The sequence below is a fragment of the Streptomyces sp. NPDC004284 genome (assembly GCF_042874035.1).
Classification (GTDB): Bacteria; Actinomycetota; Actinomycetes; order Streptomycetales; family Streptomycetaceae; genus Streptomyces.
Genome location: NZ_JBIAMJ010000002.1, coordinates 441,092 through 496,491, shown reverse-complemented (window position 1 = coordinate 496,491; position 55,400 = coordinate 441,092). Strand labels below are relative to the sequence as shown.

General features: G+C 73.0%; 52 protein-coding genes (2 of these 52 running past the window's edge). 17 read left to right on the top strand and 35 right to left on the bottom strand.

The genetic code is table 11. The annotated features are described in order from the left end of the window. On the top strand, positions 1-314 hold the 3' portion of the coding sequence (locus ACFYUS_RS07365) for a PaaI family thioesterase (RefSeq protein WP_388846858.1). 109 nt of this gene lie to the left of the window's left edge; only the last 314 of its 423 coding nucleotides appear in the window; its start codon lies beyond the left edge, outside the window; it ends in the stop codon at positions 312-314. Between the two features lie 204 nt (positions 315-518). Further along, the gene (locus ACFYUS_RS07360; protein WP_388846856.1) at positions 519-1,016 is read left to right on the top strand and encodes a hypothetical protein; all 498 of its coding nucleotides are present in this window, start codon (positions 519-521) and stop codon (positions 1,014-1,016) included. A 6-nt stretch (positions 1,017-1,022) separates the two neighbouring features. On the opposite strand, the gene ACFYUS_RS07355 is transcribed toward ACFYUS_RS07360, so the two are convergent. From ACFYUS_RS07355 to ACFYUS_RS07325, 7 genes are all read right to left on the bottom strand, one after another. Beyond that, positions 1,023-2,231, bottom strand: a complete 1,209-nt coding sequence (locus tag ACFYUS_RS07355; protein WP_388846854.1) for a histidine kinase — start codon at positions 2,229-2,231, stop codon at positions 1,023-1,025. Beyond that, positions 2,228-3,979, bottom strand: a complete 1,752-nt coding sequence (locus ACFYUS_RS07350; RefSeq protein ID WP_388846852.1) for a cation acetate symporter — start codon at positions 3,977-3,979, stop codon at positions 2,228-2,230. The genes ACFYUS_RS07355 and ACFYUS_RS07350 overlap by 4 nt, the downstream gene beginning before the upstream one ends. Before the next feature lie 10 nt (positions 3,980-3,989). Further along, positions 3,990-4,391: a hypothetical protein gene (locus tag ACFYUS_RS07345; RefSeq protein WP_388846850.1), complete on the bottom strand. Its 402-nt coding sequence runs from the start codon at positions 4,389-4,391 to the stop codon at positions 3,990-3,992. Between the two features lie 76 nt (positions 4,392-4,467). Continuing rightward, positions 4,468-5,211, bottom strand: a complete 744-nt coding sequence (locus tag ACFYUS_RS07340; protein ID WP_388846848.1) for a LytR/AlgR family response regulator transcription factor — start codon at positions 5,209-5,211, stop codon at positions 4,468-4,470. A 123-nt stretch (positions 5,212-5,334) separates the two neighbouring features. Next, positions 5,335-6,705 (bottom strand): wax ester/triacylglycerol synthase family O-acyltransferase, encoded by a 1,371-nt coding sequence (locus tag ACFYUS_RS07335; RefSeq protein WP_388846846.1) that lies wholly within the window; start codon positions 6,703-6,705, stop codon positions 5,335-5,337. Between the two features lie 134 nt (positions 6,706-6,839). Then, positions 6,840-8,924, bottom strand: coding sequence for a SpoIIE family protein phosphatase (locus ACFYUS_RS07330; RefSeq protein ID WP_388846844.1), 2,085 nt, complete (start codon positions 8,922-8,924; stop codon positions 6,840-6,842). A gap of 49 nt (positions 8,925-8,973) precedes the next feature. Next, positions 8,974-10,119, bottom strand: coding sequence for a DUF6777 domain-containing protein (locus ACFYUS_RS07325; protein ID WP_388846842.1), 1,146 nt, complete (start codon positions 10,117-10,119; stop codon positions 8,974-8,976). A 202-nt stretch (positions 10,120-10,321) separates the two neighbouring features. Between ACFYUS_RS07325 and ACFYUS_RS07320 the strand changes: the two genes are divergently transcribed. The 3 genes from ACFYUS_RS07320 to ACFYUS_RS07310 are packed head-to-tail and all read left to right on the top strand — an operon-like array spanning position 10,322 to position 13,180. Continuing rightward, positions 10,322-11,185, top strand: a complete 864-nt coding sequence (locus ACFYUS_RS07320; RefSeq protein ID WP_388847754.1) for a YndJ family protein — start codon at positions 10,322-10,324, stop codon at positions 11,183-11,185. After that, complete coding sequence (locus ACFYUS_RS07315; protein ID WP_388846840.1) at positions 11,182-11,730, top strand: DUF1990 family protein; 549 nt, start codon at positions 11,182-11,184, stop codon at positions 11,728-11,730. The genes ACFYUS_RS07320 and ACFYUS_RS07315 overlap by 4 nt, the downstream gene beginning before the upstream one ends. Positions 11,731-11,752: 22 nt before the next feature. Next, positions 11,753-13,180 (top strand): lipase maturation factor family protein, encoded by a 1,428-nt coding sequence (locus tag ACFYUS_RS07310; protein ID WP_388846838.1) that lies wholly within the window; start codon positions 11,753-11,755, stop codon positions 13,178-13,180. Positions 13,181-13,239: 59 nt separating this feature from the next. Here the strand turns inward: ACFYUS_RS07310 and ACFYUS_RS07305 are convergent, their stop codons facing one another. The 3 genes from ACFYUS_RS07305 to ACFYUS_RS07295 all read right to left on the bottom strand — a co-directional run bounded on the left by ACFYUS_RS07305 (position 13,240) and on the right by ACFYUS_RS07295 (position 15,967). After that, positions 13,240-13,410, bottom strand: a complete 171-nt coding sequence (locus ACFYUS_RS07305) for a hypothetical protein (RefSeq protein ID WP_361405047.1) — start codon at positions 13,408-13,410, stop codon at positions 13,240-13,242. A gap of 289 nt (positions 13,411-13,699) precedes the next feature. After that, positions 13,700-15,184, bottom strand: a complete 1,485-nt coding sequence (locus tag ACFYUS_RS07300; protein ID WP_388846835.1) for an SDR family NAD(P)-dependent oxidoreductase — start codon at positions 15,182-15,184, stop codon at positions 13,700-13,702. A gap of 60 nt (positions 15,185-15,244) precedes the next feature. Then, positions 15,245-15,967 carry a (2Fe-2S)-binding protein gene (locus ACFYUS_RS07295; protein WP_388847752.1) on the bottom strand — a complete coding sequence of 241 codons (723 nt, stop codon included), beginning with the start codon at positions 15,965-15,967 and terminating at the stop codon, positions 15,245-15,247. Positions 15,968-16,206: 239 nt separating this feature from the next. Between ACFYUS_RS07295 and ACFYUS_RS07290 the strand changes: the two genes are divergently transcribed. After that, the gene (locus tag ACFYUS_RS07290) at positions 16,207-17,193 is read left to right on the top strand and encodes a DMT family transporter (protein WP_388846833.1); all 987 of its coding nucleotides are present in this window, start codon (positions 16,207-16,209) and stop codon (positions 17,191-17,193) included. On the opposite strand, the gene ACFYUS_RS07285 is transcribed toward ACFYUS_RS07290, so the two are convergent. After that, entirely contained in the window at positions 17,074-18,474 is a 1,401-nt protein-coding gene (locus tag ACFYUS_RS07285; protein WP_388846829.1) for a peptidoglycan DD-metalloendopeptidase family protein, read from the bottom strand. The genes ACFYUS_RS07290 and ACFYUS_RS07285 overlap by 120 nt on opposite strands. A gap of 454 nt (positions 18,475-18,928) precedes the next feature. Next, complete coding sequence (panD, locus tag ACFYUS_RS07280; protein ID WP_388846827.1) at positions 18,929-19,354, bottom strand: aspartate 1-decarboxylase; 426 nt, start codon at positions 19,352-19,354, stop codon at positions 18,929-18,931. 294 nt (positions 19,355-19,648) lie between these two features. Here panD and ACFYUS_RS07275 point away from each other — a divergent pair, with 294 nt between their 5' ends. Together ACFYUS_RS07275 and ACFYUS_RS07270 are read left to right on the top strand one after the other, a co-directional pair. Next, positions 19,649-20,164 (top strand): muconolactone Delta-isomerase family protein, encoded by a 516-nt coding sequence (locus ACFYUS_RS07275; RefSeq protein ID WP_388846825.1) that lies wholly within the window; start codon positions 19,649-19,651, stop codon positions 20,162-20,164. A gap of 447 nt (positions 20,165-20,611) precedes the next feature. Beyond that, positions 20,612-21,223: a GPP34 family phosphoprotein gene (locus ACFYUS_RS07270; protein WP_388846823.1), complete on the top strand. Its 612-nt coding sequence runs from the start codon at positions 20,612-20,614 to the stop codon at positions 21,221-21,223. 524 nt (positions 21,224-21,747) lie between these two features. Here the strand turns inward: ACFYUS_RS07270 and ACFYUS_RS07265 are convergent. The 3 genes from ACFYUS_RS07265 to ACFYUS_RS07255 form a co-directional block, all read right to left on the bottom strand. Next, the gene (locus tag ACFYUS_RS07265; protein ID WP_388846821.1) at positions 21,748-22,407 is read right to left on the bottom strand and encodes a hypothetical protein; all 660 of its coding nucleotides are present in this window, start codon (positions 22,405-22,407) and stop codon (positions 21,748-21,750) included. A gap of 62 nt (positions 22,408-22,469) precedes the next feature. Next, positions 22,470-22,979 carry an RNase A-like domain-containing protein gene (locus ACFYUS_RS07260; protein WP_388846819.1) on the bottom strand — a complete coding sequence of 170 codons (510 nt, stop codon included), beginning with the start codon at positions 22,977-22,979 and terminating at the stop codon, positions 22,470-22,472. Further along, a complete protein-coding gene (locus tag ACFYUS_RS07255) occupies positions 22,901-23,401 on the bottom strand; it encodes a hypothetical protein (RefSeq protein WP_388846817.1) in 501 nt (166 codons plus the stop codon). Before ACFYUS_RS07255 ends, ACFYUS_RS07260 begins: the two co-directional genes overlap by 79 nt. A 163-nt stretch (positions 23,402-23,564) precedes the next feature. Here ACFYUS_RS07255 and ACFYUS_RS07250 point away from each other — a divergent pair, with 163 nt between their 5' ends. Beyond that, a complete protein-coding gene (locus ACFYUS_RS07250) occupies positions 23,565-24,191 on the top strand; it encodes a hypothetical protein (RefSeq protein WP_388846815.1) in 627 nt (208 codons plus the stop codon). Between the two features lie 285 nt (positions 24,192-24,476). Here the strand turns inward: ACFYUS_RS07250 and ACFYUS_RS07245 are convergent, their stop codons facing one another. From ACFYUS_RS07245 to ACFYUS_RS07235, 3 genes are all read right to left on the bottom strand, one after another. Then, entirely contained in the window at positions 24,477-25,853 is a 1,377-nt protein-coding gene (locus ACFYUS_RS07245; protein ID WP_388846813.1) for a PP2C family protein-serine/threonine phosphatase, read from the bottom strand. Then, a complete protein-coding gene (locus tag ACFYUS_RS07240; protein ID WP_388846811.1) occupies positions 25,853-26,260 on the bottom strand; it encodes a hypothetical protein in 408 nt (135 codons plus the stop codon). Before ACFYUS_RS07240 ends, ACFYUS_RS07245 begins: the two co-directional genes overlap by 1 nt. Before the next feature lie 333 nt (positions 26,261-26,593). Further along, positions 26,594-29,251 carry a SpoIIE family protein phosphatase gene (locus ACFYUS_RS07235; protein ID WP_388846809.1) on the bottom strand — a complete coding sequence of 886 codons (2,658 nt, stop codon included), beginning with the start codon at positions 29,249-29,251 and terminating at the stop codon, positions 26,594-26,596. Positions 29,252-29,926: 675 nt separating this feature from the next. Between ACFYUS_RS07235 and ACFYUS_RS07230 the strand changes: the two genes are divergently transcribed. Beyond that, on the top strand, positions 29,927-32,311 hold the full coding sequence (locus ACFYUS_RS07230) for a molybdopterin oxidoreductase family protein (protein WP_388847750.1): 2,385 nt from the start codon (positions 29,927-29,929) through the stop codon (positions 32,309-32,311). Here ACFYUS_RS07230 and ACFYUS_RS07225 read toward each other — a convergent pair. Next, positions 32,300-32,869: a cysteine hydrolase family protein gene (locus ACFYUS_RS07225; protein WP_388847748.1), complete on the bottom strand. Its 570-nt coding sequence runs from the start codon at positions 32,867-32,869 to the stop codon at positions 32,300-32,302. The genes ACFYUS_RS07230 and ACFYUS_RS07225 overlap by 12 nt on opposite strands. Here ACFYUS_RS07225 and ACFYUS_RS07220 point away from each other — a divergent pair. Beyond that, positions 32,823-33,089, top strand: coding sequence for a hypothetical protein (locus ACFYUS_RS07220; RefSeq protein WP_388847792.1), 267 nt, complete (start codon positions 32,823-32,825; stop codon positions 33,087-33,089). The genes ACFYUS_RS07225 and ACFYUS_RS07220 overlap by 47 nt on opposite strands. A gap of 241 nt (positions 33,090-33,330) precedes the next feature. Here the strand turns inward: ACFYUS_RS07220 and ACFYUS_RS07215 are convergent, their stop codons facing one another. The 11 genes from ACFYUS_RS07215 to ACFYUS_RS07165 all read right to left on the bottom strand — a co-directional run bounded on the left by ACFYUS_RS07215 (position 33,331) and on the right by ACFYUS_RS07165 (position 39,743). After that, positions 33,331-34,119: an anti-sigma factor antagonist gene (locus ACFYUS_RS07215; RefSeq protein ID WP_388846807.1), complete on the bottom strand. Its 789-nt coding sequence runs from the start codon at positions 34,117-34,119 to the stop codon at positions 33,331-33,333. A gap of 85 nt (positions 34,120-34,204) precedes the next feature. Continuing rightward, positions 34,205-34,567 carry an AsnC family transcriptional regulator gene (locus ACFYUS_RS07210; RefSeq protein ID WP_388846805.1) on the bottom strand — a complete coding sequence of 121 codons (363 nt, stop codon included), beginning with the start codon at positions 34,565-34,567 and terminating at the stop codon, positions 34,205-34,207. A gap of 202 nt (positions 34,568-34,769) precedes the next feature. Further along, positions 34,770-35,414: a hypothetical protein gene (locus tag ACFYUS_RS07205; RefSeq protein WP_388846803.1), complete on the bottom strand. Its 645-nt coding sequence runs from the start codon at positions 35,412-35,414 to the stop codon at positions 34,770-34,772. A 504-nt stretch (positions 35,415-35,918) separates the two neighbouring features. Next, entirely contained in the window at positions 35,919-36,338 is a 420-nt protein-coding gene (locus ACFYUS_RS07200) for a gas vesicle protein K (protein ID WP_388846801.1), read from the bottom strand. After that, positions 36,335-36,550 carry a gas vesicle protein gene (locus tag ACFYUS_RS07195; protein ID WP_388846799.1) on the bottom strand — a complete coding sequence of 72 codons (216 nt, stop codon included), beginning with the start codon at positions 36,548-36,550 and terminating at the stop codon, positions 36,335-36,337. Before ACFYUS_RS07195 ends, ACFYUS_RS07200 begins: the two co-directional genes overlap by 4 nt. Continuing rightward, positions 36,547-37,437, bottom strand: coding sequence for a GvpL/GvpF family gas vesicle protein (locus ACFYUS_RS07190; protein ID WP_388846797.1), 891 nt, complete (start codon positions 37,435-37,437; stop codon positions 36,547-36,549). Before ACFYUS_RS07190 ends, ACFYUS_RS07195 begins: the two co-directional genes overlap by 4 nt. Further along, complete coding sequence (gene gvpJ / locus ACFYUS_RS07185) at positions 37,434-37,916, bottom strand: gas vesicle protein GvpJ (RefSeq protein WP_388846795.1); 483 nt, start codon at positions 37,914-37,916, stop codon at positions 37,434-37,436. The genes ACFYUS_RS07190 and gvpJ overlap by 4 nt, the downstream gene beginning before the upstream one ends. A gap of 21 nt (positions 37,917-37,937) precedes the next feature. After that, a complete protein-coding gene (locus tag ACFYUS_RS07180; RefSeq protein ID WP_388846793.1) occupies positions 37,938-38,186 on the bottom strand; it encodes a gas vesicle protein GvpG in 249 nt (82 codons plus the stop codon). Positions 38,187-38,216: 30 nt separating this feature from the next. After that, positions 38,217-38,933 carry a GvpL/GvpF family gas vesicle protein gene (locus tag ACFYUS_RS07175; RefSeq protein WP_388846791.1) on the bottom strand — a complete coding sequence of 239 codons (717 nt, stop codon included), beginning with the start codon at positions 38,931-38,933 and terminating at the stop codon, positions 38,217-38,219. 3 nt (positions 38,934-38,936) lie between these two features. Next, positions 38,937-39,398: a gas vesicle structural protein GvpA gene (locus tag ACFYUS_RS07170; protein ID WP_388846789.1), complete on the bottom strand. Its 462-nt coding sequence runs from the start codon at positions 39,396-39,398 to the stop codon at positions 38,937-38,939. Between the two features lie 27 nt (positions 39,399-39,425). Further along, the gene (locus ACFYUS_RS07165; protein ID WP_388846787.1) at positions 39,426-39,743 is read right to left on the bottom strand and encodes a gas vesicle protein; all 318 of its coding nucleotides are present in this window, start codon (positions 39,741-39,743) and stop codon (positions 39,426-39,428) included. Between the two features lie 203 nt (positions 39,744-39,946). Here ACFYUS_RS07165 and ACFYUS_RS07160 point away from each other — a divergent pair, with 203 nt between their 5' ends. Together ACFYUS_RS07160 and ACFYUS_RS07155 are read left to right on the top strand one after the other, a co-directional pair. Continuing rightward, complete coding sequence (locus ACFYUS_RS07160) at positions 39,947-40,963, top strand: histone H1-like repetitive region-containing protein (protein WP_388846785.1); 1,017 nt, start codon at positions 39,947-39,949, stop codon at positions 40,961-40,963. 3 nt (positions 40,964-40,966) lie between these two features. Further along, on the top strand, positions 40,967-42,067 hold the full coding sequence (locus ACFYUS_RS07155; protein ID WP_388846783.1) for an SRPBCC family protein: 1,101 nt from the start codon (positions 40,967-40,969) through the stop codon (positions 42,065-42,067). 111 nt (positions 42,068-42,178) lie between these two features. Here the strand turns inward: ACFYUS_RS07155 and ACFYUS_RS07150 are convergent, their stop codons facing one another. Together ACFYUS_RS07150 and ACFYUS_RS07145 are read right to left on the bottom strand one after the other, a co-directional pair. After that, entirely contained in the window at positions 42,179-42,352 is a 174-nt protein-coding gene (locus tag ACFYUS_RS07150; RefSeq protein WP_369142992.1) for a CsbD family protein, read from the bottom strand. 87 nt (positions 42,353-42,439) lie between these two features. After that, positions 42,440-42,772 carry a CsbD family protein gene (locus ACFYUS_RS07145; RefSeq protein WP_388846781.1) on the bottom strand — a complete coding sequence of 111 codons (333 nt, stop codon included), beginning with the start codon at positions 42,770-42,772 and terminating at the stop codon, positions 42,440-42,442. Between the two features lie 408 nt (positions 42,773-43,180). Here ACFYUS_RS07145 and ACFYUS_RS07140 point away from each other — a divergent pair, with 408 nt between their 5' ends. Beyond that, positions 43,181-44,179, top strand: coding sequence for a pyridoxal-phosphate dependent enzyme (locus ACFYUS_RS07140; protein ID WP_388846779.1), 999 nt, complete (start codon positions 43,181-43,183; stop codon positions 44,177-44,179). Between the two features lie 95 nt (positions 44,180-44,274). On the opposite strand, the gene ACFYUS_RS07135 is transcribed toward ACFYUS_RS07140, so the two are convergent. Together ACFYUS_RS07135 and ACFYUS_RS07130 are read right to left on the bottom strand one after the other, a co-directional pair. After that, a complete protein-coding gene (locus ACFYUS_RS07135; RefSeq protein WP_388846777.1) occupies positions 44,275-46,743 on the bottom strand; it encodes a ricin-type beta-trefoil lectin domain protein in 2,469 nt (822 codons plus the stop codon). A 221-nt stretch (positions 46,744-46,964) separates the two neighbouring features. Further along, a complete protein-coding gene (locus tag ACFYUS_RS07130; protein WP_388846775.1) occupies positions 46,965-49,898 on the bottom strand; it encodes an AAA family ATPase in 2,934 nt (977 codons plus the stop codon). 293 nt (positions 49,899-50,191) lie between these two features. Here ACFYUS_RS07130 and ACFYUS_RS07125 point away from each other — a divergent pair, with 293 nt between their 5' ends. From ACFYUS_RS07125 to ACFYUS_RS07115, 3 genes are all read left to right on the top strand, one after another. Continuing rightward, entirely contained in the window at positions 50,192-51,235 is a 1,044-nt protein-coding gene (locus ACFYUS_RS07125) for a substrate-binding domain-containing protein (protein ID WP_388846773.1), read from the top strand. Positions 51,236-51,433: 198 nt separating this feature from the next. Continuing rightward, positions 51,434-53,026 carry a sugar ABC transporter ATP-binding protein gene (locus ACFYUS_RS07120; protein WP_388846771.1) on the top strand — a complete coding sequence of 531 codons (1,593 nt, stop codon included), beginning with the start codon at positions 51,434-51,436 and terminating at the stop codon, positions 53,024-53,026. Beyond that, entirely contained in the window at positions 53,023-54,042 is a 1,020-nt protein-coding gene (locus ACFYUS_RS07115; RefSeq protein WP_388846769.1) for an ABC transporter permease, read from the top strand. The genes ACFYUS_RS07120 and ACFYUS_RS07115 overlap by 4 nt, the downstream gene beginning before the upstream one ends. 155 nt (positions 54,043-54,197) lie before the next feature. Here the strand turns inward: ACFYUS_RS07115 and ACFYUS_RS07110 are convergent, their stop codons facing one another. Further along, positions 54,198-55,400: the 3' end of an ATP-binding protein gene (locus tag ACFYUS_RS07110; RefSeq protein ID WP_388846767.1), read on the bottom strand. Its footprint extends 1,671 nt past the window's final position; only the last 1,203 of its 2,874 coding nucleotides appear in the window; its start codon lies beyond the right edge, outside the window; it ends in the stop codon at positions 54,198-54,200.

Sequence of the window (55,400 nt, the reverse complement as noted above, 5' to 3'; positions counted from 1 at the left end):
AGGCCGTGCTCCGGCTCCCCTGGTCGGACCGGCTCGCCCGGGAGGGCGGCGGCCTCTCCGGCCAGGCCCTGATGGCGGCCGCCGACACCGCGACGGTGATCGCGGTCGCCGCGGCCCGGGGCGGCTTCGTGCCGATGACCACCGTCCAGCAGTCGATCAGCTTCCAGCGCGCGGTGATCGGCGCCGACGTCCTCGTACGGGCCCGGCTCACCAAGGCGGGCAAGCGGATGGCCTTCGCCGACATCACCATGACGGCCGAGGGCACGGAGGAGACCGCGGCCCACGCGACCGCCGTCTACGCGCTGCTCGGCTGACCCGGCCCGGACTCCCCGCCCCTCCCGTCGCCTTCGCCCCGCCCGACACCAGGAACCTCACCCGTACCGATCCGGCCGGGAAACGTATCCGAAACCGCACGGGCGAGTTGAGCAAAGCGGGCCCGCGGGGGCCCTTCACGGAGGAGGCTCTCCCCCGGGCCCCTGACGTCCGGGGCCCTCCACGTCCGGGAGAAGGTGGGAGCGTTGCTGCCCGAGAGCACGAACGGCGCCGGCGGGACCAGCGGCGGCGGCCTCGCCGTCCCGATGGCCTGGCTGTGCGCCGAGTACCTGGCCGACGAGGTGCTGAGGGCCGCCGCGCTCGTGGCCCCCGGCTCACTGGAGTACCGGGCCGGCCTCCAGGCCCTGGCCCTCACCGTCCACCTCGCCGAGGATCCGGAGGGGCGGGCCGGCGCGCGGGGCTCCTACCGCGTCGACGAGTGGCTGCGGCACACCGCGTACGACCGGCCCTGGCCGCCCTGGGTCGAGGAGCGGCTCGCCGCACGGCGGGCGGCCGGTGACGACGGCCCCGACCTGGCGCTCGCGCGGACCGCCTGGCGGCAGCTGCGGGACACCTGGATCCGCGCCACCGACCTCGACGGCCGGAGCGACCCCGAGAGCCCGGTCGACGAGTCCGAGCAGATCTGGCTCCCCGCCTGGAAGCTGGGCCTGCCGCTCGCCCATCTGTCGCTGCACCTGCGCTGACGCCCGCTACGGCGCCGAGGGATGCACCCCCGGACGGTACTTGGGGACGCGTACCGTCACCTTCATCCCGGCACCGGCCCCGGTCTCGATGACGAGGCCGTGCTCCGCCCCGTACACCTGGCGCAGCCGCTCGTCCACGTTGGACAGGCCGATGCCGGAGCCCGCCGGGTGCTCGCCGCGCAGGACGGCGCGCAGCCGCTCCGGGTCCATGCCGATGCCGTCGTCCTCGATCGTCACCACCGCCTCGGCGCCCGCGTCCCGGGCGGCGATCGTGACCCGGCAGCCCCGCTCCCGGTCCTGGAGGCCGTGCTTGACGGCGTTCTCCACGAGCGGCTGGAGGCAGAGGAACGGCAGGGTCACCGGCAGCACCTCGGGGGCGATCTGCAGGGTCACCTTCAGCCGGTCCCCGAACCGGGCCCCCGCGAGCGCCAAGTACTGCTCGATCGCGCGCAGTTCGTCGGCGAGCTGGGCGAACTCTCCGTGCTTGCGGAAGGAGTAGCGGGTGAAGTCGGCGAACTCCAGGAGGAGTTCCCGCGCCCGCTCGGGGTCGGTGCGGACGAACGAGGCTATGGCCGCGAGGGAGTTGAAGATGAAGTGCGGGGAGATCTGGGCGCGCAGCGCGCGGATCTCGGCCTCCACGATCCGGGTGCGCGAGCGGTCCAGTTCGGCCAGCTCCAGCTGGACGGAGACCCAGCGGGCCACCTCGGTCGCGGCCCGCACGAGGACGGCCGACTCCCGCGAGCCGTAGGCGACGAGCGCGCCGAGGACCCCGTCCTCCCCGGTGAGCGGGGCGATCACCGCCCAGCGCAGCGGGCACGACGGGTCGTCGCAGCCGCTGTGCGCCGAACGGCTGCGGCCGGTCTCCAGGGTCTCGGCGGCCTGGCCGGGGACGTGCGCGCGGTGGTGGTCCTCGCCCGGCCCGTCCCAGGCGAGGACCGCGCCGCGGTCGGTGAGGCAGAGCGCCTCGGTGCCGAGCAGCGAGCGGAGCGTGCGGGCCGCCTTGCGGGCGGTGTCCTCGGTGAGTCCGGCGCGCAGCGGGGGCGCGGCGAGCGAGGCGGTGTGCAGGGTGTGGAAGGTGGCCCGTTCGACGGGGGTGCCGAGGTCGGGATCGGCGGCGCGGCCGCCGCGCCGGGCGGAGAACCGGCCGAGGACGAAGCCCGCGGCGAGCAGCACGGCCCCGGCGGCGGCCGCGGCGGCGAGGGCGATACCGCTCATCGGCGGGCCTCCTGGGCGGGGACGGGGACCGCGCCGGTGATCTCCTCCGGGAGGTGGAGCCGGGCGAGGATCGCGGGGGTGCCGGGTGGGATCCGGCGGGGGGTGGCGAGCGAGACGAGCACCATCGACAGGAAGCCGAGCGGGACCGACCAGACCGCCGGCCAGGCCATCAGGGTGTGCGGCCAGCCCTCGGGGGCGAGCCCGGACCGGGTCGCCATCACGGCCGCGAGGGCGGAGCCGCCGCCGAGCAGGAGCCCGGCCATGGCGCCGGGCGGGGTGAGCCGCCGCCACCAGATGCCGAGGACGAGCAACGGGCAGAAGGAGGAGGCGGAGACGGCGAAGGCGAGGCCGACGGCGTCGGCGACGGGGACCTTGGAGGCGACCACCCCGACGGCGAGCGGGACGGCGGTGGCGAGCAGGGTCGCGAGCCGGAAGTGCCGTACGCCGCGGGAGGACGCCCGTGAGGGCAGGACGTCCTGGGTGAGGACCCCGGCGACCGACATGGTGAGCCCGGAGGCGGTGGAGAGGAAGGCGGCGAAGGCACCGGCCGCGAGGAGCGCCCCGAGGAGGTCGCCGAGGACTCCGCCGAGGATCCGGTCGGGCAGGACGAGGACGGCGGCGTCGGCCGAGCCGGTGAGGGCGAGTTCGGGGGCGTAGATGCGGCCGAGGGCTCCGTACAGGGGCGGCAGCAGGTAGAAGGCGCCGACGAGGCCGAGGACGACGAGGGTGGTGCGGCGGGCGGCGCGGCCGTGCGGGCTGGTGTAGAAGCGGACGGCGACGTGCGGCAGCCCCATGGTGCCGAGGAAGGTCGCGAGGATCAGTCCGTACGTGGCGTACAGCTGGTGTCCGTCGCGTCCCCCGGCCAGCGGCTGGGACCAGCCGAGGGGGTCGGAACCGGTGGCGGCCCGCTCGGGCAGACGGGCGCCCGGCGCGAAGCCGAGCGAGGTGCCGCCCCGGACGTGGTGGGTACCGGGGGCGAGGGTGACGGTCCGGCCGGTGTACGCGACGGAGTCGACGCTGCCGGTGACGGTGACCGTCAGCGGGGCGTCGAGCCCGATCCGCACCGTGTCGGCGATCTCGACGACGGTGTGTTCGCGCAGCACGGCGGGGGCGTCGAAGCGGGCGCGGGGCGCCCCGTCCCCGTACCAGGCGGCGAGCAGGAAGAGGGCGGGGACGAGCAGGGCGGTGAGCTTCAGCCAGTACTGGAAGGCCTGCACGAAGGTGATGCTGCGCATCCCGCCCGCGGCGACGGTGCCGGTGACGACGAGCGCGACGAGCAGTCCGCCGACCCAGTCGGGGGCGCCGGTCAGGATCTCCAGGGTGAGCCCGGCGCCCTGGAGCTGCGGCAGCAGGTACAGCCAGCCGATGCCGACGACGAAGAGGCTGGCGAGCCGCCGGGCCTGCGGGGATTCGAGGCGGGCCTCGGCGAAGTCGGAGAGCGTGTACGCCCCGGAGCGGCGCAGAGGGGCGGCGACGAGGACGAGCAGGACGAGGTAGCCGGCGGTGTAGCCGACCGGGTACCAGAGCATGGCGGGGCCCTGGACGAGGACGAGTCCGGCGATGCCGAGGAAGGAGGCGGCGGAGAGGTACTCCCCGCTGATGGCGGCGGCGTTGAGGCCCGGCCGGACGGTTCGCGAGGCGACGTAGAAGTCGGAGGTGGTGCGGGAGATCCGCAGGCCGAGGGCGCCGATGAGGACGGTGGCGAGGACGACGGCGGTGACGGCGGCGACGGCATGGGTCTGGTTCACGCGGGGCACTTCACCGTTCGCCGAAGCCGGTTTCGACGAGGCCCGTGAAGTCGCGCTCGTTGCGCTCGGCCCGGCGGACGTACCGGTGGGCGATGACCCAGACCACCGGGTACACCCCGCAGCCGAGCGCGGCCCAGACGAGCGCCTCGGGCGCGGGCAGCGCGAGCAGCAGCGGCAGCGGGCCGACGAGCAGGGCCAGGGCCCCGAGGGCGGTGAGGGCGGCGCGGAGCTGACTGCGCATCAGGGAGCGGACGTAGGTGTGGCCGAGGGTGGTCTGCTCGTCGATCTCGGACCGTGCGGGCGGGTGCGCGGGGCGCCGCCCGGCGGGTGCGGGCACGGCACCCGGGCCGTGGGCGGAGGCGTACGTGACGGTCTCGCGCCGGGGCCTGCGCGGGGGGTGGGGCTCCGGCATCAACGTCCGCTCTCTGGCTGTCTCCTCGGCTCGTGGAGTGTACGGGGCCGGGGCGCGGCGCCGGTAGGGGTGCCGGTCAGCCGCCGGCCCGGCGCATCAGCAGGTCGCGGAGGTTGCGGGCGTGGCGGCGGCTGACGGCGAGGTCGGTGTCGCCGATCCGCACGGACGTGGCGCCGGCGTCGAGCCGCAGCTCGTCGATCCGGCCCAGGGCGACGAGATGGCTGCGGTGGATGCGGACGAAGCCCCGGGCGGCCCACCGCTCTTCGAGCGTGGAGATCGGGATGCGGACGAGGTGGCTGCCGTGGTCGGTGTGGAGGCGGGCGTAGTCGCCGTGGGCCTCGACGTACGCGATGTCGTCGACGGGGACGAAGCGGGTGACGCCGCCGAGCTCGACGGGGATCTGCTCGGACGCGGCGGGGGCGGCGGTGGCGTGGACCAGCTCGTGGACGCGGCGGACGGCCTCGGCGAGGCGCTCGCGGCGGACGGGCTTGAGGACGTAGTCGACCGCCTTCAGGTCGAAGGCCTGGAGGGCGAAGCCCTCGTGGGCGGTGACGAAGACGATGTGCGGGGGCCGGGCGAAGCCGGCGAGCAGCCGGGCGACGTCGAGGCCGGTCGGTCCGGGCATGTGGATGTCGAGGAAGACGACGTCGATGCCGTCGTCGCCGTCGGGTCCGGTCTCCAGGGCGCGCCCGATCCTGCGCAGGGCCGAGGTGGCGTCGCCGGCGCCCTCGGCGGTCCGCACCCGGGGGTCGGCGCGCAGCAGGTAGAGCAGCTCTCCGAGGGCGGGTCCCTCGTCGTCGACGGCCAGTACGCGCAGCATGCGGCGGAGTCTATGTGAGCGGTTCCGGCGTCCTCCGGCCGGCGAGGATCCCGCCATCGCCCCGCGGGCCGCCGGGCCCGCCGTACGACGAGACGGTGAGCCCGGTGCGGCGGTTCCCCCGCGTTACGTGCGCGCCGTGACGACCGGCGGGTCGAGCAGGTCGAGTTCGGCGGTGAGCGCGGCGGCCAGGGCGTCGAGGTCGGGGACGGCCTCGCCGTCGGCGACGAGGCCGATGTGGACCCGGCCGCCGTACGGGGACATGGCGACGGCGAGGGACTGGCCGCGGGCGAGCGGGGCCATCGGGAAGAGCGCGCGGAGCGGGGCGCCGCCGAGGGAGAGCGCGGAGCGGGGCAGCGGCACCTGGGTGACGAGGAGGTCGAAGAGGAGCCGGGCGGCGCCGGCGGCGAGGGGCGCGCCGAAGCGGTGGGCGAGCGGGTGCAGTTGGTCGGCGAGGAGGGCGACGGCGCCCGCGCCCCGGAAGGGTCCGGCGGCCTTGTTGCGGTCCATGGCGTCCCGGACGGCGGCCAGCCGGGCGGCCGGGTCGGGTTCGGTGACGGGCAGGTCGAGGAGGTAGCCGGAGAGGCTGTTGCCGGGGCCCGCCGGGGCGCCGGGGCGGCGGCGGGAGACCGGGACGAGGGCCCGGGGGTCGGCGGCGGGGAGGGGCAGGCCGCGCCCGTCGAACCAGCGGCGCAGGGCGCCGGCGACGAGGGTGAGGAGGACGTCGTTGGCGGTGCCGCCGATGGTGCGGCGGATCCGGTGGACACGGTCGAGGGGCAGGGTGGCGGTGGCGACCCGGCGCGTGCCGCTGGAGTCGGCGGCGAGCGGGCCGGTGGGGCGCGGGTCGAGGTGGCCGGCGCGGGCGACGGAGGAGCCGACGACCGAGGCGCCGACCTCGACGGCCCGGCCGAGGTCGCCGAGGCGGTCGCGGGCGATGCCGAGGAGGCGGCCGGGGCCGGGGAGCCAGGAGCGCGGGGGGACGGGGCGGGCGCGGCCCGCCGGGCGGCGGCCGACGGCGATCTCGTCGAAGATCCCGGCGCCGATGGCGACGGCCCGCATGCCGTCGGCGAGGGCGTGGTGGAGTTTGACGAGGACGGCGAAGGAGCCGTCGGGAGCGCCGCTGAGCAGGTACATCTCCCAGGGCGGCAGGCCCCGGGCGACGGGGCGTTCCATGAGTTCGGCGGCGAGCCGGGCGGTCTCGGCGGGGAAGTCGGTGCCGGGGAGGGTGATCTCGCGGACGTGCCGGCGGACGTCGAAGTCGGGGTCGGCGCTCCAGGCGGCGCCGCCGACGGGGAACAGGACGTCGCGGACGCGCATCCGGAGCCGGGGGACGGCGGCGGCGCGTCGGGCGAGCAGTTCCAGGATGTCGGCCGGCTCGCGCCCGGCGGTGACGGGCGGGGGGCCGAAGTGGGCGAGGGCCCCGAGGTGCAGGGGGTGGTCGGTGGATTCCAGGTGCCAGAAGGCCAGGTCCAGGGGTGCCAGAAGCTCGCTGCTCACGATGTCCTCTTGTCCTGCGGTTCGTCCTGCGGTTTGCCCTGCGATGTCCTGCGGTGCTCTCCACTGAGGGGGCGGGTGAGCGAAGTCAATCCCGTACCGTCAGTTACGGTCAAGTACGATCAGTTCACGCTCAGTTAACGAGTGGTGAATTCACACCACACGCACTTGCCGCCACCCCTCGACTCCACGCCCCACGCGTCGGAGAGCTGGTCGACCAGGAGCAGCCCCCGTCCGGACACCCCCGCCTCCCCCGCCTCGCGGCGCCGGGGCAGGGCGCTGGACCGGTCCTCCACCTCGACCCGCAGCCGCCGCGGGGGCCCGGCGAGGATCCGCAGGGTCACGATCGCCCCGCCGTCGGTGTGCATCAGGGCGTTCGTCATCAGCTCGTCGGCGGCCAGTTCGATCTCGTCGGCGCGCTCCTCCGCCCCCCAGGCCCGGACGGCGGCGCGGATCATGTGCCGGGCCGAGCTCAGCGCCTCGGGGTCGCTCTGCGCCACGTGCTGCTGGAACCGGCCGGTGCCCCGCAGGTGGTACGTGTCGTGGCGGCGCAGCAGCAGGATCGCGACGTCGTCCTCGCCGCCCCGGTCGGCGACCACGTCGCACAGGTGGTCGGCGAGCTGCTGGAGGTCGGCGGGGCCGCGCCGGACGAGCGAGGAGAGCCACTGGAGGCCCTCGTCGAGGTCGGCCCCGGGCTTCTCCACGAGGCCGTCGGTGTAGAGCAGCAGTGTCTGGCCGGGGTCCAGTTCCAGGGTGGTGACGGGATAGCCGAGCCGCCCGAACTCGGCGGAGAGCCCGAGCGGCAGCCCGCCCTCGACCGGGATCCTGCGGCAGCGGCCGTCGATGTCCCTGATCAGCGGGTCGACATGGCCGGCGCGCACCACCTGGACGACTCCGGTGACGGGGTCGACCTCCGCGTAGGTGCAGGTGGCGAAGCGTTCGGTGTCGAGTTCGTGGAGGAAGACGGAGGCCCGGGCCATGACCGTGGCCGGGGGGTGGCCCTCGGCGGCGTAGGCGCGCAGCACGATCCGCAGCTGGCCCATGACGGCCGACGCGTGGGTGTCGTGGCCCTGCACGTCCCCGATGACGGCGCCGACCCGGTCGCCGGGCAGCGCGATGACGTCGTACCAGTCGCCGCCGATGTCGCGGCCGAGGCGGGCGGAGCGGTAGCGGACGGCCGTCTGGGCGCCGGGGATCTCGGGGATCCGGCGCGGCAGCATCGCCTGCTGGAGCCCTTCGGCGAGGTCGTGCTCCTGCTCGTAGAGCATGGCGCGCTGGAGGCTCTGGGCGATGCTGCTGCCGATGGCGACGAGCAGGGTCCGCTCGTCCTCGCTGAAGCCGGTCCTGTCGCTGTAGAGCAGGCCGAGGGCGCCGATGGGCTTGGCCTGGGCGATGAGCGGCAGATAGGCGGCGGTGGTGATGCCGAGTCCGCTGATGTGGGGCCAGAGCACGGGGAAGGAGTCGGCGAAGTCCCGGGCCGAGTCGATGAAGCGAGGGCGCAGGGTGCGGATGACCTCGCTCATCGGGTACGGCTCGTCCACCCGGGTGAACCGGGTGCCCGGCACGAAGGCGCCGTCGGGTCCCTCGGCGACCAGGCGGATCCGGCCGCCGTCGAGGAGGCCCATGACGAGGCTGGCCGCGCCGAATTGTTCGAGGGCGTGCGAGTCGTTGAGCAGGTCGACGACGTCCTGCACGGTCCGGGCGTAGGCGAGGGCCGCCGTGGTGCCCTCGACGACGTCGGCGCGCCGTCGGCGCCCCTCGTCGAGGCCGAGCCGGGCCGCGGACTCGGTGAGTTCGTGGGTGGCGTCGCGCAGGATGCCGATGATGCGGACGGGCCGGCCGGTCTCGTCGCGGTGGACGAGGCCCTGGGTGTGGGTCCACTGGTGGCTGCCGTCGCGGCGGCGGATGCGGAAGTAGGCGCCGTACTGGTCGCTGCCGTCCTTGAGCGCCTGGGCCACGAGGGCGTCGAGCTGGCGGCCCTCGTCCGGCAGCACCCGCGGGCTCAGGCACTCGGGCCTGCCGTCGTAGTCGGCGCGGTCCATGTCGAAGACGTCGAGGGCGGCGTCGTCCATGGTCATGACCCCGGTGAGCAGGTCCCAGTCGAAGCCGCCCATGCGGAAGGCGGAGCCGTAGCCGGCCAGGATCCGGGTCCCGGCCCCCGGTTCCTCCGGCGCGCGGTCCTGCCGCGCGATCGCCTCCTCGCCTCCGCTGCCCGCGTTCATGGGGCCACGCTAGGCGCAGCCCCGGCCCTGCGCACCAGGAAGATCCGTTTCACCCCTGAAAGGTCTCCGGCCGGTCGGGCGGCGGACCGGCCGGGAAGAGCTCGTCGGGGGGCAGCTGTCCGTCCGGGACGGTGGGCGGCTCGCCGGAGGGGTCCGCGAACGGGTCGAGGAAGGGGTCGCTGTACGGGTCGGGGTACGGCTCCGTGTACGGATCGGGGGCCGGCGGCGTCGGCGCGGTGTCCGTGCCACCGGTCCCGGACGGGTCGGGGACGTCGGGGAGCGGGGTCGAGGGGCCGGGCCCGACGGGGTCCGGCGAGGTGGGCGCCGGCGGGACGGGGGCCGGGGAGGAGGGGCGGCCGGGGTCGGTCGGGTCGGGCGTGCCGGAGCCGGTGAGGGCGCAGGTGTCGGGGTCGCAGGCGGGCTCCACGTCGGGCTTCCGGTCCTCGTCCCCGTCGGTGCCGGTCCGCCGCTCGATCCAGGTGCTGTCGGTGGTGTTGACGATGACCAGGCTGGTGACGACGGAGCCGGCGGGCCGGACGGTGATCACGCGGTCGGGGTCGAAGCCGTCCCAGGGCTCGCCCTGGTGGACGCCGCTCCGGTCGGCGGCGGGGCTGCGGAGCGGGTTGCCGCAGGCGCAGCGGACGCGGGGGGAGCCGTACTGGTCGACGAGGACCGACGTGCCGGTCTGCAGGACGGCCTGGAAGGCGCTGGCCCGGCCCTCGCGGTAGCCGTGGTCGGTGACGCGGGTGTCGGCGCGCAGGGCGACCGGGGTGAGCCCGCGGAGCCAGTCGGCGACGCCGGTCTCGGGGATGCCGGCGGCCTCGGCGAAGGCGCGCGCCTTGGTGCGGTCCGCGGCGAGGAGGGCGATCTGCCGTTCGACGTCGCAGCTGCCGATCGCGCGCGTGCCGCCGTAGAGGCCGGGGGCGGAGCCGATGATCTCGCGGGCCTGCCGGGTGTCGTCGTCGGGCTGCCGGTGCGGGGCGGAGGGCGGTGCGGTGTTCCGGACGGTGGAGTCGGTGAAGGGGTCGGGCCCGCGGGCGCCGAGCGGCTGGAGGAAGACGTCCGTGACGGGGGTCGCGGCGGGTTCGCCGCCGGCGCCCTCCCCCACGGAGGAGCAGCCCGTGAGCAGCAGGGCCGAGACGAGCGTCGCGGCCGCGGGGCCGGTTCGGCGCGTCCGGCGGAGGGGTGAGCGCACCTGGTTCTCGACTTTCTCTCCCCCGGGCCCGGCGCCCGGTGTGCGGCCAGTCCCTCATGTCTGTCGCAGTGCGCGAGGGGCCGCAAGCGGAGCGCGTCCGGCCGAGTGGACCGGCCAGGGACTTGAACACGTTCAAGAGAGGCCCTACGCTCGACCCGTCAGTTGAACGCGTTCAAGTGGGGGGTGCTGACGCATGGCCGCGCTGCCGGTCCTGGTGAATCCGATCGTGATGATCGGCATGTTCTGGGTCGTACCGACCGGGCTCGCGCTCCTCGACGGCCCCCGGCCGCCCGGCTGGGACCCGCTCCGCCGCGCCTGGCCGCTGCTCGCCGTCCCGGGAGCCCTGGCCCTCTGGCTGCCCCGCTCCGGAGCCGCCGCCGCGCTCGCAGCGGTCTACGCCCTCGCCACCCTGGCGCTCGCGCTCCAGGCCCCGGCCCGGCTGATGCTGACGCGCTCGTTCCGGCCGAGCGAGATCGCCGTCCTCACCGCCCTGGCGGCGCCCTCCGTCGCCGGGCTCGCGCTCGTCGCCGAGCGGGCCTCGTACCCGCTGTTCGGCTTCGACCTGGACGTCCTCGCGCTGACCGTCCCGCACTTCCACTTCGCGGGCTTCGCCGCCGCCCTGGTCGCCGGGCTCGTCAGCCGCGCCTCCGACGGTCCCGCGGCCCGCCTCGCCGCGCTCAGCGTCCCCGCCGGCACCCTGCTCGTCCTGCTCGGCTACTTCGTCGACGACTGGGCCGAGCTCGTGGGGGCCGTCGTCCTGACGGCCGGCATGGCCGCGGTCTCCGTGCTGACCCTGCGGGAGCGCCGCGAGCTCGCCGCCGACCCGCTCACCCGGGGCCTCCTCGCCGTCTCGGCCCTGGTCCTCGTCGCCACCATGGCGCTCGCCCTCAGCTGGGCGCTCGGCGAGGCGACCGGGCTGCCGCACCTCTCCCTGACCTGGACGGCCGCCACGCACGGCCTGGGCAACGCCCTCGGCTTCGCCGTCTGCGCGCTCCTCGCCCGGCGCCGCCTCCGGGCGGACCACACCCCTCCGGCCCTTCTCGCCCGAACGGAGCTCCCGGCATGACCCGCCTGCTGAACGACCTCTCCCAGCCCGACCGCCGCCCCGCCCTCACCTACCGCGAGGTCGGCGCCACCCGCACCCCGGAGGCCCTCCCCGAGGGCTACCACCACCTGCGGCACAGCACGGTCGTCGGCCGCGGCAGGGCCGCCTTCGAGACCGCCGGCGCGGCCGTCACCACCTGGCGGATGCACCGCGCCTCCGGGGCGCGCGTCCGGGCCGACGCCGACCGCGCGGAGCCCGGCGCGCACCTGACGGTGGCGCTGGGCGCGGGCCCGCTCCACCTCGGCGTCCCCTGCGAGGTGATCTGGACGGCGTACGAGGAGGACCGCGTCGGCTTCGCCTACGGCACCCTGACCGGGCACGCGGAGTGCGGCGAGGAGTCCTTCGTCGTGACGCTGGAGCCCGACGGCACGGTCCGCTTCACGGTCACCGCCTTCAGCCGTCCCGCCGCCTGGTACACCCGGCTCGGCGGACCCCTGATCCCGGTGCTCCAGCACGCCTACGCGCGCCGCCTCGGCCGGACCCTCGGACGTCTCGTCAGGGCGTGACCCCGGGCCGATACTGGTGGTGATGGAGTGGTTCACCGCACCCGACCAGTGGCTGAGCCGGATCGTCTTCCAGCGGGGCCTCGCCGGGCTGTACTGCGTGGCGTTCCTTTCGGCAGCCCTCCAGTTCCGGGCGCTGATCGGCGAGCGCGGCATGCTCCCCGTACCGGAGTACGTGCGCAGGACCCGGCCGCGCCACACGCCCTCGCTCTTCCACTGGCGCTACTCCGACCGCCTCTTCGCGGCCGTCGCCTGGTCCGGCTCCGCCCTCGCGCTCGCGCTCGTCGCGGGCGCCGGGGACGCCGTGCCGCTGCCGGTCTCGATGCTGCTGTGGCTGGTGCTCTGGGGGCTGTACCTGTCGATCGTGAACGTGGGACAGACCTGGTACGCCTTCGGCTGGGAGTCGCTGCTCCTGGAGACCGGACTCCTCGCCGTCTTCCTCGGCAACGACGACACCGGCCCGCCGGTCCTCGTCCTGTTCCTGCTGCGCTGGCTGCTCTTCCGCGTCGAGTTCGGCGCCGGGCTCATCAAGATCCGCGGCGACCCCTGCTGGCGGAACCTGACCTGCCTCTACCACCACCACGAGACCCAGCCGATGCCCGGCCCGCTGAGCTGGTTCTTCCACCATCTGCCGCGCCCGCTGCACCGGGTGGAGGTCGCGGCCAACCACGTCGTCCAGCTGCTCGTGCCGTTCCTGCTCTTCACCCCGCAGCCGGTGGCCACGGTGGCGGCCTGCCTGATGGTGGCGACCCAGCTCTGGCTGGTGCTCTCCGGGAACTTCGCCTGGCTGAACTGGCTCACGATCGTGCTCGCGCTCTCCGCCGTGGACGCCTCCCCGCTCGTCGGCGAGCACCCCCAGCCGGATCCGCCGCCCTGGTACGTGGTCGCGGTGGTCGCGATGACCGCCTTCGTCCTCGTACGGAGCTACCGCCCGGCGCGCAACCTGCTCTCCAAGCACCAGGCGATGAACCGCTCGTACGACCCGTACCACCTGGTCAACAGCTACGGGGCCTTCGGAACCGTCGGGAGGATCCGGGACGAGATCGTCATCGAGGGCACCGACGATCCGGTGCCGCGTCCGGGCACGGTGTGGCGGGAGTACGGCTTCAAGGGCAAGCCGGGCGACCCGCGCCGGCTGCCCCGGCAGTTCGCCCCGTACCATCTGCGGCTCGACTGGCTGATGTGGTTCGCCGCGCTCTCCCCGGGGTACGCGCGCGAGTGGTTCGGCCCCTTCGTCGAGCGGCTCCTCGACGGCGACCGGGACACCCTGCGGCTGCTCGCCCGCAATCCCTTCCCGGACGCGCCGCCGGTCCTCGTCCGCGCCCGGCTCTACCGCTACCGGTACACGACCTGGCGCGAGCTCCGGGAGACCGGGGCCTGGTGGCACCGGACGCTGGTGCGGGAGTACATGCCGCCGATCCGCCTGCGGGCGCCCACCGGCACCTCCCGCTGAACACGCCGGTGCCCCCGGGCCGTGAACGGCCGGGGGCACCCGGGGTGAAAGCGGAACGATCAGTCGATGCCCGGCAGGATGTGGGGCTCGGCGAGGTCCTCCTCGTAGCCCGCGAGCCTGATGGGGGCCGCGTGGGCCCACACGTCGAGGCTGCCCAGTTCGCCCTTGCGGCGGGGCCGCTCGGTGCGTTCGGCCGGTCGCGGTTCCTGCTTCGTCAGTTCGGGTGTCACCGCGCACTCCTTTGTGTCGCGTCGGTATGGGGACAAGTGCCGGTCGGTCGCGGTGGCGCCGTTCGTGGCGGGACCGCGGCCTTGGTGGCAGGCCTGTCCCAGGACGGCCGTGAGGAAGGTGTGTCTCCTCGGTGGCCGACCGTGTGCATCAGACTAACCAAATGAGCGCGCCCGCGCTCTACCGGGCTCCAAAGTGTGACGCAATCGGGTGACACAAGACGGAAAAGCGCCCCACCAGGCCGGTGGGGCGCTCTCGTCGGGACCGCGGGACCGCCGTAGCGGGGGCGGCCTACCAGTTGGCGGGGGCGTAGTCCTTCAGGAAGCAGCCGTAGAGGTCCTCGCCCGCCTCGCCGCGCACGACGGGGTCGTACACCCGGGCCGCGCCGTCGACGAGGTCCAGCGGGGCGTGGAAACCGGCCTCGGCGAGGCGCAGCTTGTCGAAGTGGGGACGCTCGTCGGTGATCCAGCCGGTGTCGACCGAGGTCATGAGGATGCCGTCGGTCTCGAACATCTCCTGGCCGCTGGTCCGCGTCACCATGTTCATCGCGGCCTTCGCCGCGTTGGTGTTCGGGTGGCCGGCGCCCTTGTAGCCGCGGCTGAAGACGCCCTCCATCGCCGACACGTTCACGACGTAGGCACGGCCGCTGGCCGCCTTCTTCGCCGCCTCGGCCATGATCGGCCGCAGCTTGCTGATCAGGATGAACGGCGCCGTGTAGTTGCACAGCTGGGTCTCGAGGAGCTCCACCGGGGAGATCTGCTCGATGCTCTGCACCCAGGTGTTGCTCTCGACGACGTCGGGCACGAGGCCGCCGGCGTCGATGGCGGTGCCGTCGATGTGCTTGGCGATGCTGGCGTTGCCCGCGACCAGGGCCAGGTCGGCGACCTGCTGCGCCTCCAGGTCGCGCACGCCGGCGGGAAGCTCGGACGAACCGACGAGCTCGCCGACCGCGCCCGAGTTGAACGCGCCGATGACGTGGTGGGCGGGGAGCTCGCCCGCCGGCAGCGGGGCGTCCTCGCCCTCGACGAGGGCGGCGTACGCGGAGGGCAGTCGGCGCACGGTCTGCGTCGCGTTGTTGATGAGGATGTCGAGCGGGCCGGCCTCGGTCATCTGGTCGGCGAGCGCGACGGCCTGCGCGGGGTCGCGCAGGTCGATGCCGACGACCTCCAGGCGGTGCATCCAGTCCGCGGAGTCCTCCATCGCCTTGAAGCGGCGGATGGCGTCCTTGGGGAAGCGGGTGGTGATGGTGGTGTGGGCACCGTCGCGCAGCAGCCGCAGCGCGATGTACATGCCGATCTTGGCCCGGCCGCCGGTGAGCAGCGCGCGCTTGCCGGCGAGGTCGGCGCTGGCGTCGCGCTTGGCCCGGTTCAGCGCCGCGCACGGCTGGCAGAGCTGGTGGTAGAAGTAGTCGACCTCGACGAACCGCGTCTTGCAGACGTAGCAGGAGCGCGGACGCTGGAGTATCCCCGCGATCCGCCCCTCCTCCGTGACGGAGGTGGGCAGCAGGCCCTCGGTCTCGTCGTCGATGCGCTGCGCGGAGCCGGTGGCCGTGGCCTCGGTGACCGCCTTGTCGTTCGCGGTCTTCGCGGCCCGGCGCTCCTGGCGGCGGCGCTGCTTCACGGTCCGGTAGATCCCGGCGGTGGCGCGCCGGACGGTGATCGCGTCCGGGTGGTCGACGTCGATCTTGTCGAGCTCGTCGAGGACGCTCAGGCAGACGGCCAGGCGCTCGGGGTCGATGCCCGGCCCGTAGTCCTGGTTTTCTTCGGTCACCGTCATGGCCTTCGGATTCCTCGTTCGCTCGTACGTCGCCGCTCGCGGGCTTTCAAAACCCCAACTTTACGGAGCGGGGGGCCGCGCCTCCAAACCCGTTCGGGGAGCGTGGTCGAAGACACAGTCGCCGCACAGCCCGCCGCCCGGGACGCGGTAGTAGAGGCAGCAGGTGGTGCGGCGCAGCCGTGGGCCGCGGAGGGTCCCGGCGAGGTCCGGGTGGTCCAGGAGTCCGGAGACCAGGGCGGCGGCCCGCTCGGCCGCCTCCGGACGACCGTGGGCGCCCGCCCAGCGGATCAGCTCGCGCAGGGCGCCGGCGAGGGCGGAGCCGGCGTTGCCCCAGAGGAGGCGCGGGGAGATGTTCCCGTCCCGGCGCAGGGCCGCGTGGAGCGGGACGAGATGGGCCTCCTGGACGGCCGCACGCAGCTCGTCCACGGTCGCGGGCCGGGTCCCGGAGCCCGCCCACCACAGGTCGTCGGGCGAGCTCAGCGCCCCGTCCCAGTGCAGTTCGGCGGGGTCGAGGCTCGGGAAGCGGCCGTGGAGCGCAGCGGGGCCGAGGGCGGCGGACCAGAGCCGGGCGGCGAGCCCGAGGTGGGCGACGGAGGCCCCGACGCGCCGCTCGGGGGCGCCGAGCCGGGCGGCGACGTGGTCCACGCGCGCGGTGAGGGGCCCGTCCTCCCCCGCGTACAGGCAGGCGAGCGGCCGGTGCGCGCCGCCGGTCGCCGGAGCGGTGGTCCGCAGGGCGAAGAAGCCGCCCGGCGATCCGCCGTCGCCGCTCGCGCCGAGTCCCATGCGCACGCCCCCGCCCCGGAATCCTGTGGTCGGCCCCCACCGTAACTTCTCCCGAGTTTCCCGAAGCCCCTCCCGGAGCCGCTCCGAACTGATCGGAAAGCCTGCTTTGCACCCGTTCCGACCTGCACGGGCGTACTTCCAGGGGCGTACGCGCGGGGCATGTACTCCGTCGGCGGTACCCGCGAAGACGTCCCCTGGTACGACGACGCGGACGGCCGGGAGGAGAGATCGTGGAAGGTATGAGTCCACTCATGCTGTCCGTCGTCCTGGCCCTGGCCTCCGCGGTCGCCTACGCGGCCGCGGCGATCGTGCAGGAGCGGGTCGCGTCCTCCGCCGCGGCCCCGCGCTACGCGCCGCTGCGCAATCCGGCCTGGTGGGTCTCCGTCCTGCTCAACGGCGTCGGCGCGAGCCTGCACGTCGCCGCCCTGGCGTACGGTCCGCTCAGCCTGGTCCAGCCGCTGGGCGCCCTCACCATCGTCTTCGCGCTGCCCATGGCGGCCCTGTTCGTCGGCCGCAGGGCCGGGCGGCGGGCCTGGCGCGGCGCGCTGATGGCCACGGTGGGCCTCGCCGGGCTGCTGAGCCTCACCAGCGGCACCGAGGGGTCCCTGAGCGACGGGGAGCGGTGGCTGCTCACGGGCACCGCCTTCGGCGCGGTGGCCGTCCTGTTCACGGCCGCCCGTCTGGTGGGCCGGTCCGTGCTGCGCGGCATCGTGCTCGCCGCGGCGGCGGGCGTCTCCTTCGGCATGGCCTCGGTCCTCACGAAGTCGGTGGCCGAGGAATGGACGCCGCGGGCCCCGCTCGCCGAGTGGACGGGGCTGCTCGTGCTCTCCGCCTTCGCGGTGACCGGGCTGCTGCTCTCCCAGGCCTCCTACCGGGGTGCGGGGCTCGCCGCCCCGCTGGCCACCGTCACGGTGGTCAACCCGGTGGTCGCCGCGGCCGTGGGCGTGACGCTCTTCGGCGAGAGCTTCCGCTACGGCGCGGCGGGCACCGTAGCGGCGCTGATCTGCGGCGCGGTCGCGGCGGGCGGCCTCGTACAGCTCACGCTCGACCGCATGACGGCCCCGCCGGAGTCCCTGTCGGTGTCATCGTCCGAGGCGCCGACGGCGTCAGATGGAGACGCCTCGCGCCCTGAGGTAGGCCAGGGGGTCGATGTCGGAGCCGTACCCGGGACCCGTCCGGATCTCGAAGTGGAGGTGCGGTCCCGTGCTGTTGCCGGTCGATCCTGAGCGCGCGATGCGCTGACCGGCGTGCACCCGCTGGCCCTCACGGACGGCGAGCGCGGAGAGGTGCGCGTACTGGCTGTAGCGGCCGTCGTCGTGGCGCACGACGATCTGGTAGCCGTACGCCCCGCCCCACCCGGCGGACACGACCCGGCCGCCGGCCACGGCCCTGACGGAGGTGCCGGTGGGCACGGGGAAGTCGACCCCGGTGTGGTAGCCGCTGGACCAGGAGGAGCCACGGGTGCCGTACCGGGTGCCGATGCCGGCGGAGACGGGCGCGGAGTAGTCGTCCGTGGACGGCTCGGCGGCGGGCTTGGGCCTGTGGGTCGGCTTGGGGCTGGGCTTGTGGGTCGGCTTCGGGGTGTGCTTGGTGTGCGGCGTGGTGGGCTTCGGTGCCGGCTTGTGGGTCGGCTTGGGCGCCGGCTTGTGCGTCGGCTTCGCCGAGGGGCGGGTGTCGGGTCCGGCCAGCGGGGTCTTGGGGAGTACGGCCTCGGGAGGCGCGGTCCTGGGCGGCGTGACCTTGACGGGCCGGACGGTCCGCGCGGGCGGGGCGGCCTTCTGCGGGGCCTTCTCCGCCTTCTTCTCCGCCTTCTTCGGGGCCGTGATGCGCAGGGTCAGGCGCTGCCCGGGGCGGATGAGGTCGGGGTCGTCGCCGACGACCGCCCGGTTGGTGTCGTACAGACGCTGCCAGCCGCCCTTGACGCGCTCGTCGTGGGCGATCTTCGACAGGGAGTCGCCGGGCGTCACCGTGTACATCTCGCGCACGGTGGGCACGGTGGTCGGGCTCGCGCCCCGCGCCGGCTGTTCGGGTAAGAGGCGCTGCCCCAGGGACGCCGCGCGGACGGCGTTCCCGCCGCCGGTCGGCTCGGGTGCCGCGGCGCGCAGGGCCGCGACGTCCGGTGTCCCGCCGCCGCGGGCGAGGCCCGCGCGGGGGCCGCAGGCCGGCCAGGCGCCGGGCCCCTGGCCCTTGAGGACGCGTTCGGCGATCGCGATCTGCTGGTCCTTGGAGGCGAGGTCGGCGCGCGGCGCGTAGTGCGTGCCGCCGTACCGCTCCCAGGTGGACTGGGTGAACTGGAGGCCGCCGAAGTAGCCGTTGCCGGTGTTGATGTGCCAACTGGAGGAGGACTCGCAGGACGCGACCTTCTCCCAGACGTCGAGCGAGGCGGCATGCGCGGCGCCCGCGCCGATCAGCGGCAGCGCCATGCCGGCGCCTCCCGCCGTGACGGTGAGCGAGGCACGGTTGATCCGGCTCGGCTGGTGGCGGCGGTGACGTCCGCGTACGGCCATGGGCCCCCCTTGAACACAGCGACAGCCGTCCAAGTTAGGGGTGGCGCACGCTCCGTGACAAGGGCCGCGCGAAACCTCAAGACCCTTATGTCACCTATGCGTTGACTCTGTTCACCCGCCGGCGGGTCCGGGTTCGGGCTGAGGTTCGGGTTCCGGTACGGGCCGCCCCGGCCGGGGCGTGGGAGTGGGCTCCGGGTCCGGCGGGACCGGCACCGGGTTCGGCGGGGGCACGGGCGGCGGCGAGGGCACGGGCGGGATCGGCGGCGGGGGCAGCGGATCGGGGAAGGGATGCGTCATCGCGGACCTCCCGGTCGGCGGGGTCCCCCCGACACGGGGAGCGTGCGCGCGGGGACCCACAAGGGCTCCCTTCCAGGGTCGCCCCGCCACCTCGGCCGCGCCCGCCGGGTCACCCGGCGCCCCTCCCGGAGGGGCGCCGAGTGACCGGAGGCCGGGCTCAGACCCGCGCGGGCACGGCGTGCGGGCCGCGCACCGTGTCGCTCCCGGGGACGGGCGCGGACGCGTCGGCACCCAGCTCCACGATGTGGTTCTCGCCGTCGACGTGCACGACGCGGGGCACGAGGGTCCGCGCCTCCGCGTCCTCGACCTGCGCGTAGCTGATGAGGATCACCAGATCACCCGGGTGCACGAGGTGGGCGGCGGCGCCGTTGATCCCGATGACCCCGGAGCCGCGCTCGCCCTCGATGACGTACGTCTCCAGGCGGGCTCCGTTGTCGATGTCGACGATGTGGACGAGCTCGCCGGGCAGCAGATCCGCCGCCTCCATCAGCTCCGCGTCGACGGTGACCGATCCGACGTAGTGCAGGTCCGCCTGGGTCACGGTGGCACGGTGGATCTTGGACTTGAACATGGTACGGAACATGAAGAAACTCCTGAAATGTCTGCTCCCTGCCTGCTTCAGCAGGTCAAGGGCGGTCTTCGGAGCGTACAACGATTCTCGTGCCCGATCAGCTGCCCCCAGGTGTTGCAGGACTCACGCTGACCGGTCGCCGACTTCCCTCCACCTTCAGTTGGACGAGGCCGTCGCGAGCGCACGCGTCGTGGCACGCATCCGTCCGCAGACGCACGACGATTGCGAAGAACCGCTCCGGGAGCCCCGGAGCGACTGCGGCACACGGGCCGCTGCCCGGCGTTCCCTGACGAACGGAGCCTGGCCGTGCGTGAGTTCCTGGTCGAGATCACGACCGCCGTCCCCGAGGGCACATCCCAGGAAGAGGTCGACCGGCGCCGCGCCGCCGAGGCCGTGCGGGCGGGCGAGCTCGCCGAGTCCGGGCGTCTCGCCCGCCTGTGGCGTCCCGTCGGCGAGCTCCGCGGCATCGGCGTCTGGCGGGCCGTCGTCGGCCCGGACCGCCGCCAGGTGAGGGCACACCGAACAACGGGAGACCCTCAGGAGTACGTCCTCGGGCACGATCCGGCCCGCCGCCCCCGTCCGACGCGGGAAGCACCGCTTCGCCGTCGCCGCCCTGACGGGCGCTGCCGTCCATGGCCGAGAACGCATGGTGGTACCCGTACTACTTCGCCACCGAGCGCGGCGTGGCGGGCCTCACCCGGTACCGTCACGACCTGGGTCGGTTCATCTGGAAGTTCAACTCACCCCCCTGGAACTTCACCCAGGACACGTACGACCGCACAGCAGCGGCCTCCGACAACCCCGACTACGTCGCGCTCGTGATCGGGAACCACCGCTGGCGGCAGAGCCTGGCCCCCGGCGAGCCGGGGTACGCGGACCTGGAGCGCTGCTGCAGCAGGCCCCGGCCGTCGGCGTACCCACGATCACGATCGACGGCCGCTACGAGCCCTTCACCCCGGCCGGCGACGGGTCCGCGTACCGCGCCATGTTCACCGGCCAGTACGACCACCGCGTCCTCGACGTCGGCCACAACGTTCCCCAGGAGGACCCTCGGGGCTTCGCCACGGCCGTCGTCGACGCGGCCGAGTGGTGACCGTTCCACCCCGTCGATCGGGCTGCTTCCACCGGCCTGCGGAAAACGCATCCCGGCAAGGCCCTCGACGGCACCGTCGCAGCCGTCGGAGGCGCGGGCAGGCGCCACGTGTCGCTCCCAGGGCCTGTCCGGCGGATCCTGATCGTGTACGTCGTCGAACTCTCCGGGAGTCCGCTGTGAGCACGGCACGTGATCTGTGGATCACCGTCATGGAACTCGACCCCGGCCGTGTCGTGTCCCGGGGCGCCCTGTCGCTGGCGCTCGCAGGCGCCGAGGTGATCGACCTGCTGGACCTCGGCGCCATCCTGCTGGACGGCGACAGCCTCGTACCGGTCGACGACCCGACGCCGCAGGACGCCCTCCTGCGGCAGGCATGCGCCGCGCTCGTCCGGCACGAGCCGTACGAGTCGTTGGACGACTGGTTGTGGCGACGGGGCCGCGCCCTGGCCTACGGCTACGAAGCGGCACTGGAATCGGACGGCGACCTCAGCCGGACGCACCGGCGCCGGCTGCCCTTCGGGGGCGGAGGCGAACTGGTACTCACCGACTCCCTCGCGCACCGCCGGGCGCAGGAGCGTCGGGAGGCGGGCGATCCCGTTCTCACCGCGCTCGTGGCGGCCCTCGGGCTGGCGGCCGAACCGGCCGCCGAGGCATCGGAACCGACGGATGACACGGCCACGGTGCTGGCCGCCGTCGGCGATGCGGAACTCGAACTGGAGGGCGAGAGCCAGCGCCGAAGCGTCGAGGAGGCGGCCTTCGACAACATCTGGCGGGGCACCGCGTTCTGACAGGAAGGCCGGGCCCCTGCGCACGGGCCGCGGACGAGGCGACCCGGATCGACGCGGCGCCCGGCAGCGACAGGGCCGTCGACCGCACCGGGCCCGATCCGGCCCACCGCCCCAGCCACGATGGCCCACGATACGTGCGCCACGGCGCGGCCGGGATCGACCGCGGCACCGGCGCCGACGGCATCCCGCGGCTCCCCCGCCGCGCAGAGTCGCCCGGCCCCTCGCCGGACAGTTCGCGTACCTCCGCGCCGATGTCGACCTTCTTCGTCTCGGCCCGGAACTGCCGCAGCACGTCCAACTCCTGGCGGGTGAACCCGTCCCGGCTCATCCGTACCGCCTTCGCCGACACTCCCAGGATCTCCCGGACCCGCACGGCGTCCGCACCGGCCTCCGGTGCAGCTTCCGGTACGCCGTGGCCGCCTCGCTGCGGCATCGCGCCTCGGCCCGGTCGACGATCGCGTCCATCCGGCGCGCCTGCCCGTCGATATGCGTCCGCATGGCATCCAGGTCGTCCGCGAGGCGCTTCAGGTCCTCGTCGGCGACGTGGAGGTCCGGTTCGATGGGCAGGGGCGGCTCCCGGGTCGGTGCTGCTCGGCGAAGTGGGCGTGGACGGCGTCGAGGAGGAGGTGGATGCGCGCGTGGGTCACCTGGGGCATGACGGTGGCGAAGGCGGCATCGAGTTCGACGGGTGTGCGAAACGAGTAGAGGAGACGCTGCAACTCCCCAGCCAGATAGGCGAGTTCCTGACAGTCGGGATGCTCGCTGGTCAGGATCTCCTCCAGGGCCTCGTCCACGCTGTCGTGCTCTCCCGAGACCATCGACGAAACGTAGGCCGACGTCAGCGAGAAGCGCCGGGTCGCCTCCCAGTCGGACAGCGGCAACTCTGTCGGGTCCGGGTACGAGAGGAACTGCGGTTCGCGGATGAGCGCGGCCAGCGAGCGCAGGAAGTCCGCCGGCGGATCGTCGCCGGCCGCGCGCGCCAGCCCCTCGCGGTACGCGGCGGGCCTCGTCTCGAACACCGCCGTGCCGACCTCGCCGGCCAGGAGGTCGAGCAGCGACGCCAGCGACGCGGGCGGCATCGCCGCTGACGTGGCCCGGGAATCCTGCAGGAAGCGGGAAAGCCGCTGGAGTTCGTCCTCCAGCGGTGCGGCCCCGGGGTTGCGCGACGCGACGGCGACGCGCATGAGGAGCCCCACCGCGCCCGAGGTGAGGAAGTCGTGGTGTTTCGAGGTCACGGGGGCGCATGTTACGGCGGGTACGGGTAGGCGGTACGGACGTAGAAGGTCCCGGACTCGGGCGAGTAGGCGAGGACGAGTTTCACGCTGTGGACCTGGGTCGGCTGGGCCTGGGAGTCCTGGGCGGCGAAGGCGGACTGCGAGACGGAGGATCCCGTCACGGCGTTCGCCCCGTTCGCGTCCTTCACGGTGAAGACGCCCAGCCGCGGCGAGGAGACCGGGCTGAACGTCCCGTCGGCCACCTTGTCGCGCTGGTCGTTCATCCAGTTCTGGATCTTCTGAAGGTTGTCGGGGTCGTTCAGGGCGGCCTGGAGCGACTTCTGCGCGACGGGCAGGTCGGGGAAGGCCGAGGCGTCGACGCCCTGGTCCCGTACGCGCGACCGCAGCCGGTCCGGACCGAGGCCGACGTGGCGGTCGATGGTGTGCGCGTCCTTGCCCGGCTTCAGCGGGTCGTTCGGGGACGCCTGGTAGGGGTTGGTCTCCCACTCCGTCGATGCGAGGTCGATGGAGTGGGAGACCAACCTGTCGTTCGGGTCCCGCGACTGCTCGTTGAGCGGAACGATCGACCGGTTGAACTCGAAGAGCGAGCGCGCACCGAACGCCTCGGCCCGGGCCCCTCCGCCTGGAAGGTCGGCACCGCCCGGGATGCCTCCTCCAGCGGTGCGATCAGGTCCTTCACCATCTGGATCTGGGCCCGCAGCGCGGTCTCGTAGGTGTCGACCGCCCTGTTGACCGCGTCCGTGTCGATGTTGAGGAGCACCGCGGCGAGCAGCCCCTTCGCCGGCTTCTTGATGCTGTCGACGAGGCTCTTGAAGAAGTCCTTGATGTCGCCGACGTCGAGGAAGGCCACCGCGTCCTTGAACGCCTTGTACAGGATGTGGCGCAGTTCGCTGCGGACCTTCTCGGCGGCCTCCGCGTACGAACGGAGGGCCTGGGCCGGCATCTGGGCGGTGGTGCTGAGGACGGCGAGGACCGGGGGCTGCCGCCCGCGCCGGTGGGTGGCGTGTGCCCCCCCCTTCGTATCCGGCCGTGTTCTTGCCCCGTGCCGTCGTGCCCCACAGCGACGACACGAACTGCAGCATCGCCCTGTACCAGTCCCCGTTGGCGTGGTCCGTGGTGGCGTTGGCGGTGTCGTCGAGCTGCCCCTGGATGAGGCCGAGACCCGTCTGGTACGGCAGCCATGCCTGCGAAATCCCATCGACCCGGAGGTGGTCGGGGAGCGGCATGATCTCCACCGCGCGGCCGGTGCGCAGCGCCTCCTCGACGACCTCGCGTATCAGGTCACCGGGGATCCCGCCGCCGAAGACGTCGAGGAACTCGTCGGCTCCGTTGCCGTCCCGGACGCCGAACGGCGACGGGACCTTGTACGCCGGCGGCGCGGAGATGGCCTGCGGCGGCGACTGCTGCGCGAAGGGCGGATCGTTCGGGTGGGTGGCGGCGTCGGGGGCAGTCGGGCCGGCGGGCCCGAGGGCTTCTGGGAAGGCGGCGTCGGCGGCGCGTTCGGGCTGGGCGACGGCGTCGGCTGGGGGCTGGGCGAGCCCGACGGCTTTCCCTGGGAAGGCAGTTGCGTGACGCCAGGCGCCGGGGTGGGGCTGGGCCGCGGAGGCGAAGTCGGGCTGGGGCTCGGACTCGGCGACGTCGTGCCCGTCGGACTGGGCGCGGGCGTGGTCACCGGGTCGTCGTCCTGTACGCCGCAGGACAGCGCGCGTACGTGCCTGCGCCTCGTCCCATGAGATCCCCGGCTCCGTCGGACCGCACGCGAAGCCAGCAGTCCGTACCCGGGCGGTGTACGGCAGGAACAGGGCGGGACATCGTCCTGATTGCGGTGAGCCGTACGCCGGTCGGTGCGGCCCTCGACGACCTCACGGCCCGCAACGGCTGGTCTTCCCGAGGGGATCGCCGCCACCGGGGCGAGACTTCGGGTGTTCGGCCGCGAAGGCCGGCCGACCCCGCTGGGGCCGACGTCCGCCGATCTCCATGTGCTCGGGGCCTTGGCCGTGCGCGCGGCAGTCGCGGCGTCAGTGCCCTTCCGGGCGGTCTTGGCCACGACCTGCCGGGGGAGCGGGGTCCGGGCCGAGGGGGACGCGCAGGGCGAGGATGGCCAAGTCGTCGTGGCCGTCGCTGGGGTGGTGGTCGGCCAGCGTGTTCACGAAGTCCTGCAGGGGCAGGCCGACGTGGGCCGCGGCGAGTTCGGCGAGTTGGGCCATGCCCTCGTCGACCGACTGGGCGGGGTGTTCGATCAGTCCGTCGGTGTAGAAGACCAGGACGGCGCCCGGGGGCAGGGGGTGGGTCTGGTCGGGGCGGTGGTGTCCGGTGTTCACCGCGAGGGGCAGGCCGGGTTCGGTGTGCAGGTATTCCGTGTGCCGGTCGGGGGTGATCAGGAGTGGCGGGAGGTGCCCGGCGGTGCTCCAGTGCAGTGTCCAGCCCTGGTCTGCGGGTTCGATGCGGGCGAGGCAGGCGGTCGTGACGGGCAGGTCGGTGATGGCGTCCAGGGTGAGGTCGAGCTGGTGCAGGACGGAGCTGGGCGGGGTGAGGTGGTCGTAGAGCAGGGCCCTCAGCATGTTGCGGGTCTGGGCCATGGCGGCCGCCGCGTGCAGGTCGTGGCCGACGACGTCGCCGATGACGACGGCGCAGGCGTTGTCGGGCAGCCAGACGGCGTCGTACCAGTCTCCGCCGAGGTGGCCGGGGGTGGGGGCGGGCCGGTAGGTGGCGGCTGCGGTGAAGGGATGCAGGTCGGGCAGGGTGGGCAGCAGGAGCCGCTGGAAGTGTTCGGCGCTGTCGCGGACCTGTTCGAAGAGGCGGACGTTCTCGATGGCGATGCCGGCGGCGCCGGCGAGGCTGATGACGATGTCCTCGTCTTCGCGGTCGAAGGGCTGCCCGTCGCTGCGTTCGGACAGGTAGAGGTCGCCGTAGATGGTGCCGCGGACGCTGACGGCGACGCCGAGCAGGGTGCGCATGTGCGGGTGGCCGGGCGGGAACCCGGCGGAGGCGGGGTGGGCGGCGATGTCGTCGACGCGCAAGGGCTCGGGGTGGTGGATCAGGTGTCCCAGGACGCCGCGTCCACGGGGGAACTCGATGTCGGCCAGGTCGGCGCGCTCGGACTCCGACAGACCGGCGGTGATGAACTGCTCCAGTGCCCGGCCGGACTCGTCGAGCACCCCCAGGGCGCCGTAGCGGGCGCTGACCAATTCCATGGCGGTGGTGACGATGCGGTGCAGCACCGCAGGCAGGTCCGTCTCCCGGGTGATGGCCAGCACCGCGTTCAGCAGCCCCTGCAGCCGGTCCTTGGCAGCGGCGAGTTCCCGTAGCTGTGCGGCGATCTGCTCCAGCTGGCGATCCAGCCGCAGCCGCAGGTCGACGTACTGCTGCTCGGGCTGTTCCCCCGTTCCTCCCATCACGAGCGCCCGGCCGTGCGGTGTCCGGTCCCGGTGACGCCGGGCCGGTGGGCGTCGGTGTCCGTCCGGACCGGGGTCGCCTGGAACGTGATCCGGCCGGCGATCAGGACCAGTGGGCGGCGCTCACTCACCCGGGAGGGCCCGGGGAACTCCGCGGCCCGCACCAGGCGTCGCCTTCGGCGGACCTCGCGGTCGGTGACCAGGGTCCGCGGACGCCCCGGCAGGAACCGCTCGCAGGACGTCTGCTCGCGCCGCGCACTCGCCGCGCACTCGACGAACCGCTCGCGGAACGGCGGCGGTCGAAGGCCACGGCGGGCACCGTCGATCGGCGCGTCCACCGCATCGCCCGGCAGCCTCGCCGGCAACACCCGCTCATCGGCGATCTCAGCGGTCTCGGTGGGGGTCATCCGCTCGTGCCCTTCGTGCTTGCGTGGGTCCTCTTCACCGGCTGCAGCAGTCGGTCGTACGTGTCCGGCGGTGAGGTCCGCACGTCCGGCGGCAGCCGCCGCGCGTGCAACGGGATCACCTGTCGCGCCGGCCGCCTCCTCGTCCTCGTCAAGGCCGGAGCGACATGCCCACTCGTGCCCGATGTCGTGATCAACCCGAACAGAGTGACGCCGCCAAACAGCCCAAACCGCCCATTACGCCGAAGGCGGCATGTCGCACGCCTCACGTGACGCGGCTCCACGCATCGGTGCCGTCGTGGTCTCCTCCGATCTCCTTCGCGGACGTTCCCGGGATCACGGGATCAGCTCGTCGAACACCTCGAACTGGAACTCCGGCGCGGTCAGCGGTTGCTCGGCCCAGATGACCTTGCCCCGGGCCGAGTAACGGGTCCCCCACCGCTCGGCCAGCTGCGCCACCAGGAACAGACCCCGGCCACCCTCATCCGTGGTGGCGGCGTAGCGCAGGTGCGGAGCGGTGCTGCTGCCGTCCGAGACTTCGTAGACGAGGCTGCTGTCCCGCAGCATGCGGACCCGGATCGGCTCGGCACCGTAGCGGATGGCGTTGGTGATCAGCTCGCTGAGGATCAGCTCGGCGGTGAAGGACAGGTCCTCCAGGCCCCAGGCCGCCAGTTGATCGGCACACTCCTTCCGTACGCGTGACACCGAGGCGAAGTCGAGCGGCACGTCCCAGACGGCCACTTGTCCGGGGTCGAGCAGCCGGGTGCGCGCGACGAGGAGCGCGATGTCGTCCGTGCGGCGCGGCGGGACCAGCGCGTCGAACACGGCTTGGCAGACGCCGTCCGGCGAGCGGGCGTCGGCGCCCGCCAGGGAGTGGCGCAGCACCTCGAGCCCGGTCCCCAGGTCGCGCTCCCGGTTCTCGACGAGCCCGTCGGTGTAGAGCACCAGCGTGGTTCCGGGAGCCAGTCGCAGCTCGGTCGTCTCGAAGGGCAGACCGCCCACGCCGAGCGGCGGCCCGGCCGGCAGGTCGACGAACTCCGCGCCGCCGCCCGGCTCCACCAGCACGGGCGGTGGATGGCCGGCCCGCGCCATGGTGCAGTCGCCGGACGTCGGATCGTAGATCGCATAGAGGCAGGTGGCGCCCGTGACGGCCGCTCGCTCGCCCTCGCCGTCCTGCTCTTCCCCGGACGTCTCCGCCTTGTCGAGGCGGGTGACCAGTTCGTCGAGGCGGGCGATCAGCTCGTCCGGAGGCAGTTCGAGGGCGGAGAAGTTGAGGACGGCCGTGCGCAGGCGGCCCATGGTGGCGGCGGCGTGCAGGCCGTGGCCGACGACGTCGCCGACGACGAGCGCGACGCGGAAACCTGGCAGCGGAATGACGTCGAACCAGTCTCCGCCGACCCCGTGCAGCGCCGGCACATAGCGGTGGGCCGCCTCCAGGGCGCTCTGCTCGGGCAACCCCCGGGGCAGCAGACTGCGCTGCAGCGTCTCGGCCATCGTGTGCTCACGGGTGTACCGGCGGGCGTTGTCGACGCAGATCGCCGCGCGGGCGGCCAGTTCGTCGGCGAAGGAGAGGTCGTCCTCCTCGAACGGCGGCGACCCCGCCCGCCAGAAGTTGACCGTGCCCAGGGTCATGCCGCGCGCCCTCAGAGGCGCGCAGATCAGCGAGTGGACCCCGTACGAGAGCATCCGGTCGGCCCCCTCCGGGACGTGTGCCTGCCAGGCAACGGCGTGGCGCAGATCGGCGGCGAGCGCGGCGCGCCCGGTCACCAGGGCGGTCGTCTCCGGAGTGCCGGGGAGCGTGCCGAGCTGCGAGCCCACGGGAAGGAACGGATGGTCTTCGCTGACGCCGCCGAGCGCCACGCGGCGGATCCGCAGGCCCTGCGCGGTGCCGAGGTCCGGGGGCGGCTCCTCACCGTTCAGCACGGGTTCGACCAGCTCGACCGTGGCGAAGTCCGCGAAACCGGGAACCGCCACATCGGCCAGCTCCTGCGCGGTCCGCACCACGTCCAGGGTGGTGCCGATCCGCAGCCCCGCGTCGTAGAGCAGCTGCAGCCTGGCCCGGGCCGCCTCGGCCTGCCCGGCCAGCGCCCGCAGCTCGGTGGTGTCCCGGACGGTCGCGACGCTGCCCGGCCCTCCGCCGAACGGTGCGGTGGGGCGGATGTTGACGGCGAGCAGCAGGTCCCCGGCCCGGTGCACCTCGTCGGTGACGCCCCGACCGGACACCAGCAGCTCGGTCAGCGCGGGATCGAGCCCGAGCCCGGCGACCGGCCGGCCCTCCACCCCGGGAGGCAGTTCGAGCAATCGCCGGGCCTCGTCGTTCGCCAGCAGCACCCGTCCGTCTCCGCCGACGATCAGCACACCCTCGCGGACCGCATGCAGCACCGCGTCGTGGTGCTCGTACATCCGCGTCATCTCGGCCGGCCCCAGGCCGTGCGTCTGACGGCGCAGCCGCCGCCGTGCCAGCGCCGCCCCGCCCGTGCCGACCACGAGCGCGGCCGCCGCGCCGCCGAACAGGACCGGCAGCTGCTGATCCACCGCGCTGCCCACGTGCGCGACGGTGATCCCGACTCCGACCACTCCGGCAACCGAACCGTCCGGCCTGGTGACCGGCGCGCCGGACTCCACGACCCGTCCGAGGGGCGTCTGGAAGCTGTCGGTGGTCAGCCCCTCGAGAGCGTTCTGGAACGGGCCGACGACGTGTTTCCCGATCAGCTCGGGACTGTCGGCCGTGTAGCGGATTCCCTCCGGACTGGCGAACACGACGTAGTCGACTTTGCCCTCCTGCACGACCTCGTCGGCCAGCGGCTGCAGCACCGCGGTCGGATGGGGACTGTCCATCGCACTCACCACGCCGGGGGCCCGCGCGAGGACGACGGCCGCGGCACGTGTGCGGCCCACGGCCTCACTCGTGGCGGATCTCCGGGCCTGCAGCACGAGCGCCGTCAGCGCCGCGCCGACCAGCAGCAGCACGACCACCAGCAGGAACACGAACATCTGCCCGGCGACGGTCCGCACCCGCAGCCGCGAACGGACCCCGCCCCGGACGGACCGGTGTTCCCCTCGGCCGCCCGGGTCCGTTCCACGAGCGGCGGAACCATCCGTTGCATTCATCCAGGCCATCCCCGCACGTCCGGGTCTCAGCTGCTCCCCACGCTGCCACTCCGCCCGAAGACGCGCATGACGGGACGAGCTCATGAGAGCCGCCGGACTCGAATCGCCGGCCGGCCCGATGCCGACCGTTTGCCGACCTCAGCCTTGGCGGCAGCTACCTGACTTGTGCAGACGTCCACACACTAACTGTTGGACCTGAACATCGTTCGTATCATCGAGGCACTCCTGAACATAGGCTCCATGACTGCGTTTTTGCAGGTCAAGGGCTGTTTCATCTGCTTCCTCGGCACGTCGCAGGGCGGTCGGCGAAGGGCGTCCCCCGCCTGCCCCGATTCCACTCCGACACCTTTACCAGCCTACGCAGCGCTCCCCCGCAGGGCATCCGTGATCACCGCCGCTCCGGGCCGATGTGTCTCGCCGTCCAGCGCGCGGACGGCGCACATGTCATGCCTGGCGCGAGCCGTGTCAGGTGGTGTGCTCCGGGTAGGCGCCGCATCGGGGGGGTCCGGCGCCGACGGCGCCGGGCGGTGGAGAGGAGCGGCTGTGAGGCGGAATCCGGTGGATGTGTCCGGCGGGCGGATCGCCGACCCGTGGGGCGGTCGCACTCCGTACGGCCGGGGTGACCAGTGGCCCGTGCGCACGGACTCCTGCCTGGCCGAGGGAGTGACCGAGGAGGAGGTCGACGGGTGGGTGCGGGCGGCTTCGCTCCTGCATTCCGACGGTGACGCGATGGACATCGCCGTCCGGGACGGGCGGATCGTCGGGGTCCGCGGCCGGGCCGGCGACCGCGTCAACCGGGGCCGGCTGGAGCCGAAGGACCTGTACGCGTGGCAGGCCAACGACTCTCCGGACCGGCTGACCCGGCCGCTGGTCCGCGAGGGCGGGCGCCTGGTCGAAAGCGACTGGCCCACGGCGATGGGGCGCGTCGTCACCAGGTCGCGGGAGCTCATCGGTGCCCACGGTCCGGAGGCGGTCGCGTTCTACACCTCCGGGCAGCTCTTCCTGGAGGAGTACTACACGCTGGCCGTCCTCGCCCGGGCCGGTATCGGCACCCCCCATCTGGACGGCAACACCCGCCTGTGCACGGCGACGGCGGCGGAGGCGCTGAAGGAGTCCTTCGGCAGCGACGGCCAGCCCGGCTCGTACGAGGACATCGACCAGGCGGATGCGATCGCCCTGTTCGGGCACAACATCGCCGAGACGCAGGCCGTCCAGTGGATGCGGATCCTGGACCGGCTGGACGGTCCCCACCCGCCCCGTCTGCTGTGCGTGGACCCGCGGCTCACCCCGGTGGCGCGCCGGGCGACCGTACACCTCGCGCCCCGGCTCGGGACCAACGTGGCGCTGCTCGACGCCCTGCTGCACGAGGTCGTCCGGCACGGCTGGACCGACCCCGGATTCATCGCCCACCGCACGGTCGGATTCGACGCCCTGCGCGAGCAGGTCGAACCGTGCACGCCCCGGTGGGCCGCCGGCATCTGCGACGTACCGGCGGCCGCGATCGAGGAGGCCGCCGAACTGCTCGGCACCGCCGACCGGCTGCTGTCGACCGTGCTGCAGGGGTTCTACCAGGCCAACCAGGCGACGGCCGCGGCCGTCCAGGTCAACAACCTGCACCTGATCCGCGGCATGCTCGGCCGTCCCGGCGCGGGGGTCCTGCAGATGAACGGGCAGCCCTCCGCCGAGAACACCCGCGAGTGCGGAGCCGACGGGGACCTGCCGGGCTTCCGCAACTGGCAGAACGAGGACCACGTGGCCGACCTCGCGCGGGTCTGGAACGTGGAACCGTCGGCCATCCCCCACGACGCGCCGCCCACCCATGCCATGAAGATCTTCCGATCGGCGGAGCAGGGCACGGTACGGATGCTGTGGATCAGCGCCACCAATCCGGCCGTGTCCCTGCCCGAACTGGCGCGGATCCGCTCCGTCCTCTCCCGGAAGGACCTGTTCACGGTCGTCCAGGACCTGTTCCTGACCGAGACGGCGCAATTCGCCGACGTGGTGCTGCCCGCGGCGACGTGGGGCGAGAAGACGGGCGCCTTCACCAACGCCGACCGCACCGTCCACCTGTCCGAGAAGGCCGTCGATCCGCCCGGCGAGGCCCGTCCGGACCTCGACATCTTCCTCGACTACGCGGCCCGCATGGGCTTCGAGGACAAGGACGGCGGCCGCCTCGTCCACTGGAGCGGCCCGGAAGAGGCTTTCGAGGCGTGGAAGCGGTGCAGTGCCGGCCGTCCCTGTGACTACACCGGTCTCAGCTACGAGAAGCTCCGCGGCCCGAGCGGCATCCAGTGGCCGTGCACCGAGCACGCCCCCGACGGCACGGACCGCCTCTACGGCGACGGCGTGACCTGGGCCCACCCGGACCTGTGTGAGACGTACGGCAAGGACCTGGTGACCGGCGAGCCGCTGGGCGAGGACTGGTACCGGTCGACGAACCCTGACGGGAAGGCGCTCATCAGACCCGCCCCCTACATCCCGCCGAAGGAATGGCCCGACGAGGACCACCCCTTCCAGCTGACCACCGGACGCACCCTCTACCACTTCCACACCCGCACCAAGACGGGCCGGGTCCCCCGACTCGCCGACGCGGCGCCCGACGTGTGGGTGCAGGTCGCGGCCGTCGACGCGACCCGCCTCGGGCTGGCGGAAGGCGACCTCGTCGAGGTCACCACGCGGCACGGTGCGCTCCGCGGACGGCTGCGCATCGGCTCCGTCCGTCCGGGCGTCCTGTTCGTGCCCTTCCACTACGGGTACTGGGACACCCCGGCCGGCAACGCCCCCGCCCCGGGGGCTGCGGGACGTGCCGCGAACGAGATGATCGCCACCGTCTGGGACCCCGTCTCCAAACAGCCGCAGTTCAAAACCGCCGCAGCCGCCCTGGCCCTCGTCGAACGGGCGACGGCTCCGCCGGCGCCGTACCCTCCGGCGTCAGTCCGATGAGGCGTCGGCGAAGGTGATCTCGCCGCTGGGGCGGAGTTCGGCCGCCATATTGCGTTCCATCATGCGCAGGGCCGCCTCGGCGAGGCCGGCGTCGATGTGCGCGACCGCGTCGAGGGCCACGACGACGTCGAGGTGCCGGATGTGGGCGTCGAGGGCCGAGTAGAGCACGCACTGCTCGGTCACCTGCCCGCACAGCACCACCCGCTGGACCCCGAGCTGGCCCAACAGGTAGGCCAGGGGCGTCTCGAAGAAGACGGAGTGCCGCGCCTTGACGACGAAGAGGGCCTCCTCGTCCGGTGCGACCGGCTCGACCAGGTCGCCGTGGCGGCCCGCGAGGGCGGCTTCGAGGAGCTCGCCGTGATGCGAACGCCAGCGGCCGAAATTGTCGTTCACGTAGACGACCGGCGCACGGGCCTCCCGAGCCCGCTCGAGCAGCGTCCCGACGCCCGGAAGGACTTCGCGGACGGACCGCACCAGCACCTCGGCATCCTCATGCTCATAGGTGTTCAGCATGTCGATCACGATGAGTGCCGTCCCTCCCCTCCCGTCGCGCTGCATCACGCCAAGCGCCTGCCCACGCCACGAGGTGCCAATCGCCGTGGCGAGCGCGCCGGTCGGCGATGCGCCGGCGAACCGGGCCGACGCGGGCTTTCCCTGCTCGACGGAGCAGGGCGCCGACGGGCCGACCGGGTTGCGGCATGGCTGCCGTCACCTGCGGTACGCGCCGTTCATCATGCATCCGACTGACCGGGTGCATCGCCCCTCGGCTTCGTCGTAGGCATGAGTCAGCAGGGCAGGGACCTTCGACGGCGAGGACGGCACGGTGGCCGAGCAAGCGGTCTCCCGCCTCGGCGGAGGTCCGGTGCTTCGGCCCCGCCGCATACGGCTCGGTGACCGCGCCGGCGGCCGGCGCGGTCACCTCCACGGGCAGGCCCGCCCCCATCGATCCTGGTGGGGGCGACGGCGCCTGACCTCCCGCGCCGGCCCCTCTCCAGCGCTCTGACATCTCAGCGGCGGGCCTAACGCGGCGGCAACGCGGCCCGGCTCGGGACGTCCTTCCGGGCTCTGGCTGCTCCGGCCATGCGCGCGGCGGTGGCGAAGTCCTGCAGACGACGCAGCAGCCGCGTGGGCCTGCCGGTGTCGGCGGGCGGGTTCACCTCGTCGGCGAGGTCCAGGGTCTGGCGCGGCTGGGGCTGCCAGTCATAGGCGAAGAACGCGATGCCGTCCGCGTCCAGCCGACGGACGAAATCGAGCAGGCCCTGCAGACCCCCCACATCGAGGAAGACCAGGTCGCGCATGTCGCAGGCCACCACGTCCACGCCGTCGAGAGCGGCCTGCACATCGTCAAGAGCGGATCGGGTGGCCATGCGGAGCTCACCCGCGGGAGCGAGGTGCATCGTCGGCCCGTAGCGCCTCACCGTGATCCGCAGGCCCTCGGCGTTCGCGGGCCAGCCGTGGACGGTGAGCACCTGCTCGGCCCCGGTGAGCCGCAGCAGGCGTGCCACGGGGCGGCTGAGTGCGGTGAGGACGAGGGTTTTCCCCTCCTGCAGGGCCTGCCGGTTCAGGTCCAGCAGGACGTGCAGACCGGAACTGTCGCAGAAGGTGACGGCGGCCAGATCGACGTCGAGTCCCCCGCGGCCGCCGGACAGCGCTGCGGTGAGGTCCTCGCGCAGGTGGTCGGCGTCGTCCATGTCGATCTCGCCCCTCACTCGGGCCAGCACCCGCCGGGGCCCCTGTTCGACGACCACGGACAGGACGCTGTCGGCATGATCCGCCCCCGCGTGCGGGAGTCGGGGATCAGAGGTCATGGCCTTGCTCCCTTCAGCGCTCCGATACGTGGGGGAAAACCTGGCAGTGACACCGACACGGCGCGCCCCGCCCGCTGTGTGCGGATCAGCCGCGCGAGTCGCGTTCATGGTGGTCGCCGTCCACGGGAGGACGCCCGGCCCCCTCTGCCCGTCGGTTCAGGTCGACCAACAGCCGCAGGAAGTCCGTGATCGGCTGATATCCCTCGGCCGGATGACGGAAGGGCGCCCCGGAAGTCACCTCGTAGTGATTGCGGCGGCCGTGGCGTACCCGTGTGAGGTATCCGGCGCTCTCCAGATTCGCGACGATGGCCTGAGCCGCGCGTTCGGTGATACGGCAGGTCACGGCCATGTCCCGCAGCCGCGTCTCCGGGTCCTCGAGGACCATGGCGAGGATCCGGGCGTGGTTCGTGACGAACGTCCAGCTGGTCCGATGCTCCATCGGTTCCATGTCCGAATTATACGAAATTTAATTCAGGTTTCGCTAGACCGGAATCGCAGTGCGTACTTTCCATGCCGCACCTCTTGAGGCGCTGCTCGGCGATCTCCGTGCTCCGTGCTCGGCGATCTCCGTGCTCCGTGCTCCGTGCTCCGTGCTCCGTGCTCCGTGCTCCGTGCTCCGCGAGTGGCTGCTGCTTCGCCCGCGGGCCCGTTCACCTCTCCTCGCGCAGGCCCCTGATGCCGGTCACGTCGGTGTCGACGGCATCGGGTACGACCATGCCGGGCGGGCAGGGGTGAGCGTCTCGGCGGGGTGCGGGAACGTACACCGTTTGTCCAGTGCGCAGTTGAGGTGCGTGGAGGGCGAGGTCCGAGAATGCGGCGATCAACGTGCCGGCGGTGCGGTCGTCGTCGGCGTGGGTGGGCTGGGCGCTGATGCGGCGGTGATCGGAGACGTGGAGGTTGACGCCGTGGCTCCGGCGCAGCCAGTCGGCGGCCCGGTAGCCGGTGACCCGGCAGGCGCTGATGTCGATGATGATCTGGAGGGGATCGAGGTCGAAGGCTTTTCCGGGGCCGCAGAAGTCGGCGCGGTCGTGGACGTGGAGGCCGTCGATGCGGGAGATCCGTTCGCGGACCCGGGCGGCGAGGGCGAGGGCGTCGTCGTAGAGGGCCTTGCCCTGCTCGGCCATCTGGCGCCGCCATCCGTCGAGGGCCGCGTACACGAGGACGGAGGGGCTGGTGGTTCCCGGCAGGTCCTCACGACCCCTGAGCACTTCGGGGCCACCAGGTCCGCCCTGGAGGTGGAAGACCGAGCTCTGTTCGAGCCCGGAGCCCGTCTTGTGCACCGAGGTGACGCACACGTCCGCGCCGACGTCCCTGGCCCAGGTCGGCAGGCCGGCAGGCCGGGATGGAAGGGCAGATGGGCTCCCCTGCCTCGTCGACGATGACGGGGCGCCGCGCCGGTGGCAGACCTCGGCGATGGCGGCGAGGTCGGCCGGTCGCGGCCGAACTCCTGGCCCGCGCCCAGACGTTGCCGGTGGCACGCCGACCGCGCGAGCGGATCGACTGGCGGCGGGTACGCGACGACACCGCCGGCGCCTCTCTCTGCGGCATCGAGCGGACGAACTCGGCTGGGCTCCTTCCGTACGAGTACGGCCCCGAAGGCGGTCTCGGCCTTCCTCGAAGGCCTCCGCGAGGGCGAGGGCCCGGACGCGGGCGCGGGCGAGTCGGGGCACGAGGGCGGGACGATGTGACCGTCCCCAGGCCCGCGAACGGGGAGCGCCGCCATCCGGAGGGGGGGAGGCCGGACGGCGGCGCCCGTTCGGCGTATGCCCGCGGGCCGCCTCTTCATGCGCGTGAAGACGTCACCCTTCGCGCGGCAGCAGCGGGCCCAGCGGGCCGAGGTCCAGGTTGAGGTCGTCCAGCGTGTAGCCGTGCTCGGCGCAGAGATCGGACAGGGCGTCGTGCAGGGCCATCAGGGTCGCGCCCAGCTCCTCTTCCTGGTCGTCGGTGAGGTCGCCGGCGTCCACGCGCCGCAACGCCTGCCTCTCGATGAGCTGGCGCAGGAGCTCCACGATCGTGAGGACGAGCTTGAGGAGATCCTCCTCCACCGTCTCGCGGCCGGTCCGGATCCGGCGCGCGGGAGGCGAGGGCTCGTCTGCGGAGGGGGACGGCGCCTGGAGGAGGCGGAACGCGTCGCCCAGGCCGGCCGCGACGTCGGGCAGGGCGGGCGAGGTGTCCGGGGAGGTCTTCCCTTCCCCGGGTGTCGGACCGGTCTCGCTCACGTCGGCCCCCGGTCGGCCGGTGCCAGCGGGTCCGCCTCGGTGCCGACGGACACGATCAGGGCGCGGAGCGAGATGCGCACGAGGTCGATGTCGGCGATCGACAGGACGATGTCGCCGGAGAGGACCACGCCCCCACTGAGCAGCCTGTCGAGCAGGTCGACCAGGGCGACCTGGCGTTCGGGCAGCGCTTCGACGGGCCGGGCCGTGGTCATGGCGCCCGCCCGGCCCCGTCTGCGTCCGGCCGGCGCGGCGGCGGCATGGCGAAGGAATACGGGGCCCATGGCCCGGTGACCTCGATGCGTACGCCGTCGATGTCCTGCGTCACCGTGGTGAGTGCCGCGCGGAACGCGTCGGCCCGTTCGTCCGGGACGAGGTAGGCGTCGTTGAGGACGTTCTCGTCGGGCCCCGCCAGGGCTCCGCGCTGGGCGGGGTGCCGCACGCGGTGGGGGGTGAACCGGGAGGCGAGCGCCTCGATCCGTTCGGCGGCCTGTCGGGCGTGCAGGTAGCGGCTCTCCTGGGCGCTGTGCTGTGCGCGGCGCCGGCGCAGGTACGCCTTCCCGGGGCTGAGCCCGGCGGTGTCCCCGGAGTCGGCGACCGCTTCTCCGCGCTGCCCCTCCGAGGGCGCCGCGGAGGACACGTACAGCTTGACTCCGAATTCGCTCTGGCCTCGGAGCAGGGCGATCCGCTCGGCGAGGGCGGGCCGCTGGGCGACGAGGGCCCGGCGGGCCCGGTCGTCGTTCTGGTAGACGGTGGCCAGGCGCAGCGGCAGGACGGTGTGGTGGCGGGCGATCGTCTGGACGACCTCGTTGTGGGCCCGTGCGACGCCCTCCAGCCACTCCAGGTCCTCGAAGCGCCGCTTCAGTGCCCGTTCGTCGAATTCGTGGGGCGCGACGCGGCTGATGACGAACGCGACGGCGTCCTTCGGGCCGCTCGTACGGGGGGTGCCGTCCGGCACTCGCTCGTTCTCGCTCTCGCCGAGCAGGCCGAGGAGGGAGACGGGCGCCCCCGACACTCCGCGGACGCCGACGAGCTCGGCGCGCAGTCGCCGTGTGTCGGGAGCCGCGGCATAGACGTAGGTCAGGCCGTCGTGACCGTTCATTCTCCGCGCCTTCGGGGTGGTCGCGCAGCGGGGTCATCCGGTTCCCCGGCGGTGTCCGGCGGTGTGGCCGCCTCACCGGACGTGTCCGTCTCGCGCTCCTGCGACCGGGATGCGCGCCGCCGCCGGGCGTCCCCGGGGGTCACGGCCTCGCGCCGCAACTCCTCCAGTTCCGCGCGCAGTCGGCGGTTCTCCTCCGCCAACGGGTCGCCGCTGTGTCTCGACGAGAGCGAGGGGTCGTACTCCCACCAATCGATGCCCATCTCCTTCGCCTTGTCCACAGAGGCGACCAGGATCCGCAGTTTGATGGTCAACAGCTCGATGTCGAGCAGGTTGATGCGGATGTCCCCGGCGATGACGATGCCCTTGTCCAGGACGCGTTCGAGGATGTCCGCGAGGTTCGCGGAGGAACCCTGGCCATAGGGCGCCGGCGTCGCTCGGGAGGGGAGGTGCCCGAAGCGTTCGGGCAGGGGATCAGACACGGTGCTGGCCTCGTCTTCCGGTCATTGCATCCGCTGTCGATGGGCCGCGATCTCGTCCAGCCGGTCGAGCAGCTCGTCCTCGCGTTCGTCGAAGGTTTCCTGATCGATCTCCCCTTCTACGAGCCGGCCCTCCAGGTCCGCGAGCTCCCGGCGGACGGGAGCGGGGTCGTAGTACTCCTCCTCCGCCTTCTCGGCCACCCTCTCGGCGACCCAGACGACACCGCGGACCGGTGCGAGGGGGAGCGTGAGCAGGTACGTCACCAGGCCCATCCTCGTGCCCTCCTTCCCGGGGGCGTTCGGTCACTGCACGAAGCTGTACGGCGGCAGCGGGCCGCTGATCCGGAGCTCGACGTCGTCCTCGATCTCCTGGGCGAGGTTCGCCTGCGCCGTCAGGAAGTCCTGCTTCCGGTCGTCGGGGACCAGCAGCGAGAGGTTGAGGAGATCATCGCCCGACGGCTGCCGGACTCTGTGCTCCCGGGCGAACGGCACCAGTGCTTCGATCAGTCCGGACGCCAGGGCCTCCTGTCGTTCGCTTACCTGCGCGGCCACCAGCTGACCGAGGGCCAGCGGCAGCTGCGGGTCCTCCTCCCCGGAGCGGATCCGCTCGTTCAGCTCCTGCGCCTCGGGGGTCTCCCGCAGGATCCGGCGCAGGAGCTTCTCCTCCTCCTGGGAAGCGCGCACGTGGTACTCGACGCAGCCCTCGAGCCGCTCCAGGTCGGCGAGGTAGCTGTCGGCGTCCCTGCGGAGCACCTCCTCGACCGTCGACTCGTCGGGGGCGGTGTAGCCGAACTGCAGGGGCAGGACGGGCCCGCCCTTCATGAGGCGTTCCTGCACTTCCTGGTGGATCAGCAGATCACGCCGCTTGGGCCGGATCTCCTCGGAGACGGCGCTGACCACGGCACGGACGCGCCCGGAAGAGAGGACGCGCACGGGCGCCGGTTCCGAGCCCACGCCGGACAGGCCCTCGACGGAGGCGGGGTGGTTCTCCGCGACGATCGCGTAGACGTAGAGGGCCATGGGTCACTCCTTCTCCCGGTGCGCCGTGCGTCGGGTCGCGGGCCGCCGACGTCGGGGAGCGGGCTCCTCCTCCGCCTCCTCCTCGTCCGATTCCTCGGCGTCACGGGACTTCCCGGTCAGTGACTCCTTCACCGCGTCGACCGCTCCGGTGAGCGCCCCCTTGGACTTGCCGCGGGCCCCGCCCTCCGTCATGTCCCCCACGATCTCGGACAGCTGTGCCGGGGCCTTGCGGCCCGATTCGAGGTCGAGTCTGTTGCACGCCTCGGCGAAGCGGAGGTAGGTGTCCACGCTGGCCACGACGATCCGCGCGTCGATCTTGAGGATCTCGATGCCGACCAGGGACACCCGGACGAACACGTCGATCACCAGGCCCCGGTCCAATATCAGCTCCAGGACGTCGTAGAGACTGCCCGTGGAGCCCCCGCCCCTGTTGAGAGCACTGCCGCTCTGCGGCACCATGGTCATGGCGCCTCCTTTCACGGCCGAGCCGGTTCAGAACGGCCGATCGGTCATTCCTCGGTTGTAACGGCGAGTCCGCTCGAACGAGATCAATGCGCCTTCCTCGTCGAGCACCACCTTGTAGCTGGCCAGCACGCTGGTCGTGTCCGGAATGCGCTCCAGCTCCACCACCTCGACCTGCGCCTCCCACCCCTCGTCAGCGGGCTTCAGCGAGGACACGGACTCAGGCGGTCTGCCCAGAAGTGTGGCGAGTTGAGCGGAAGCCGCTCTCATGGCTGAAGCCGCGTCGACGGATTTCGCCCGTCGTGACGTGGGCTTCCGGCGAGGGCGGTCGGGGTCCGCTGAGGCCATAGGGCGCTCCGATGAGACATACAGCCGACAGAGGCTAGAATTCCATGATATAGGGACAAATAGCATGCCGGGAGAGCAGGCTCGTTCCCCATCGCCCGAGCGGGGCGTCCTTTACGGGGGTACAGGTGGCGCGCATTCCCACGCGAGAGTCCCGTACCAGGCGGCGGCGCGGCCGCAGGCGCCCGGTGAAAGGGACAGGGGCCATGGACAACACGACCAAGCTCACCCTGGCGGCCGCACTGGCCGGGGGCTACGTACTGGGACGCACGAAGAAGGCCCGCCTCGCGTTCTCCCTGGCGACCTACCTCGCCGGCCGGCGCTTCGGTCTCGAGCCGCGACAGCTCGCGACCCAGGGCCTGACCAAGCTCATGGAGATTCCTCAGGTCGCCGACATCACCGACCAACTGAAGGGCGAGGCCCTGGACGCCGGCCGCCAGGCACTGAGTGCGGCGGCCAACCGCAAGCTCATCGACTTCGCGGACTCGCTCCACGAGCGGACGCTGGCGATCGAGAGCGGCGAAGAGAAGGACGAGGGAGAGGGAGAGGACGAGGAAGGCCGCTACGACGACGAGGACGAGGACGAGGGCTACGAGGAAGACGAGTTGGAGGCAGAGGAAGAACCCGAGGAGGACGAGGAAGGCGAGGAAGGCGAGGAGGACGAGGAGGACGAGGAGGGCGAAGAGGAGGCTGAAGAGGAGGAACGGCAGCCGGAGAAGCCACGCTCACAGCGGTCCTCACGTCCGTCGTCCCGTACACGGGAGAAGGAAACCTCCAAGTCCCGTCCGCGCAGGGCCTCTCAGAGTCGTTCTACGACCCCGACGGACGAGAAGACCGCCGCGCCGGCCAAGAAGACGGCCGCCAAGAGGCCGGCGTCGAAGGCCGCGGCGAAGAAGACCACGACGCGGAGGCGGTCGGCCTCCGAGCAGGCGCCCGCGAAGAAGGCCGCTCCCGCGAAGAAAGCCACCTCTGCGAAGAAAGCCGCCCCCGCGAAGAAGACCACCAGCGCCCGGCCGGCGAAGAAGACGGCCGCACGCAAGACGGCGGCGAAGAAGACGGCAGCCAGGAAGGCCCCCGCGAAAAAGGCCCCCGCCAAGAAGGGACCGGCCAAGAAGGCGCCCGCCAAGAAGACCGCGGCGAAGAAGACCGCAGCGCGCACGAGCACGGCCCGCAAGCCGGCGGCGAAGAAGACGACGGCGCGCAAGCCGTCGACGCGGAGGTAGGTCATGGCAACCACAGGCCGCAGCCAGGACAAGCAGTCCGAATCCGGAATGGACCGGTTGCTCGGCGAGCTGGGCGACTTCCTCGTCGCCCAGACGGGGCAGTTGGCGGAGAAGGCCACGGACAAGCTCGGAGAGGTCACCGACCAGCTGTACGACGTGGCCGACAACGGCGGCAAGCTCACGGACATCGGTGGCCGCATCTTCCAAGGGGATTCCCCGGTCAAGGCCATGGTGGGGAGTTCACTCAGCGGCCTCAAGGACAAGGTCACCGATGCCGCGTCGAATCTGTTCGGCGGGGGAAAGGGCAAGCGCAAGAGCGGAACGCAGAAGATGACCAGCATCGTCGAGACCGTCGATGTGGGCGCTCCCTTGCGCAGGGTCTACAACCACTGGACCCAGTACGAGGATTTCAGCGGATTCGCCAAGGGCGTCCGCAACGTCTCGCAGGGCGACGAGACCACTAGCGACTGGAAGGTCAAGGTGGGCCCCTCGACCCGCAGTTGGAAGGCCACGGTCCAGGAACAGGTACCCGACGACCACATCATATGGACCTCCGACGGCGCCAAGGGGTCGACTCGGGGCTGTGTGAGCTTCCATGAGCTCGCCCCCTCCCTCACCCGGATCCTGCTCACCGTCGAGTACTACCCCTCCGGCCTCTTCGAGAAGACGGGCAACCTGTGGCGCGCCCAGGGCCGTCGGCTCCGGCTCGACCTCAAGCACTTCCGCCGCCATGTCACCCTCACGGACGACGAGCCGGAGGGCTGGCGCGGCGAGATCCGCGACGGCGAGGTGGTCCGCTCGCACGAGGAAGCCCTCGAGGAGGAGGAACAGGAGAACGGCGAAGCGGGCGAGGAGGAGGACGAGGAAGGGCAGGAGCCCGAGGAGGGGTACGAGGAGGAGTACGAGGACGAGGGGGAGTACGAGGACGAGGAGGGGAACGGCGAGGGGTACGAGGACGCCGAGCCCGACGACGAGGAGCACGAGGAAGGCTACGCCGAGGACGCGGAGGGCGACCGGGACGAAGACGAAGAGGCGGACGAGGAGGACGAGTACGAGGAGGAGGACGAGGACGACACCACCGGTCGCCGGCGGCGCAGGCGCTGATCTCGGCCCGTTCCCCACACCGGCAGGAGGAGAGGCCGTCGCGGCCGCTCCTCCCGCAGTCGGGTGATGCGCTGATCAGTGCCCGGATCGGCCGGGCCGTCGGACATCTGGTCAGTGCTTCAGTGTGTCCTTGGCCTTCCGCGCGGTCTGCTTGGCGTCACCCGCGACCTGCTCGGCGCGGCCCTTCATCTCCAGGCTCGTGTTGCCGGTGGCCTTGCCCGTGGTCTCCTTCACCTTTCCCTTGGCGGTCTGCGCCATGTTCTTGGCCTTCTTCCCTCCGGCCATGACAGTCACCTTCCCGCACTAGCCTCGACCCGCCTCATGAGCGGGCCATGACGGCGACTACCCCGATAATCCGCGCGCATGCTCCGATCAGCGCTTGAAGAAGTCCTTGCCCTTCTCCTTCGCCTGGCGGGCCTTGCCCCGGCCCTGCAGCGCGGCGCCCTTGGCCGCCGTCTTGTCATCGCCCGACGCATGGGCGACTCGCCTGACGACCTTGCCCGTGATCTGCTCGATCTTGGCCTTGGCCTTCTCCCTGGCACTCATGTCGGTCCCTTCTCGGACAGTCACTGCACCACCTACCCGCCGCTCCGGCCAGTAACCGGTCGCCGCGGCGGCCTCGGCGACGCCGCCCGGCATCAGGTGCCGGAAGCCGTGCACACCGACGCCTTCCTCCGGCGGAAGGTCCACGAAGAGCCGCTTCACACCCCGCCGTACCGACCGCGGCAGGGGAACCTCACGGCCCCCCGGCCGTCCCCGTTACTCTCCGTCTCGTCCGGGAACCGCTCGGCCACCGACGGGGCGAGCGCATTCAGCCTCCGCGATCCGAGACCGGGGACGATGTGCGCGTCGATCGAACGGTCGACGCGCCGGCCTGCCTGAAGGGCGCGCATGATGCTCTTGGCCTGCGGCGACGCCAAGCAGTCAGATCTTGGACCCGCACAGGGTGCACAGCGCGAAGGAGCTCCCGATCCGTCTGCTCCCTGCCTGCTTCAGCGGGTCGAGGGCCCTCTTCGGAGCACACGGCGGTCCGCGGGCCCGGTCAGCGGTCCCGGGTACGACAGGACTCACGAAACGGGTCCGTTTTCGGGCCCCGTGCTCTACCGTCCCTCCATGCCGTCTTCGCTGCTGCACCGACGCTGCCCCGAACTGACCGACTCGCTGCCCTTCCTCCGGCTGGGGAAGGCGCCCACGCCGGTTCGGCGGCTGCCCGGCCTCGGCACGCGGGCCGAGCTGTGGATCAAGGACGAGAGCGGATACGGCGACGGCGGCTGGGGCGGCAACAAGGTCCGCAAGCTGGAGTGGCTGCTGCCGGAGGCCCGGCGGCGCGGTGCGAGGACCATCCTCACGGTCGGCGGTCTCGGCACCAACTGGGGCCTCGCCGCCGCCCGGTACGCGGGGGAACTGGGGCTCGGGGTGGCCCTGGGCCTGATCGACCAACCGGTCGACGCGCACGTGCGGGACCAGCTGGAGCGGCTGCGCGCCTCCGGCGCGACGCTGCACTTCCTGCACGACAAGACCCGGTTGGTCCTGGCCGCGCCCTGGCTCTTCGCCCGGCACTCGCACGGTCTCGCCCTGCCGTACTACCTGCCGGCGGGCGGCTCCTCGCCGCTCGGCACGCTCGGTGCCGTGGAGATCGCCCTGGAGCTGGGCGCGCAGGTCGAGGCCGGGGAGCTGCCGGAGCCGGCGTGGCTGGTCACCGCCGTCGGTTCCGGCGGCACCGCCGCGGGTCTCGCCCTCGGGCTGCGGCTCGCCGGACTGCGCACCCGTGTCCTCGGCGTCGTGGTCAACGACACCCTGCGGCTGGACCCCGCCGCCCTCCTCAAGCTGGCCCGCCGCTCCACGGCCCTGCTCCGGGCCCGGGGCGCCGACCTGGACGGTGCCGAGCCCGCCCCCGACGCGATCCGCGTCGAGACGGCCTGGCTGGGCGACGGCTACGCCCACCCCACCCGGACCGGCGACGAGGCCCTCGACCGCGCCTCGGCGCAGGCCGGCCTGACCCTGGAACGCACCTACACCGCCAAGGCGCTCGCCGCCCTGCTCGACCTCGACGCGGCCGGCCGGCTGGACGGCGGCCCGGTGCTCTTCCTGCAGACCCACGGGCCGCGCTGACGTGGCATCGGGGCGGGGGCCGGGGCGGGAGAGTCCCCCCGCCTAAGCGGCGGCCCGCGAAGGGCACGGGGGCCGCCGCGACGTGGGCCGCAGGGTTACGGCAGGGTCCAGCGCTGGTTGGCGCCGCCGTTGCAGGTCCAGACGATCAGCTGGGTGCCGTCGGTGGTGCTGGCGGCCGGGTCGTCGAGGCAGAGGCCGGACCCGACGCCCTTCAGGGAGCCGTCGGCCTGCGGGGTCCACTGCTGGTTGCCGCCGCCGTTGCAGGTCCACAGGTCGACGAGGGTGCCGTTGCCGGTGCCCGCGCCGACCACGTCCAGGCACTTGCCGGCGTGCAGCAGCCGGCCGTTGTCCCAGGTCCACGTCTGGGCGGGGTCGGTGCTGTCGCAGCTCCAGATGATGGCCTTGGTGCCGTCGGCGGAGGAGTTGCCGGCGGCGTCGAGGCACTTGCCGGTCACGCCCGACGGGACCGGGCCGGTGAACGAGCCGCCACCGGTGCCGGGGGTGAGGGCGAACCGGTCGAACTGCTGCGTCTGGTAGCCGGTCACGCCCAGGCCGGCCATGCCGGAGGTGAACGAGTGGTCGGTGGCGCTGCCGACGGTCCGCCCGTCGATCGCGGCGGTCAGGGTCGAGCCCTGCATGGTGAGGGCCATGCGGTGCCAGGTGTTCAGGCCGGGCGCGGTGACGGTGCCGGAGGCCAGGGTGGTGGCGTTCCAGGCGAGGTCGGTCTTGACGATCGACCAGGCACCGGCGCTGCTGAGGCGCAGGTGGTAGGCGTTCAGGCCGCCGTTGTTGCGGCCCTGCTGGTTGACGCGACCGAGGACCTCGGTGGAACCGGCCTGCTCGAACAGGGTGTCCGCGCTGACGGTGTAGTTCACCCAGCTGCTGTCACCGACGATCGAGTAGGGCATGTTGTTCGACTCGTCGGTCCAGCGGATCGGGGAGACCGGAGCCATCTGGCGCAGACACGTGGCGGTGCGGCCGCCGCCGCAGGGAACGGTCTGGAAGGCGCCGTTCATGTCGGAGAAGTACTTCGGAGAGGTGCTCGCGGCCGGTGTGTCGAAGTCGTCGGCGTAGGGCAGGTTCAGCGGCGCGGGTGCCGGCGGGGTGGCGCTGCCCTTGCCCTGACCGGTGGTGGTGGTCACCGTGTAGACGTAGCCGGGCTGGAGGGTGAGCGTGTACGTGCCTCCGACCGGGGTGATGTCCTGCTGGCGGACGAAGTCGTCGGACGGGTCGGCGGTGGCGAGGTTCGTCGCCCAGACGTGCACCTGGCCGGTGGAGAGGCCGCCGGTGACCGTGAAGCTCGCGGTCTGTGCGGCGGTGGCGTCCATGGTCTCGATGACCGTGGAGTAGTCGGGGCCGTTCGGCGACCTCAGCGCGACGTAGCTGCCGTTCGCGCGCTTGCCGCCCAGGTAGCCGGCGGCCGAGTCGAGGTACGTCCAGCCGGGCTGGGTGAACTGGGTCGTGTGCGCCGTGGCCCAGGTGGTCTGGCCGACGGAGTAGTTGCCGGACCAGGGCTGCGCGGCGAGCGACATGCCGTCGGTGGAGAAGGAGAGGTTCTGGTAGAGCGCGGCGACGACCGGCCAGTTCATGAACGAGGTCATCTTGCCGTCGATGTAGTCGCGGTTGATCGCGCGTGCCACCGCCGGGGCGCCGGTGTTGTAGTCCTGGGAGCCGCTCTCGCTGGCCCAGATCGGCTTGCCGAGCGCCTGGGCCGTCGCCGTGCTGTTGCAGGTGGTCATCGGGCCGAGGTAGCCGCACGGGTAGTGCATGCCGATGATGTCGATGGCGGAGTCGAGCTCCGGGTCGCTCGTCATCGCGGTGGCGAGGCTCCAGTCGTAGCTGTCCGCCCCGACGACCTTGGTGTTCGCGTGGCCGCCGCCGACCAGTGCCTTCTTGAAGTTCTTGTACCAGGTGGCGTTGTACTCGCGCTCGTTCCAGCCGCCGATGTAGTCGATCGGCAGGTGGTGCTGGTCGGCGCAGCCGAACCAGCCCATGATGTAGTCGATCATGTCCTGGGACCAGAAGTACGGCTTCCCGGGTGACGGGTTGGCGGGGTCGTCGACGCCGACCCAGCCGGGCGCGCCCCAGGCGAGGCCGTAGAGCTTGATGTCAGGGTTGCGGGCCTTGGCCTGCTCGGCCAGCCACCACTCGTAGCCCTGGTTGCAGTCGACCGCGCCGCGGGAGTGCTGATAGCTGGCCTCGGCGCCGTCGGTGGAGTTGGTGTCGCCGCCGATCTCGATCTTGAGCGACTGGAGGGCGGCGCCGTAGCCGGGCTTGAAGAGGTAGTCGAGGAGCTGACTGCGCTGCGGCTCGGGGTAGTCGATCAGCAGGCGGGAGTTGCCGCCTCCGCCGCTGGCGGCACCGACGCCGTCGAAGACCCGGCCGGTCTTGGTGCCGTCCACGGTGATCTGGGTGCCCGCCGGGGGTGCGGCGGCATCGGCGGCATCGGCGGGGGTGGCCGCCGGTCCGGCGGCGAGTCCGGCGAACAGGAGGAGCGAGGCGGCCAGGGCCGCCTTTCTGAGGGTGCGTCCAGGGGAGGCCAGGACACGGAGGGGCCCGTGCATGGAGATGCCTTTCGTACGGCGCGGGGGAAGGAGGGCCGCCACACCTCTTCCGACCTCTTCCGGGCGGGTGGGTGGGCGACGGGCGGATCACGACTGTCACCCAAAAACAAACAGATTCGACCGCGTCCGAACGGTAAGGTGCGGGGCGCCGATGGTCAATGGTTCCTCGTGCGGTTTTCCTTCGAGTAATTCCGCAGCGGCCGCCCGCCCCCGGCCCTCGATCACTCCGCCGACGGCGCCCGGTCGAGCGCCGAGGAAATGGATTTCCGTGTGGTGCGGAGTTTTCTGAGCACGCTCGCCACATGGTTCTCGACGGTCCTCGGGGAGAGCCGGAGCGCGGTGGCGATGTGCTGGTTGGTGGCGCGGGTCGCCAGCAGCCCGGCCACCTGCTGCTCGCGGGGCGAGAGCCGGTCGCCGTAGCCCCGGCGGCCGGGCGAGGGGGCGCGGGAGAGGCCGAGGCCGTGCGCCAGCCGCCGGCAGCGGCTCAGGTCGCCGTCGGCACCCAGCCGGGCGTAGCCGTCCACGGCCTCGGCGAGGACGTCCGCCGCCTCGGGTCGGTCCGCACGGGCCAGGGCGGCCCCGTTCCGCTCCGCGGCACGGGCGGCCTCGTACGGCCGGCCGATGCTCCGCCACGCCCGCCGGGCGGCGGCGAAGTGCCCGGCCGCCGCACCGGGCTCGGCGTCGAGCAGCAGAAGGCCCCGGGCGAGGTGCAGTTCGGCGTCGGCGGCCGGGGCGTCCAGGCCGCGCAGCGCCTGTTCCGCGTCGGCGGCGAGGCCCTCCGCGAAGGCGCGCTCCCCGCAGGCGAGCGCCGCCCCGACCGCCACCGGGACGAGCCCGGTCGCCTTGGGCCACGTGGCGCCGCGGCGCAGCAGGGCGACCGCCGGCCCGGCCGCCGCCATCGCCTCCTGCGGTACGCCCCGGTCGAGCAGCACCGATGCGCGCCCGGCGGCTGCCCGCAGCGCCACCGGAGCGGTGCGCCGGTTCGCCTCCGGCACCTCCGCCCGGGCGAAGTGGTGCAGCGCCTGTCCGCTCCGGCCACGCGCTGCGGCCAGCAGGCCCCGGGCGAGCGACCGCTCCGTGTCGGGCCGCGCGAGATCGGGACAGCCGGCGGCCAAGGCGTCGTCCGCCAGCGCGTCGAGACGTTCCTCCAGACCGTCCCAGCGGCCGGCGAGGAGGTCCAGGCGGAGCAGACCGGCCCTGCCGTGGAGGGCGAGCACCGGCACGTCGGTGAGCGCGGCCAGCCGGACGCCCTCGGCGAGCAGCGCGGCCGCGCGGGGATCGTGCCCGAGCGCCGTGGCGGCGTCGCCCGCGTCTGCCAGGGCGCGCGCGGTCCGTCGGCGCGCGTCGACGTCCTCGCCGTCGCGCGGGAGCAGGTCGAGCAGCGGCCAGACGGACGGATCGCCCTGTCCGCAGCGCAGGGTGAGCCGTGTGGTGAACACGGTCGCGCGGGCGCCGGTGTCGGCATCGGGGCCGGCGTCGAGCGCCGCCTCGGCCCGTTCGAGCCACTCCCGGGACCGGGCGGGGGGCTCGGTCTCGTCCAGGGCGAGGGCGAGGGCGGCGAGGGCGGCCGGTTCCGGGTGGTGGGCGAGGTCGGGGACGGCCGCGAGCAGTTCGGTGCTGCCGGCGCGGTCCCCGTCGCGGTCGAGCAGGACGAGGCCCAGGGCGAGGCGGACGGCGCCCCGGGCGGCGGCGGGCAGGCCCGGCAGCGCCAGGAGGTCCCGCAGCCGGGCCGTGTCCACCCCGCGGCCGAGGCCGTCGGCGGCGAGGCGGGCCAGGGCGAGGGCGGCCCGGTCGTATCGGTCCGGGTCCGGGCCGGGCTGGTCGAGGATCCCGCAGAGCAGTGTCACGGCCGTCGCGGGGTCTCCGGCCCCCGCGGCCTCGGCGGCCGCTTCCCCGGCCCGCTCCAGCCAGGCGGCCCGGTCTCCGAGGGCCAGCCGGTGGTGGGCGAGCCGCACCCGGGGAACGGGGTCCGAGCGCTCCAGCACCGCCACGGCGCGCCGGTGCAGGCGGAGTCGGCGCGGCAGCGGCACCAGTTCGTACACGGTCCGCGCGGCGAGCGGGTGACGGAAGTCGTAGCACTGGCCACCGGCCTCGCGGAGCAGGGCGCCGCGCAGGACCTCGATCAGCCCCCGGCCGCCGGAGTCCGGATCGAGTCCGGCGACCTCGACGAGCGCCGGCTCGTCGGCGGGACCGGCGAGCACCGCCGCCGCCTCGGCGATCGCGGCGCCCGGCGGGGAGAGCGCGGCGATCCGTTCGGAGACCGCCTCGCGCAGACCACGGGGTACGGCCGCGCCGCGCAACCGCGGCACGTCGCCCGCCGCACCCGGCCCGCGGGGTACGAGCCCGGCGGGCGCGGTCTCGGCGGGCGCGGTCTCGGCGAGCATGGCGAGGTCTTCCTCCAGCACCAGCGGCAGGCCCCGGCTCCGCTCGTACAGGGCCGCGACCAGCGCCCCGGTGACCGGCCCGCCGAGTGCCGCCGTCGCCAGTTCCCTCACGTCGGCGACGGCCAGGGGCCGGAGGCGGAGGGTCGTACCGGCGGCGCCGGGCGGACGGCGGTAGGCGGAGCCGAGCGGGAGCCGACCGGGCGGGAGGTCCTCGATGCGGTGGGTGAGGACCAGGCTCAACTGCTCCGGGAGGTCGCGGGCGAGGAGCAGGAGCAGGTCGCGCGAGGCGTCGTCGGCCCATTGGAGGTCCTCGACGACCAGCACGGCCGGGCCGAGCACCCGGAGCAGGGCGCGGACCGCCGCGAGCAGGTCGGGCGGCCCGGTCCGGTGCCGGCCGGCACCGCCGCTCCCCCGCGGCAGCCGGTCGGCGAGCGCGGGCAGCAGGCGGAGCAGCGGGGCGGCCGCCGGAGGGAGCGCGGTGTCGCCGAGCCAGGGCCCGGCCTTGTCCAGGGCATCGGCCAGCGGCCCGTACGGGGAGGGTTCGCGCAGCGGGTGGCAGAGCCCGGTGAGCACCGGGGTGCCCTCGGCGCGCAGCACGGCGGCCGCCTCGGCGACCAGTCGTGACTTGCCGGCGCCCGCCTCTCCTTCGACCAGCGCCACCGCCGGCGACGTGCGGATCGTGTCGAGCAGGCGGCCCAGTTCGCGGCCGCGGCCGACGAGTGGGTATCCGCCGACTCCGGCGGTCCCGCCCGGGGCGAGTGGTCGTGCCACGTGTCCACCCCTCCCCTTCGGCATCAGGAGGTCCACTTTCGGTCACCGGACGGCCGTGAAACCATCCGTATGTCATCGACTCCGGATACCTAATAAATGAATTCTGAATTCCTGAGTACTCCATTCCATAGGTATCGATAACGAAGCGATATCGGGCGGGAGTCGAATGTTTTGAGCTCTTGACGGCGGGGTGAACCGGCGGTTTTGCTGTGACGCATCGCGTTTGAAAGTGATGACATGTGATCGATTGTGTTGAGATCAGTTGTCTCACTCGTCCCCTCTGGAGCCGCTTCATGTCCGCCACCCGCGCCCGCCTGCTCCCCGCCGCCGTGCTGGGACTGTCCGCCGTCCTCGGCCTGACCGCCTGTTCCTCGGGCCAGACCGCCGGCGGTTCGGACGGCTCGGCCGCACCCGTCAGCGGGAAGATCTCGCTGACCTACCTGCAGAAGCAGGGCGACCAGGAGTACTTCGTCGGCGAGGCCGCCGGGGCGAAGGCCAAGGCCGACGAGCTCGGCATCGACCTCAAGGTGGTCAACCTCGGCAACGACGCCAACAAGACGGTCGGCGAGGTGCAGTCGGCGATCGCGCAGAAGAGCAACGGTCTGATCGTCGTGGTGCCGGACCCGGCGGTCGGCCCGCAGATCGTGCAGACGGCCAAGGACGCCAAGGTCGCGCTGCTCACCTCCGACGACCAGGTCTGCGCCACCGGCCCGGCCCCCGCCTCCTGCGCCAAGGGCGACCTGGTGCCGCGCATCGGCTTCAGCGGCGACCAGATGGGCGCCGAGGTCGGCAAGCGGGCCGCCGAGGAGTACAAGAAGGCCGGCTGGAAGGCGGCCGACACCCGGATCATCTCCGCGTGGAAGCAGGACGTCACCGTCTGCGGCGACCGCGTCAAGGCCGCCAAGGCCGCCTTCGACTCGGCAGTCCCGGGCGTGACGACCCTCGACGTCGCCACCGACAACACCCCCACCGGCGCCCAGGACAAGGTCGCGGCGACCGTCACCGCCAACCCCGGCGTCAAGCACTGGGTGGTCTGGGGCTGCAACGACGAGAACGTCCAGGGCGGCGTCACCGCCCTGCAGAACGCCGGCATCGCCCCGCAGGACATCGACGGTGTCGGCCTCGGCGCCTACCTGGCCTGCAAGTCCTGGAAGTCCGGCAAGCCCTCCGGGATGAAGGCCGCCCTGTTCATCAACGGCAAGGACGTCGGCGCGCTCGCCGTCCAGACCATGTACGACCACCTCAAGAACGGCAAGAAGTTCCCGGCCGAGGCCTTCGCCCCGACCAAGATGGTCGACGCCGCCACCTGGCAGGCCGCGGGCGTCAACTGCGGCTGACCCACAGTCGAGAGCCGGTGCGGCCCCATCAACCCCCGCCTGCCGCACCGGCTCTCCACCACGCCGGCACCTCGTACCGCCCAGGCCGCACCGGCACCCCGTACCGACCGAGCCGCACCGCCCCGTCCCACCCGGGGCCGCGCCGGCTCCCCCGCCCGGCCCTCCCGTCCCGCCCGTACCGCACCGCCAGTTGAGGCCATGATGACCACATCCAGCCGCTCGCCCGCCGCGCCGGCCCACCCGCCCGGCCTGACCGCCGAGAACGTCGGCAAACGCTTCGGAACCGTCCAGGCGCTGCGGGGCATCGACCTGAACTTCCCGCCCGGGCAGGTCACCGCCCTGATGGGCGAGAACGGAGCCGGGAAGTCCACCCTGCTGCGCATCCTGACGGGTGATCACCGGCCCAGCGAGGGCAGGGTCCTGCTCGACGGCGACGTGCTCGATCTGAACTCGCCGATCGACGCCCGTCGTGCCGGGATCCGGATCATCCCGCAGGAGCCGGAGATCATCCCGCACGTGTCGGTCGCCGAGAACGTCTACGCGGGTGCCCTGCCGCACCGCGCGGGCCGCCGTCTGGACCGCGCCGAGCTGCGCCGCCGGATCATCGCCGACCTGGACCGCCTCGGCTTCACCAAGGTCCTCGACCCCGACCTCCTCGGATCGGAACTCACCGCCGCACAGCGCCAGTTGGTCGAGATCCTGCGGGCGCTCACCGGCGACACCCCGCCCCGTGTGATCGCCTTCGACGAGCCCACCTCCTCGCTCTCCGAGCACGAGGTCGAAGCGCTCTTCGCCCTGATCGAGCGGTTGCGCTCGGAGGGCATCGCGGTCGTGTACGTCTCCCACCGGATGAAGGAGATCTTCCGGCTCGCCGACCGGATCGCGGTCCTGCGCGACGGCACGCTCGCCGGTGTGGCGGACGCCGCCGAGACGGACGAGAACGAGCTGGTCCGGCTGATGGTCGGCCGCGACCTGGCCGGCCTGTTCGTCCGTCAGAACGTCGCCACCGAGCGGGTGGTACTCCAGGTGGACGGCCTCGACACCGACGACGTCCACGACGTGTCGCTCACCGTCCACGCCGGCGAGGTCGTCGCCCTGGCGGGCCTGATCGGCGCCGGCCGCTCCGAGCTCGCCCTCGCCCTGGCGGGAGACACACCGATCCGCTCCGGCACGGTGGCGCTCTCCGGCCGGGAACTGCGCCTCGGCAGCCCGCGCCGGGCGATCCGGGCCGGCATCGGCCTCGCGCCCGAGGAGCGCAAGGCCCAGGCGCTGTTCCTGCACCGCACCATCCGGGACAACACCTCGCTGGTCAGTCTCGAACGACTGCGCCGCCGGCGCTTCGTCAGGCTCCGCGAGGAGAAGGACCTCGCCCAGCGCTATGCCGACCGGCTGAGGGTGCGCGCCCCCTCGATCGAGACCGAGGTCCGCACCCTGTCCGGCGGCAACCAGCAGAAGGTGGTGCTCGCCCGCTGGCTGGCCCGCAGGCCCGACCTGCTCATCCTGGACGAGCCCACGCGCGGCGTCGACATCGGCGCCAAGGCCGAGATCTACCAGATCATCGCCGACCTCGCCCGGGACGGCGTCGCGGTCCTCGTGATCTCCTCCGAACTCCCCGAGGTCCTCGGCCTCGCCGACCGCGTCGTCGTCATGCAGAACGGCCGGATCACCGGAGAGCTCAGCCGCGCCGAAGCCTCCGAGGAGGCGATCCTCGCCCTCGCGATGGCCGACGACCTGACCGCCACCGACTCCCGAACCGACCGCCACGCCAGCACCGGAGCACAGAAGCCATGACCACCAGCACCGCCCCCACCACCGCACCGCAGCGGCCCGCCGGCGTCCGGGCGCTGCTCGGCTCCGTCGGCGGCCAGAACCTCAGCCTGATCGGCGCCCTCGCCGTCGTCGTCGTCCTGTTCGGCTCGCTCAACCCGAACTTCCTCGGCTGGGACAACATCCAGGTGATCGCCGAGTCGGCCACCATCGCCGGTCTCCTCGCCGTCGTCCAGACCGTCGTCATCATCTGCGGCGGCCTCGACATCTCCGTCGGCTCCCAGGCAGGTCTGGCCTCCGTGGTCAGCGCCATGGTGTTCACCGCGACCGGCTCCAGCGCCCCGGCGGGCATCGGGGCCGCCCTCGCCATCGGTGCGGTCGTCGGCCTGTTCAACGGCGTCGTCATCATCTACGGCCGGGTCAACCCCACCATCGCCACCCTGGCCGGCCTCGCCGCCTACAAGGGCGTCGCCCAGCTCGTCTCCGACGGCCGCGCCCAGGGGTACGTGCTCGGCGACCCGGTCTTCGTCTTCCTCAGCCGCGGCAAGATCGCCGGCCTGCCCACCATGATCTGGATCCTGATCCTGGTCGCCGCCGCCGTCCACGTGCTGCTCACCTACACCGACATCGGCCGCAACGTCTACGCCATCGGCGGCAACGACACCGCCGCCCGCCTGGCCGGCATCAACCTCAACAAGTACCTGATCTCCGCCTACGCGCTCAGCGGCGCGGTCGCCGCCCTCGCCGGCGTCCTGCTCACCGCCCGCACCGGAAGCGGTCAGCCCGTCTCCGGCAGCGAGGGCCTGGAACTCCAGTCCATCACCGCCGCCGCGCTCGGCGGCTGCGCCCTCAAGGGCGGCAAGGGCACCATCGGCGGCACCCTGCTCGCCGTCGCCCTGCTCGGCGCCCTCCAGAACGGCCTCACCGTCCAGGGCATCAACAGCTTCTGGCAGAACGTCGCCCAGGGCACCCTCCTGGTCGCCGCCGTGGTGATCCAGCAGCGCCGCAACCGCGAACGCGCCGTCGGCCTGCCGGCCTGATCGAACTCCCGGGGCCGGCCGCCGGAGGGAGCCGGCCGGCCCCGGGCCCTCCGTGGCGGCGCGCGCCGGTTCGCACCCGGCCCGCGCCGCCACAGCCACGACCACCTGGCCGCCGTCCCCGTCCCGGGCGGCGGCCGGGGCCGTTCAGGACCGGTTCACCCGGCGTCCGCGCTCCCCGGGTAGACGGCCGCGACCCGCTTCCGGTCCACTCCGAGCTTCCGCAGCACCTTGGCGACGTGGTTCTCCACCGTCCGCGGGGACAGGAAGAGCGCCTCCGCGATGCGCTGGTTGGTGGCGCCGGCCGCGAGCAGCCCGGCGACCTCGTGCTCGCGCGGCGACAGACTGCCGCCGTAGCCCCGCCTGCCCGGCCCACGGCGGGGGACGCCGAAGTCCCGCAGGCCCCGCCCGCAGCGCCCCGCGTCCGCGGTGGCGCCCAGCTCGGTGAAGAGGGCCATCGCCTCGGTGAGCGGCCCGGCCGCCGCGCCGGGGTCGGAGCTCAGCAGGACGTCGCCCTGCCGTTCGCGCGCGCGGGCTCTCTCGTACGGTCGGCCGATCTCCTCCCATCTGTCGGCCGCTTCGGCGAAGTGCCGTGCGGCGGCGGCAGGTTCGGTCTCCTGGCGCAGCAGGCCGTGGGCGATCTCCAGGTCGGCGGCGGTCGCCGGGGCGTCGCGTCCGAGGATGCCGTGCCCGGCCTCGGCGGCCAGCCGCTCGGCTTCCTCACGGTCGCCGCAGGCCAGGACCGCCTCGACCGCGGCCGACAGCAGTCCGGCGGCCCGGGGCCAGGCGCCGGTGCGCCGGGCGGTGGCGACGGCCCTCTCGGCGACCTGCCGGGCCCGCAGGGCCTCGCCCCTGGCCAGGTGGACGGCGCTCAGACCGGCGGCCGCCCGCAGCTCATGGCCCACCACCAGCAGGCCGGCCCCGGCCTTGACGGCCTCGGTGAACAGCTCCGCCGCTCTGGCGTACCGCCCCCTGGACGTGGCGAGGGTCCCGGTCAGCAGGGCCCGCTCGGCCTGTACGAAGACCGAGGTCGGGTAGGCGTCGACCAGCGCCTCCAGTCGCTCCTCCAGCCCCTCCCAGTGTCCGGCGAAGGCGTCGATCCGCAGCAGCGTGCCCCGGGACAGGAATTCCACGATCGGGCTGCCGACCCGGCCCGCGACCTGTCCGGCCTCGGCCGCCAGCGCGGCGGCGCGCCGGTCGTGCCCCAGGTAGACGGCGGTGTCGGCGACGTTCTGCAGGGCGCGCCCCGTCTGGCGGAGCAGCTCCCGGTCCTGCGTGCTGCGGGGCAGCCGATCGGTCGACTCCCATACGCCGGGGTCTCCCTGACAGGTCATCAGGGTCAGGCGGCTGGCGTGGACCGC

Coding starts and splice junctions, on each gene's coding strand:
- ACFYUS_RS07210 (WP_388846805.1), bottom strand. CDS start 34,567: ATGGAACCGATGGAGCATCGGACCAGCTGGACGTTCGTCACGAACCAC.
- ACFYUS_RS07330 (WP_388846844.1), bottom strand. CDS start 8,924: ATGAACGCGGGCAGCGGAGGCGAGGAGGCGATCGCGCGGCAGGACCGC.
- ACFYUS_RS07150 (WP_369142992.1), bottom strand. CDS start 42,352: ATGGCCGGAGGGAAGAAGGCCAAGAACATGGCGCAGACCGCCAAGGGA.
- ACFYUS_RS07115 (WP_388846769.1), top strand. CDS start 53,023: ATGACCACCAGCACCGCCCCCACCACCGCACCGCAGCGGCCCGCCGGC.
- ACFYUS_RS07355 (WP_388846854.1), bottom strand. CDS start 2,231: ATGAGCGGTATCGCCCTCGCCGCCGCGGCCGCCGCCGGGGCCGTGCTG.
- ACFYUS_RS07310 (WP_388846838.1), top strand. CDS start 11,753: ATGGAGTGGTTCACCGCACCCGACCAGTGGCTGAGCCGGATCGTCTTC.
- ACFYUS_RS07165 (WP_388846787.1), bottom strand. CDS start 39,743: ATGGCCTCAGCGGACCCCGACCGCCCTCGCCGGAAGCCCACGTCACGA.
- ACFYUS_RS07120 (WP_388846771.1), top strand. CDS start 51,434: ATGATGACCACATCCAGCCGCTCGCCCGCCGCGCCGGCCCACCCGCCC.
- ACFYUS_RS07285 (WP_388846829.1), bottom strand. CDS start 18,474: ATGGCCGTACGCGGACGTCACCGCCGCCACCAGCCGAGCCGGATCAAC.
- ACFYUS_RS07160 (WP_388846785.1), top strand. CDS start 39,947: ATGGACAACACGACCAAGCTCACCCTGGCGGCCGCACTGGCCGGGGGC.
- ACFYUS_RS07215 (WP_388846807.1), bottom strand. CDS start 34,119: ATGACCTCTGATCCCCGACTCCCGCACGCGGGGGCGGATCATGCCGAC.
- ACFYUS_RS07340 (WP_388846848.1), bottom strand. CDS start 5,211: ATGCTGCGCGTACTGGCCGTCGACGACGAGGGACCCGCCCTCGGAGAG.
- ACFYUS_RS07265 (WP_388846821.1), bottom strand. CDS start 22,407: ATGCGCGTCGCCGTCGCGTCGCGCAACCCCGGGGCCGCACCGCTGGAG.
- ACFYUS_RS07140 (WP_388846779.1), top strand. CDS start 43,181: ATGCCGTCTTCGCTGCTGCACCGACGCTGCCCCGAACTGACCGACTCG.
- ACFYUS_RS07175 (WP_388846791.1), bottom strand. CDS start 38,933: ATGGCCCTCTACGTCTACGCGATCGTCGCGGAGAACCACCCCGCCTCC.
- ACFYUS_RS07240 (WP_388846811.1), bottom strand. CDS start 26,260: ATGACCCCCACCGAGACCGCTGAGATCGCCGATGAGCGGGTGTTGCCG.
- ACFYUS_RS07315 (WP_388846840.1), top strand. CDS start 11,182: ATGACCCGCCTGCTGAACGACCTCTCCCAGCCCGACCGCCGCCCCGCC.
- ACFYUS_RS07170 (WP_388846789.1), bottom strand. CDS start 39,398: ATGACCATGGTGCCGCAGAGCGGCAGTGCTCTCAACAGGGGCGGGGGC.
- ACFYUS_RS07180 (WP_388846793.1), bottom strand. CDS start 38,186: ATGGGCCTGGTGACGTACCTGCTCACGCTCCCCCTCGCACCGGTCCGC.
- ACFYUS_RS07135 (WP_388846777.1), bottom strand. CDS start 46,743: ATGCACGGGCCCCTCCGTGTCCTGGCCTCCCCTGGACGCACCCTCAGA.
- ACFYUS_RS07290 (WP_388846833.1), top strand. CDS start 16,207: ATGAGTCCACTCATGCTGTCCGTCGTCCTGGCCCTGGCCTCCGCGGTC.
- ACFYUS_RS07345 (WP_388846850.1), bottom strand. CDS start 4,391: ATGCCGGAGCCCCACCCCCCGCGCAGGCCCCGGCGCGAGACCGTCACG.
- ACFYUS_RS07295 (WP_388847752.1), bottom strand. CDS start 15,967: ATGGGACTCGGCGCGAGCGGCGACGGCGGATCGCCGGGCGGCTTCTTC.
- ACFYUS_RS07125 (WP_388846773.1), top strand. CDS start 50,192: ATGTCCGCCACCCGCGCCCGCCTGCTCCCCGCCGCCGTGCTGGGACTG.
- ACFYUS_RS07220 (WP_388847792.1), top strand. CDS start 32,823: ATGTCGATCACGATGAGTGCCGTCCCTCCCCTCCCGTCGCGCTGCATC.
- ACFYUS_RS07245 (WP_388846813.1), bottom strand. CDS start 25,853: ATGGGAGGAACGGGGGAACAGCCCGAGCAGCAGTACGTCGACCTGCGG.
- panD (WP_388846827.1), bottom strand. CDS start 19,354: ATGTTCCGTACCATGTTCAAGTCCAAGATCCACCGTGCCACCGTGACC.
- ACFYUS_RS07300 (WP_388846835.1), bottom strand. CDS start 15,184: ATGACGGTGACCGAAGAAAACCAGGACTACGGGCCGGGCATCGACCCC.
- ACFYUS_RS07155 (WP_388846783.1), top strand. CDS start 40,967: ATGGCAACCACAGGCCGCAGCCAGGACAAGCAGTCCGAATCCGGAATG.
- ACFYUS_RS07255 (WP_388846817.1), bottom strand. CDS start 23,401: ATGCCGGCCCAGGCCCTCCGTTCGTACGCGGAGGCCGCCGAGAAGGTC.
- ACFYUS_RS07225 (WP_388847748.1), bottom strand. CDS start 32,869: ATGCAGCGCGACGGGAGGGGAGGGACGGCACTCATCGTGATCGACATG.
- ACFYUS_RS07190 (WP_388846797.1), bottom strand. CDS start 37,437: ATGAACGGTCACGACGGCCTGACCTACGTCTATGCCGCGGCTCCCGAC.
- ACFYUS_RS07235 (WP_388846809.1), bottom strand. CDS start 29,251: ATGTTCGTGTTCCTGCTGGTGGTCGTGCTGCTGCTGGTCGGCGCGGCG.
- ACFYUS_RS07195 (WP_388846799.1), bottom strand. CDS start 36,550: ATGACCACGGCCCGGCCCGTCGAAGCGCTGCCCGAACGCCAGGTCGCC.